Genomic DNA, 43,955 nt, shown 5'->3' on the forward strand with positions numbered 1-43,955 from the left:
CAAAAAACGGACGTGGAGGCAAGCGTAAGACTACCGTCAAGGCAGCAGCAGCCGATGAGACGTCAACCCGCCGAGGGGCTACGGCTCGGTAGGAATCCCCGTGCCTTTAGGCCGGGGAGGATGTCAATGCGATGTATCCAACCATTAATAGTAAAGCGACTGTCTGCAAAAGTTTTAGATGGACAACTTACTGGCAAAACTTCGTGTAGATAACTACTGAAGAAAAAGACAATACTATTGTTTTTTGGCTCTATGGTTTTAAATGTATCAGCTGTTGAATAATATTTTCCCTGAATTTTACTGTCGTAAATTCTTAAATTTCCACCTGTAAATGCTTTGGGTTGTTGATAAAAATAGTAAACATAAGTAATAACTCTCGTATCAACAGGATATTGATTATCAACATGAGTTTTATAGAAGTTCCGGTCGTTATGAGCTGTTAACTGAGTTTCAAATTTACTAATTGAAAATTCCGGTACATTTAATTTGGTGAATACATCTGGCAAAATTTCTTGAATTTTTTTAACAATTAATTCCTCGAATTTAGCAAAAGATTGCAATACTAAAGCACGTCGATTTTCCTGATTTTTCAACCTATTTGTGGCTGACTCATTCGATACTACTGCCGGGACAAAATCTGATTCTTTTGGCAACACATAATTCAATAATTGTTGATTTTCTGAATGACTGAGGAAATTCTCTTTAAGAAAATAATGAGATTCTAAAATTTCTATTTGAGGAGTTGGGTCTGGGTCAGTTTTGATATTTGGTTGAGTTTGTTGTATTTCAATGTTAGCCATTTTGTAACTCATGTGAAATTAGTAATATCATGTTTGGTTGAATCCTTATAAATAACTGTTGTGAGGAGTCAGGAAGTAGGGGCGAATGGCCATTCGCCCGTACAGGAGGGAAGGAGGGAAGAAAGGAGGAAAAGAGGAAATATTGGAGAATAGTATTGATAATTTCAGTATTTCTTTGGTACTGTCGGTACCCGGAGTCCTTAAATTTTATTTATAGCTGATGGCTGATAGCTGACGGCTGTTTGCGCAGCATTCGGTAGGAAATGCTTATTTACAATGTATCCAACCATTAACAGTAAAGCGACTATCTGCAAAAGCTTGAGACGGACAACTTATTGGCAAAACTTCGTGTAGATAACTACTGAGAAAAAATACAATACTATTGTTTTCTGGTTCTATGGTTTTAAATGTATCAGCTGTTGAATAATATTTTCCCTGAATTTTACTATCGTAAATTATTAAGTTACCACCTGTAAATGCTTTAGGTTCTTGATAACAATAATAAACATAAGTGACTGTTCTCGTATCAATTCCAGGATGTTTATTATCAATATGAACCCCATAAAAGTTCCGATCGTTATAAGCAGTTAACCTATTTTCAAATTTACCAATTGGAAATTCGGGAATATTTAATTTGGCGAATACATCTGGCAAAATTTCTTGAATTTTTTGAACTATTAATTCCTCGAATTGAGGGAAAAATTGTAAGAGTAAAGGACAATGTTGATTTTCATCAATATTTGACCTATTTGTGGTTGAATAATTTGATACTACAGTAGGGATAAAATCTGATTTTTTTTGCAACGCATAATTCAGTAATTGCTGATTTTCTGAATGGCTGAGGAAATTTTTTTTAAGTAAATAGTGAGATTCTAAAATTTCTGTTTGAGGAGTTGGTGTAGGGTTAGTTTTGATATTCAATTGAGTCTTTTGTATATTAGACATCTCCAGAAAAGAGTGAATAGGGAACAGGGAACAAGTATGGAGAGGATAGTAATTGATAATTTATCGATAAGAATTGATTTTATTTTTGATTATTGGAGATGTCTATTGATGTTAGCCACTTTTTACTTAATTGTAAAATTAATCAGCTTGGTCTTACGCAAAGACACTCCGATATATAGTGTTTTCAACTCAAAAAATCCGGTGTTACTGAATAAGGAGATTATATATAGGAACTTATTGACATCTCCAGGGGTTGAAACACCCTGGATTCCGTGGTTAATCCACCGCAAATGGGATGAATCCACATTTGCTTAAAGCCTGTCAACAGACTTCTAAACTCCTCGACATAGACCGAAATCTAGCTGTGAGTCTACTTTTTTTTAGCTTTCACGAGTGGTTTTACTCAATATGTTGGAGCAATCTTCTCGCTGCTCTAGCTGCCTGCTTGCTTTTCCTGCGGAATGCTACGCAAACAGCCGTCGTAAGAAATTAATTCCCCGTCTCCTGTCCGCCGGAATTTCACCGCAAAGCGCGATCTTGTCATGGCGACAAACCTTGTTCCTTATTCCGCTAGTATACCAGACTTTTACGCCGCTTTATTACCCGCGCGTCGTTATTCAACCAGGGGATAAATCTTCCGGGAACTTTCCTCCCGCCATTTTTTATGTTTCTCAAATCAGCAACACCTCAATCAAGAACCGAAAATTATTAATTTTACTTATCCAGGACTTACGCATTTTTCCGACAAAAACACCATATATACCATAGTACTATAGTTTTTATCTACTATATGTACTGCCTTTGCGTAAGTCCTGTTATCGTAAAAATTTGCCTAATTTTTCGCTAATTTCCTACTGGTGCAGGAGGTCCTGGAGGACCGGGGATTCTCAATTCACCTTCTACTGGAGCAGGAGGTCCTGGAGGACCGGGAATTCTCAATTCACCTTCTACTGGAGCAGGGGGTCCTGGAGGACCAGGAATTCTCAATTCACCCTCTACTGGTGCAGAAATGCCTGGGGGAGCGGGAATTTGCGAATCATCCTCTATAAATGGGGTGAGCTTATCCAAAACTGTTAGGTGGACCATTTTTTAACTCCGTTTAGAATATTCGAGCTTGAGATTATGAGTTGAGAAATACCGACACAATAGGTCATAAAGTGACAAATTGATCTTCACTTGCTGCTTCTACTAAAATCGTCGGCTATTACTCATCCATCTGAATTTCAGAAAGAGCATTTGTGTGATGATTTTACTCTATTTTGTTTTTTTGTCAAGATAATATTTCAATTTCAATATAAAAATATTAAGGAGTCAGTTAGAGGAGTTAAGAATAATTAAGTATTCAAGCGGACATGATATAGTCCTCAGCTTTACTCAGATTATAGAACTTTTATAGAACTTGATAATTGTCCTAACAAAACCTGCAATTGCTATGGCAAAGAAAAACCTGATTCTCCTACGGGATAACTAACTTTGAGTAAGTATTATATATAGTCAAAGTTAGTCAGAATAAAAAATAAAATGTGTGGAATTGTTGGTTATATTGGCACCCAGTCAGCAACAGAAATTTTACTATCAGGACTGGAAAAACTAGAATATCGAGGCTATGATTCTGCCGGATTGGCCACTGTTTGGGAGGGGCAAATTAAATCTATTCGGTCTAAGGGTAAACTACACAACCTACGAGAAAAATTGGCAGAAGTGGAAATGCCAGCTAATATTGGTATTGGTCATACTCGTTGGGCGACTCATGGTAAACCGGAAGAATATAATGCTCATCCTCATACTGACGATACTGGACGAGTGGCAGTAGTTCAAAATGGGATTATTGAAAATTACCGGGAGTTACGCAAAGAATTAGAAGAGCGGGGACATAAATTTATTTCTGATACTGATACGGAAGTTATCCCCCACTTGATCGCGGAATTTTTATCTAATTTTACTGAAGGCAACAGGGAAGCATTTTTAGAAGCTGTACGTCAGACTGTGAATAAACTGGATGGAGCATTTGCGATCGCTGTTATTTGTGCAGACTATCCCAATGAACTTATTGTTGCTAGACAGCAAGCACCTATATCTATTGGTTTAGGACAAGGAGAATTTTTCTGTGCTTCTGATACTCCTGCTCTTGTATCCCATACTCAAGTTGTTGTCACTTTAGAAAATGGTGAAATAGCTCGTTTAACACCTCTGGGGGTGGAAATTTATAACTTTGCAGGCGATCGCTTGAATAAAATACCCCGTATTCTTAACTGGAGTCCGACTTTAGTTGAGAAAAATATTTTTAAACATTTTATGCTCAAGGAAATTCACGAGCAACCAAATGTTATCCGGGGTTGTTTAGAAACTTATATTAATAGTGATTGGGATATTAATAACGATCGTATTTCTCCGACTAATTTAGAATTATCCCCTGCTCTATATCAAGATTTAGAACAAGTTGAAATATTTGCCTGTGGTACGAGTTGGCACACTAGTTTAATTGGGAAATATTTATTAGAACAATTAGCAGGAATTTCAACTACAGTTAATTATGCTTCAGAAGCTCGTTATGCACCTTCTCCTCTGAGAAAAAATACTCTGATAATTGGTGTTACTCAATCTGGAGAAACAGCAGATACTTTGGCAGCTTTGGCAATGGAAAAACAACGGCGTTTAGATAAACCAGCCGAATTTTCATCAAGGTTGCTAGGAATTACTAATCAAAGTGAAAGTTCTATTGCTAGTGTAGTAAATCAAATTATTGATATTCGAGCAGGTATTGAAATTGGTGTAGCTGCAACTAAAACATTTGTGGCACAGGTAATGGCATTTTATTTATTTGCTATAGAATTAGGTTGGCGAAAAAAATATTTATCTGGTGAAAAAATCGCAGAAATTGTTAATGGTTTGCGACAGATACCTGCACAAATGGAACAGATATTAGAAACTCAAGATAGCCAAATAGAAGATTTTGCTCACCAGTTTAATGATACTCAAGATTTTATCTTTGTGGGTCGAGGAATTAATTATCCAATTGCTTTAGAAGGCGCTCTAAAACTGAAAGAAATTAGTTATATTCATGCCGAGGGATATCCAGCAGGTGAGATGAAACATGGTCCGATCGCTTTGTTGGATGATAAAGTGCCTGTAGTTGCGATCGCTATGCCTGGTTTAGTATATGAAAAGGTGCTTTCTAATGCTCAGGAAGCTAAAGCGAGGGATGCACAGTTAATTGGGGTGACTCCTGAAAGTACGGAGGCGGATGTGTTTGATAATGTGTTGGCGGTGCCTGCTGTGGATGAGTTATTGTCGCCGATGTTGACAGTTATTCCTTTGCAGTTGTTAGCGTATCATATTGCTGCTCATCGTGGTTTGGATGTGGATCAGCCACGGAATTTGGCGAAGTCGGTGACTGTAGAGTAACGTTTCAGTGAACAGTTATCAGTATTTTCTGTGGAAATACTTGATTTTTAATCTCACCAAACTCCCCTTCTCAGTTATCAGTATCTTTTGTGGAAATACTTGATTTTTAATCCCCCCAAACCCCCTTTCAAAGGGGGGCTTAATAATTTATATTTACAGGGTAAATTTATTAAAATTCAAATGGTATGAGTAGACCACAAAGTAGGGAGGTTGGATATAATTAGGACTTACACAAAGTATTCAATAAACCCGGTTTATTGTCGCTATTTTTTTGTTAAAACCACGAAATTTCCGCAAATAAACCCGGTTTCTCCGTAAGTCCTATTTATAGATAGGAAATGGGTTCTATAATGATTAGGATTTAATCAGCTCTCCAAATTTTTTTGGAACTCTAAGTTAAGAAATAGAAGTATATCACCAAGGTTAATTCCAATTGTGATAAATGCGGGTAAGGTTTCTGAAAGTACGGACACCCAAAAAGCGTTCATAAAAGGAATGGTATCCAAGAATTGACTAAAGACTGTTTGTAATCCAATAGATATTAAACCCACTAAAAAACTGAAGAAGAAGACTCTCCACCAATTACCTTCAACTATAGAGCGACTATAAAGGAAAGAGGCTTCCCCCTTTTGGTCTCGGAGAATAAAAGCAAGCCCATAATATCCATTATTGATGAGATAAATTATTCCTGGTATTAAAAGTAGTAGACATCGGAGAAAATAATTAATCCAAAACCTAAAACTTAATAAAAATAGAGGAACTAAGCTCGCAAATATTTTTTTTACAACACTTTTATAATTGGTATTTCTTTCGTGAACATAATTATCTGTAATAACTGATACGGCTGTGTAATAGATATAACTTACAAGAATGAAAAAAATCAAAAAAACATAATAAAATGCTAAAAATAATCCCGAAGGACTATTTTGAAGCTCAGTTGTCAAAGCTGACATAATTATCGAGAAAGGCAAACTTATTGTACAAAAAAGCAGTAGGATAGGTTTCAAGTTTTTCAGATAAACATCAAACCCCATAGAGATTAATTCTATTAATCCAAGTTTCCTACTTTTAAGTTCAGAGAGAATACTAATTTTTAATTACTCCATATATAGTTAAGGTTATTGAGACAGTAAATAATACGAAAGTATGTGTATTCTAACTGGGGGTTTATATTTCCTTTGACTGGATATTTTTTTGCCTCCTAACTTTAAATTGATGATAACAATACTACCTGGAAAATATTTTTATAAAAGTGCTGAATATCTTGATATTACAGAGTTATGAGTGGAAAAAAACTGATTTTTTTTGTCAAAAAAGGAAAATTTAGTCATGTTAAAACACTTAGATAAAATCACTTTTTATCCTAAAATAATGACAGGAAAAGCTTGTATTCGAGGAATGAGAATACCTATTTCTTTAATTCTTAATTTAGTTGCTAATGGGAAACCTAATCAGGAAATTTTAGAAGAATATCCCGATTTAGAATTAGAGGATATTAAACAATGTTTGTTTTATGCTGTTTTGTTAGCTGAAGAAAGAGTTATTTCTATTGAAAAAAAGCAGGAGTTAGAATCGGTAAAATGAAGTTTATAGCAGATATGAGTATTTCTCAAAGAACTGTAGTCCAGACTTAACTCTTTCGCCTCGACAAACCTTAGCGCAAGAAGTTTGGGATATTCGCTCTATTTATCTTTTTCAAGGATTATATAATACAGATATTAGAAAGCATCTACAAGAACTAATTAAACTTAATAAAACAACTTGGTTAACCTTTTTTGATAAAGGAGTTATCAGCTTATGAATTTAATAAAAATCTTACAAGAAAATCGTTTAATGAAAACACCTCAAGAAATCAATATATTTGAGGAAACTTTAGAAAAAATCGCTAAACATCCTAATGATGAAAATTTAATATTAGAACGGGAGCAAGATGCTCCCACTGGCTATACCGTTACAATGTACTACTAACTAAAATTGTAGGGGTAAACAGCCGTTTACCCCTACAGACGGTAGAAATTATATTCTAGCATGTCCGGATAATCAGTGAGAACAAAAATATTATTCCTTTGAACCTTTCTTTCCTTTCTGTCTTCTGCCTTCCTTCTACCAAAATCTAATTACTCAACCGGACATGATATCAGTTAAATTCAGATCTATTGAAAAGACCATAAAAAGTCTTGACCTGTACCTGGTCGATACCAGAGAATATCAGAGAAGACATTGCCGTTAAAGTCTCCAGTTATTGGGGTATAAGTTCCGTTAACTGTGAAAGGACTGCTCTCAAAAGTACCGTCGGAATTGAAAGACCAGACAAAATCTTGACCTGTACCTGGTCGATACCAGAGAATATCTGTAGTACCACTAGCATCAAAGTCTCCAGCTACTGGGGTGTAAGTACCATTTACTGTAAAAGGACTGCTCTCAAAAGTACCGTCGGAATTGAAAGACCAGACAAAATCTTGACCTGTACCTGGTCGATACCAGAGAATATCTGTGGTACCACTAGCATCAAAGTCTCCAGCTACTGGGGTGTAAACACCGTTAACGGTGAAAGGACTGCTCTCAAAAGTACCGTCGGAATTGAAAGACCATAAAAAGTCTTGAGCTGTACCTGGTTGATACCAGAGAATATCTGTAGTACCACTAGCATCAAAGTCTCCAGCTACTGGGGTGTAAACACCGTTAACGGTGAAAGGACTGCTGGTACGATTTCCATCCTTATCAAAGAACCAGATGAAATCCTGGCCTGACCCTGGTCGATACCACAGAATATCTGAGGTGCTATCACCGTTAAAATCTCCTACTATCGGCGTGTAAGTACCATTGACGGTGAAAGGACTACTCTCGTAAGTATTGTCAGAGTTGAAGAACCAAATGAAATCCTGACCTGACCCTGGTCGATACCAGAGAACATCTGTATTGTTGTCCCCATTAAAATCACCAGGGATGGGTTCATATTCCCCATTAATTGTGACTGGGGTGCTTATGTAGGATGGTTCTGATGACGTTGTAGTAGATATTGAAATCGTTTCAGTGATCGTATTATTTAATTCGTCAGTCTCAGCAACAAAATCAAAACTGTCAACGAGCATACCGATCTGATAATCTGCATTCTCATCCCAAGAGAACTCATTTATAGTAGGTAGGAAAAAACTTTCACTTAGTACTCCAGTATTACTGTTTCCTGGCAAACCTTCTATCCAGGTAAAACCAAGCAGATAGTCTTCCTGTGGATCGATATCACCATCCTCGGATAAGAAGAAGTCTACCCAGAAACCAGTAGCATCATCGCTACCAGTATTTTCTACGGAGAAGTCAATATCAATAGAATCACCAGGACCAACTTCTTGTGAAGTTATTGCAAAGACATCACTAGATAGATCTATTTGGTCTTCAAAGGTAGAGAGAATCAGTTCGAGATTAATATTACCAATGTCACCATCGAATCCATCCACTGCAATGTTGTAGGTTTCACCTCCAACTACATCAAAGATAATCTCACTCTGGAGACCGTGGTTTACACTATCATCATTGCTATCTACCTCAGTTAAGTTAAAGAGGGATGAACCAGTATAAGCTGCAAGTATTGTATCAAAATCGCTACCGCCAGTATTGACAGTTAAAGTACCATCACTAGGAGCAGTCCAACTCCACCACAGAGAAGCACCGCCATCATTTCCAGCATGAAGAGGTTCTGCTGACTCTACAGTTGCATTCTCATTCGTAGCTGTTTCATTAACCTCTGAACCGCTTAAAGAAATCCTGTCAGCAAAGTCATCATTGGCTAGGGTATTCGTCTCTAAGAACAAAGCTAACTCAACATTACCTGCTGCTCCATCAAATCCATCCACTGCAATTTGATAGTTAGTTCCCGCTACTGCTTGGAAAGCAATTTGGCTTTGAAGACTACTACTATCGTCATTGCTAGCAATTTCAGTTAAGCTCGAGACTGAGGAACCTGTGTAGGCTGCCAAAATGGTGTCAAAATCGCTACCAAAGGTATCAATAGTTACTAATCCTGAACTAGGAGCTGTCCAATTCCACCATAGGGAATGACCGCCATCATTTCCAGCATGAAAAGGTTCTCCGAATTCTATGGAAGCGTTGATGGTACTGGCAGTTGCATTGTCAGAAGTACCATTGAGGGTAGCACTGTTAGCAAAATCATCGTTAGATATCTCTGATGTTGCTAGGTCTAAATCTAAAACAATATTACCCTGATCACCAGAAAATCCATCCACTGCAATTTTATAATTTGTCCCCCCAACAACTTCAAAAGTTACCTGACTTTGTAATCCATCACCGCCATCATCGTCACTGGCAACTTCAGTTAGGTCTGACACAGAAGAACCTGTATAAATCCCTAATATCGTATCAAAATCACTGCCATCAGTCCCTATAGTTACTGAACCAGAACTGGGTGCAGTCCAATCCCACCAAACAGAACTACCACCATCATTTCCAGCATGAAAAGGTTCTCCTGATTCTCTGGTAGCATCAATATTAGTGCCAGTAGTGCTAGCAAATGAACCACTTAGAGAAATACTGTTAGATAAGTTATCGTTTTCGGGCACTATTGTTTCCAGTGAAAGGTCGAGATCAATATTGCCTGTGCTATTGGAATATCCATCTACGGCAAAATGATATGTAGTTCCTTCCGTCACATCAAAGACTATTTGACTTTGGAGACCAGAATTACTATCTTCATCAAAAGTGTCGTCGTTACCAGTAATTTCAGTTAGATTAGATACAGAAAAACCTGTATAGGCAGCTAATACAGTATCAAAGTCACTGCCGAAAGTATTGACTGTCACTTCCCCAGAAGTAGGAGCTGTCCAACTCCACCAAACAGAATTATTTTCTCCAACAGAAGTAACGTGATTTGGTTCCCCAGACTGTTCGGTAGCATCAACATTTGAACCAAAGTCGCTATCTGATGTACCAAACAAGATTTCGCTATCTAGGAAATTATCGTTGTCAGGTCGAGTAGTTTCTACCTCTAATGCAGCACCTAGATTAAGTCTGGGTTTAGTAATTCCGTTGCGGTGGTCTGTAATTGGGTCGCCAGAATTGAGCATCCGTTGCAGAATTTGGTCTGGACTTTCATCGGGGAAGGCTGCAGATAAGACCGCAACTGCTCCAGCAACGTGGGGTGCTGCCATGGAAGTCCCAGAATAATTAGCTAACCCCCCAGCAGTAATTCTAGACCCAGGTGCGAGTATGTCTAGAAATTGGGCACTGTTGGAGAAAATTGCTACTCGATCTGGTTCAGCGTTATCGTTTCCATAAGTGCCTGTGTAGTCATAGGTCGCGCCAACAGATACCGCACTTTCAACAGCCGCAGGCCATGAAATCCCATCGGTATATCCATTATTCCCCGAAGCAACAAGACTGAGAATGCCTGCTGATTTTGCCTGGGCAATGGCTTGACCTAGAGAAGAGCTATTATCTGAGAGTGGATCTGTATTTTTTTGGCTACCACCAAGACTCATATTGATGGCTTCAATATTGTAGGTATTTTTGTTTGCTATCGCCCAGTCAACTGCTTCTACAATATCTTGTTCAGAAGCTAGGCCATTAGATCCAAAAACATCTAGCGCAGCAATATCCGTATCGGGTGCAACTCCCGCAACAATGGCACTCACATTAGTTCCATGACCATCATCATCACTAACACCATCATTAGGGGCAAAGTCTTGAGCTACTACTACTCGACCCTGAAGTCCTGGAGCATTTGGATCGGCACCTGTATCCAGAACGGCAACAGTTGTACCTTCTCCAGTATATCCTCCTGCTTCTGCTTCTGGTTGATCGATTATGGGTAGACTTTCTACTAGGGATTTTTCCAGGGTTTCGGGAATTGTAGCTTGTAAAACATCAGGATTTTCTAGTAGTTCCTGCAAAGCTGCTTCTGACTCAAACCGAACGAAAGAAATTCCCAAGTTTGCATACTCTTTTATGATTCCAAATCCTCCTGGTAAATCAGAGAATACTTCTTCTTTAAGTTCTGCCAGCAATTCTGCTTTGTATGCCAAAATTTCGTCGCTACCTGCCTCTAAACCTTCCTGGACCATTCGAGCTTCTACCAGTGCATCAACTTCACTGGTGTCTAATGAGACTAAAAGTTCTTGGGCCTCACCATCGGCGATCGCTTCTAAAACCTCTGGCGATACTTTCTCTTCTGGTTCTAATGAAGCAATACTACTTGGTGTATCTATGAATTTTCCTTCTGGTGGAATATTTACGACATCTGTTTGAGATTTTTCTCCATCATCAGCATCTACTATTTTCTCTTCTTTGGGTAAAGTAACATCAGTGGGTTTTTCTGGTGAATTCTCTGAAGATTCTTCTGTGGGTAAACCTGTTAACAAATCGGCGTTTTCTGTTCCAAGGTCTTTTTTTAAATCCTCCTGTTCAAACCTACCTACAATTACTGCTTTCTCATCTGTAGAGCTTTGGTCAGTTGCATTTCCTCGGTCACTAAATGAATTTTCAAAATTGATATTACTTTTTAGTAGAATATCATCATCCTCTTCAACATTTAACACAGGAGGTAAATTGGTATCCCCATCAGAAGCTGAAAATTTATCTAAGGGAATATTAGGTTGTTCTCCTACAACAAAATTATAGTTGAGAGGAGATTCTGGTTCATTTAAAGGGCCATATAGTTCTGTTGTTTCTGCCATTTTCCTAAAAATTTACTAATTGCTAATACTTTTACTTTTATTTCTAGTTACTTCTAGCTTATGCAATGCCATAGTATGGGTTAAATAGCTAGAATGAAGGTCAATATATCAGTTTAAACCGTCAAACTTACGATGAAATTAACTCCTAATATAGCACTACCTTCTTTGGCATTTGACAATAAATCTGGGTTGTTTGCACAGCATTCTGGTAGGAAAAGGCAACAGCTTTCTTATGGCAATAGGCAACAGAGGAATATCAAACGCCTTAGAGGTTGTTTGTCAAGAATTATGAAGTGTTTTTACCCCTCAAAAATTGGGTATTTCAGCCTATAAAGTCTGGGATAAATAACCAAGTTGTTACAGTTTAAAGCTCAATCATTGTACATTACAAAACTTTACAAAAAGTCTCTTAATGCGTAGCGCTATATAAATTTACTTTTTATCTCCAAGCAAATTATCTCTGATTACGGAAAATCATAATTTTTGAATTCTAAATACCCTGAGATTTCAATTGTTTTACTTATTTTTAGAATGAGGGTAGATATCTAAAATACTGTTATTTATCTTTTTCTTTTGGGTTTAATGCCTCACCGTCTACACAGTGTTTACAATTGGTTGGGGTTTGAGTCCCCATTCACTTTTTCCTTTTTCCTTCTTCCTTCTTTAATGTGATTTTTATGATTACTTAATTTTTTTCAGTTGAGCAGGTATAAAAGTTGTTAATATCTGAATCAATAAAATTATTTTAGGGTTAGCTAACTGACAAATACTTGACATTTTGAGTAAAAGAATGTATTGTACTATTAATCTCCACAACAACAGCCCTATTTGTTCGCACTTTAGGGCTGTTTTTTATGTCTTTATACTAAAACTCTAAAACTTATTCTATTTATGCAACTAATATCTCGTAAATCACCTAGATGGTTTATTGTTGGCATAGCGAGCATATTTATATTTTCAATCATGCTCAGATTCTGGCAACTAGGTCGTTTTAATACTCTCGTTTTTGACGAGGTTTATTATGCTAAATTTGCCAACAACTACCTAACTAAAACTGATTTTTTTAATGCCCACCCCCCACTCAGTCAATATATTATTGCTATTAGTATTTGGGTAGGTTCTCATCTGCCGTTCGGACAAGAAATAGTTAATAATGAAACAGGTTCTACTTTAGCTCCTTGGACTTATCGATGGGTAAATGCTTTAACTGGTTCATTTATTCCAGTAGTAGTGGGAGCGATCGCTTATCAATTAACTCGGCGTCAAAGCTATGGTTTTATTGCAGCTTTACTCATTGCTTTGGATGGATTATTTTTAGTTGAATCTCGCTACGCTTTAAATAATATTTATCTAGTAATTTTTGGATTATTAGGTCAGTTATGTTTAATTATTGCTTTGCAAGATTGGCAATTGAAACAAAACATTTGGTTGGCTTTAGCCGGAATAAATTTTGGTGCAAGTGCGGCGATAAAATGGAATGGTTTAGGATTTTTACTCAGTATTTATTTACTCTGGATATTTGCCTGGGTAATTGAATTTTTAGCTCCCCCAAAAAAGTCTAATTTTATATCTCCTTTGCGAAATTTAGCTCGAATAAATCTGCTTAAATTTACTTTCAACTTATTTTTTATTCCCATCATAACCTACAGTTTACTCTGGATTCCTCACATTATTCTCAATCCGAAATATGGATTTTGGGAAATGCAAAAACAAATTTTCAGCTATCATCAAAGAATTGGTAGTGGACCCGATACTCATCCTTATTGTGCTCAATGGTTTACTTGGCCATTGATGATTAGACCTGTGGTTTATTTCTATAAAAATACAGGGTTATTAGATAAACCTGAACCTTCTTTACCACCATTACCTTCAGATATTGGAAATCCAAAAGTTAATCCGCTAATTTATGATGTTCATGCTATGGGAAATCCCGCTCTTTGGTGGTTATCAGCAGTAGCAATTTTATCTTTAGTGTTAATATTAATTAACCGCATCTGGGATTGGGAAAAAAAACGAAAAGCTAGACGTAATAAAATTGTCACCAAGGCAAAAGTGAAATTTATTCCTGCCTCAGAAATGTGGTTTTTACTATATTTATTATTAAATTGGTTCGCCAATTTTTTACCTTGGTCAAAAGTGACTCGTTGTACTTTTATCTATCATTATATGGGTGCTGCTGTGTTTGCTATTTTGGCACTTGCTTGGTGGCTTGATAAGTGGTTAAATAATAGACAAGTTCATCTTAGAGCAATAGGAGTTACAGTTATTTTTATCATTTTATTTGCTTTTGTTTTTTGGATGCCTGTTTATTTGGGATTACCTATATCTCCACAAAATTGGCAGATGAGGATGTGGTTTCATTCTTGGATATAATATAGCAATCCTATTTAAGTTGTAATATTTTGGTAGCAGTTAGGAGTCAGGAGTCAGGAGTCATAATTTTAAAGATTTTCAGTTCAAATTAACTATTATCAAAATTTTCATAACCAATGAGCGGATTGCTATATTAGGTTTTAGGTTGTGAATATCAGGAAATTAGTTTCCCAAATTTTATTAGTTATTGTTGATATTATTAGAGCTTGCTTGATATAAACTGCCAAATAAATGACTAATATTAATATCAAGTTATTTTCAAGACTTATATAGTGTTTTTATTTGAGATATAAATATAGATTGAGGTTTTTTCTAAGAAAAAAAGCGCTGTTTTGAGTCCCTTGTATCCTGTATATCCTGGTGTTTGTTACTATTTAATTTTGCTTTCCCTCCTTTACCGAAAAATTAAGGTATAAAGCCTCTCCATTCATGGATAAAAAAGCGGTCGTTTGCTTTTGCTTCGCAAAACTGGCGTAACGCAACGCTGACGCGAAACGCGACAGCGGAACGGAGTTCTCTCTTCGGATCTTCCCGTAGGATGGGATGGCGCAATTCGGAGCGGCTCTGTCAAGAGCGGGTCTCCTCACCATATCCAATCGACCAAGAGAAGAAAAAAAATCCTTTTAGCCAATCCTTCTATTACATAATAGATAATTATTAATTATTAATTGTTAATTATTAATTGTTGAATATTCCCTCCATACCTTTTTCATCGCACTTTGCCTTCACATCCCAGATAAAAATACTATAAAATAAGTTATCAATCAAGGGAAAATAGTGGCGTTGTTCAACAATGAATAATGAATAATTAATAATGAATAATTACCTCTCCTTGAAAAGAAGAGGATTGACAAAGAGATGAAAATTTTTTTTTATTATCCCCTTAAAAGGGGAGGCTTTAAACCACAATTTTTCGGTAAATCAAGAGATGAAACTTTAAGAGTAATCTGTTTCTAATAGCTCTAAATATTTTATTAAAGTAAGTGATGGGCATCACCCCTAGTAGAAAATAATCTTACCAATTACCAACGCCAAAATAGTGGTACTTTGATATTTTTAACCAAAAATTCTTTCCAACCTAGTAGTAGTACAAAAAATACTTTAAAAAGCTAAAAATAGCTGTTTGCGTAACATGACTAGGAAAACCTAAATATATCAGAAAATCTTTTAATTAAAGGTAAAAAAATTGTTGTATAAGGTTTTGAGATTATTTTTAATCTATTTTTTTCTAAAGTCTCGATAGAAGAGGAAAGTTTCCAGGAATCATCTAGGAGTGTTATATTATCTTCCCATCAATTAAAGGTTAAATCTAACACCTACGACCTACCACCTACGACCTACTATCTACTACCTTCTTAAATAAAGCTCTATACACAGGTTGATCTTTAGCTAAAGTAACAATTTCTCTTTCTGATAATACTGGCAAAATATTTTTACTTAACCAATCATCAGAACTTCGAGAAAATGAACTATGAGCAGAGAAGCGTTTACACATTTCTTTTGCCACTTTTTCTACATCAGAATGGAGAAAAACTTTTCCTTCCACTGTTAAATGATTGGCTAAATCTTCGACTAATTTTGGTTGTACAACTCTGCGTATTTGATGACGTCTCTTAAACCAAGGATCGGGAAATAAAATTGAGACTCTTTGTAATATTCCCTCTGGCAAAGAATGTAATATTTTTTCCAGAGAAATATTGGCATTACAAAATAAATAGTGCAAATTATTAAAACCCTGTTCATTTAGCAAATTATTAGCTTCTATAACTAATGGTTCCCGAATTTCTAAACCGAGAAAATTCCACTCAGTTTCTGTCTGTGCCATCTGCCATAAAAATTTACCCCGACCACAACCAATATCTAAATGTAATGGTTTATTTATATCAGAATAAATATTACTAAAATTTGGTAGAGTTACCGACTCTTGATATTTACTAGAGAAAGGATTAACGTGTTGTCTTACTCTGACTCTTGCCAAAATTTATACCTCTATTTTTACGTTATAATTAGGGTTTGCTGAAAAAGTCTTTTTGCCGGGGTAGGAGACAGGAGACAGGAGACAGGAGACAGGAAAAATGGGAATGAGCGAGGAGGTAGTCGGGTATATTTGTCCCAAGATTGCTCTGCCCAACTATGAGCCTAAAATACTAACTTTTTGAGCGTTAATGACTGAAACAGGCGCACTGCAATTCGACCCCAAAAAGGCACTTGTCTTTATATATCAATGCTTTTATATTTAATCAACAAGCCCTAATTATACGATAATTCTGTAAGTTTTTACCACTAATTCAGATAGGGAGTAGGGAGTAGGGATTCACGAAGTCAGAAGTCAGAAGTCAACCCACCTCTCACCCCTCCCAGGAGGGGAAGTCAGAAGTTATTTTTGTAACGGGGATGGGTGAGGAACTCTCCAAAAATATTTCGCCTTAAAAGGCGGGGTTTTAGACCCATATTATTTTGATAAAAAAAGAATAAAAACAACTGTACCTCAGTAACTTGAGAAATGTTATATTCCTTGCTGATACTATGTAAGCATTTCCTGCGGAATGCTGCGCAAACAGCTATTAGCGGTCAGTTATTCCTACGGAATGCTGCGCAAACAGCTTTTTAATAGACATATCCAGAAAAGAGGGAGTAGGGGTAGGGTGAAAGAATTGATAATTGCTGTGCGATAATTGATTTGATTTTTTATTATTGGAGATGTCTAATGCCAAATTGATAAATTTTTGCTACAAATAGTTAGGATATTTCTTAGGAGTCAGGAGTCAGGAGTCAGAATGAATTACTTCAATACCAGTTTTGAGCTAGGAAATTCTCTTTTATGTCAAAGAGACATCTCCTTTAAAATCTTTTAATCACGCTTATTATTCGTAACATTATTTTTTCAAAATTATATAATGAATAAAGCAAGCATTCATTTAATTTATACTACATTTTTAAGCAGATATTCGTACTCTAAAGCTTTGATAAAATTGCTTTTTTATCCATGAATGGAGAGGCTTTATACCTTAATTTTTCGGTAATTATTAATTGTTGAATATCATTGTTGAATATCTATATATTATGAAACTAAATTCATCACAAATAAAAAAAATTGAGAACTTTCTAGAAAAAATTAAAAATGATACCTATCCCGAACCTTCAACCAAACTTCATAATCAAATAACTGAACAAATGTTTGATGTATGTCTAAAACAAATATTTTTACCATCAGCAGCAAAAATATTAGATATTGGTTGTGGTCAAGGTGTCGCTTTAGAGATATTTAAAAAACATGGTTTTTCACCAACTGGAATTACTCTAAATAGTCAAGATGTGGCTATTTGCCAACAAAAAGGTTATCAAGTTTATGAAATGGATCAATCTTTTTTAGAATTTGAAGATAACTATTTTGACTTTGTTTGGTGCAGACATTGTTTAGAACATAGTATTTTTCCATATTTTACTTTGCAGGAAATTTATAGAGTTATTAAACCCGAAGGTTATCTATATTTAGAAGTACCTGCTCCTGATACAAGTTGCCAACATCAAACTAATAAAAATCACTACAGTGTATTGGGAAAAACTATGTGGTTAGATTTAATTAAAAGAACAGGATTTGAAATTGTAAAAGTGTTAGATATTCAATTTAATGTGCCTATAGGTCCAGATATCTATTGGGCAATGATTCAGAGGAAAAATAGTTCGACTATAACTTCATAAAATTCTACCAAAATTATCAATATCCAATGGCAATCTAATTCCGAACAACAAGAAATAAAGCTCTCCCTAGATTCTCATAAATTTACTCAAAAATTGATGCTTGACTCTTTGCAAAAAGGGCGAGCTTATGAATCTGAAATTTTCCAATTAATTCGGAAATTTCTACAAAATTGTGACTCTTTTATTAATATTGGCGCTCATATTGGATATTATTCTGTTTTAGCTGCAAAAATAGTAGGTATTGAAGGTAAAATTTTTGCTTTTGAGTCAGAATCATCAAATTATCAAAAAATCTTAGAGAATATTAGTCTCAACAGTCTAAATAATATTAGCTTATTTAATCTTGCTGTTGGCTCAGAAACGAAACAAACACAACTATTTTTTAATCAAGATAACGATGGATGTCATGCTTTGTGGGATGTCGTTCAACAATTAATAATTAATAATTAATTATTAATTATTAACAATTACCTCTTCTTTTCAAGGAGAGGATTGACGCGGAGCGTGAAAATTTTTTCTTCTCTTGGTCGATTGGATATGGCGAGGAGACTTCCCCACCCCTCGACCGTTTTTTTCTCCTTTAAAAGAGAGGCTTTAAATCTTAATTATTCGGTAAACATCCATTCAATCAAAAAAGTTTGGATAATCAATGGATGATCAAATAATGTAAAATATTCAACAATCTACACTTGATGATATTTTAAATCAGCAAAAAGATATTGGTCAGATAAAAATGATTAAAATTGAAACTGAAGGAGCGGAGATTGATGTAATTAAAGGAGCAATAAATACACTTTGTCAATATGATGTTCCCTATATTATTTGTGAAATTAATAGATTTGGATTACAACAAATGGGAACTAATGAAACAGAATTGAGATAATTTATGGATTATTTAAAATATGAAACTTATTTAATTACCTCAGACGAAATTAATCAGCTAGTTAAGTTACCTATAGGTAAGTATTATCAAATATCCCATGTATTTAACGTTCTATTTACTAAACAAAATAAAATCATAAATCAAGAATCATAATTCAGACTTGAAAATGCACGACTTCTATCTACTTATTTTGGAAGTTTTCCCAGATTTTTGCAGTCCTGCAACCGTAATTGTATTACCGAAAAATCCTGCTCTAAAGCCTCCCCTTTTAAGGGGATAAAAAAAGCGGTCGAGAGATGGCGAGGTCTCCTCGCCATATCTAATCGACCAAGAGAAGATAATTCCGTATTTCAAGCCTCCTTATTGCAGAGGTACTGATAACTGATAACTGATAACTGAAATGACCTACTCCTTTTACCAAAAAATTAAGGTATAGTACAAATTTGAAAAAAGAATGTTACGAATAATAAGTGCGATAAAAAGATTTTGCAGGAAATGCCCCTTTGACGAAAAAGAGAATTTACGACCTAAAAACTGGTATTGAAGCAATTCCCATACGACTGCTGACTCCTGACTTCCCTGCGGGTGGGTTGACTCCTAAGAAATAGCCTAACTATTTGTAGCAAACATTTATCAAATTGGTATAAAGTATCTCCATTCATGGAGAAAAAAGAAAAAAAATTCTTTTAGTCAATCCTATTCTCTCTTCTTTATAAAAAGAGGTAATTAGTGTTTGCTGAAAAAATCTTTTTGTGGAGGGTAGGAGTCAGGAGTCAGGAGTCAGAATGAATGGGAATTATAGGGAAAGCAGTCGAAAGAATTGTCGCTCAATTTTTCTGCCCTTGTCTGCTCAAAATGTGAGTATTTTGGGCAATTCGGAGCTAAAAGCTGACACTTTTTTTGCAACAAAAAGACTAAAACCTTTATCTGTCAATGCTTTGATATTTAATCGGCAGAGCAATAATTATTAATTATTAATTGTTAATTATTAATTGAAGATAATACCTCTTGATGAATTAGCGATCGCTCTCTCAAAAAATCTATCCTTTCTGGAAACAAAGCATCCCCATTGGCATAATTTTCAATCCACATCTTACTAATTAAATTTGCATCTTCTGGCAATTCAGTTAACTCCCATCCAGGTATTTCCAACTCAGTCATTAACTGACTAACTTTCGGATCGTAACTAATAGCAAAACAACGACATTCCTCCGCAGAACCCATAATTAAACTGTGGAAACGCATACCTATTACCATTTCCACACCCCGAAAAACTCCCTTCAAAACTCTAGGGTCTTTTATACTTAAAATCTTGCTATGATTAGGCAATTTTTTATGAATAGATTCAGCAATTTTTAAATCCTTTATCGGTTGAAAAGGCAACAATAAAATAAACGCTTTAGTTGCCTTTTGAAAAGAAACCAAAGCCTGAGTTAAAATTGCTAAACGTGCCGGAGTAAGTTGTGGGTGAGGTCTCAAACAAACCGCTACTCTCGGCGCAGGTAAATCCCAAAGACCAGGGACAGAAGAACTTTCCAAAGCCCAAACTGGGTCAGGAGCTAAAGTAAAAGGAATCTCCCACTTGGCAACTATTTTTGCCGAATTGGCATCCCTGACACTAACCGCAGTACAACCCTTAAAACATTGCTTTGCCAAAAATTGGGTAGTTTGATGATGTAAAGGCCCAATACCCTGTGCCCAGGCAATTGTTTTTAAGCCCATTTTTTGAGCAATTCCCATTAGTCCGGCATAATAAAAAGGACTGGCAATACTTGTAGCATCTTGAATCAGACTTCCACCCCCCCAGATAAATACATCCGAACGTTTCATGGCCTGGAGAATAGTAAAAGTATTGAGGCGATCGCCTGCTTCGACCTGGTATTGTTTTTGAGTTGCGATGGGGTTGCCAGACAAAACATAAGGTTGAATATTATCGGGCAACATCTGCAACAAGGATGCTAATAATGCCTCATCTCCACTATTACCTTTTCCGTAGTAACCACACAAAATTGCTCGCATTTGCCTGAGTAGTTTATTCTTTTGATATAACCTTATATAACACCAAAGTTGATACTTAAATTTTCAGATTTTTTGGATATGCACGCTTTATCAATTCCTACTTGGATTATTCATATTTCTAGCGTTATTGAATGGATAGCTGCCATTTGGTTTATTTCTCTCTATGGCAATGTCACTAATAACCGTGCCTGGTATGGTTTGTCTTTTGCCATGTTACCTGCATTGGTCAGTGCGATGTGTGCCTGTACTTGGCATTATTTTGATAATGACCCAAATTTAGAATGGTTGGTTACTCTTCAAGCTTCAATGACTTTGTTGGGAAATTTTACTCTATTAGCTGCTGCTTGGTGGATATTTTCTAACAGTAAAAAGCAGGAAGAAAGTAGCGAGAGTTAATTTTTCGGTACGACACTTACTCTAGACTAGAGACTATGATTTTTTGACAAATTACACAGATTCACAAGTGAGCTATTTTTCAGCGCTCCAGATTTATATAAGTAGGTAAGTGGGAAAATTTACAACTATGTCATTGCGACTGGAACGGAGTGGAAGGAAGCAATCTCAAGGGTTTCAATTACATTAACATTTCGTTACATAGTAGAGTTTATTTGCGCCTACCTACTTATCTGTAACGTTATAGTTTTGAGAGAGTATTTAGAATACTGAGGACTGAATCTAGACTAGAGACTATAATTTTTTGACAAATTACATATATTCAGAAGTGAGTGATTTTTCAGAGCTTCAGACTATATATCTGTATATCTGTAACGTTATAGTTTTGAGAGAGTCTTTAGAATACTGAGAACTGAATCTAGACTAGAGACTATAATTTTTTGACAAATTACACAGATTCACAAGTGAGTGATTTTTCAGCGCTCCAGACTTATATATCTATAACGTTATAGTTTTGAGAGAGTCTTTAGAATACTGAGAACTGAATCTAGACTAGAGACTATAATTTTTTGACAAATTACATATATTCACAAGTGAGTGATTTTTCAGCGCCCCAGACTATATATCTGTAACGTTATAGTTTTGAAAATATATATTCAGAGTATTTGAAATACTCAACCCTGACTCTAGACTAGAGACTATGATTTTTTGACAAATTACACAGATTCACAAGTGAGTGATTTTTCAGAGCTTCAGACTATATATCTGTAACGTTATAGTTTTGAGAGAGTATTTAGAATACTGAGAACTGAATCTAGACTAGAGACTATAATTTTTTGACAAATTACATATATTCACAAGTGAGTGATTTTTCCCCGCTCCAGACTTATATATCTATAACGTTATAGTTTTGAGAGAGTATTTAGAATACTGAGAACTGAATCTAGACTAGAGACTATGGTTTTTTGACAAATTACATATATTCAGAAGTGATTGATTTTTCAGAGCTTCAGACTATATATCTGTAACGTTATAGTTTTGAGAGAGTATTTAGAATACTGAGAACTGAATTTAGACTAGAGACTATGATTTTTTGACAAATTACATATATTCAGAAGTGAGTTATTTTTCAGCATCCCACACCAGATAATCTATAACGTTATAGTTTTAAATCTGTAAATTTAGAGTCTTTGAAATACTCACTCCTGACTCTAGACTACTAGCTACTTACTAAAACAAAATTTTTTATACTCCTAAAAATATGATTTCTAAAGATACTCTATTTGCTCTTTCTCTATTTCCCTATTTAGGCTTTCTTTGGTTTCTCACTCGTTCAGGCAAAACACCCCGTTTAGCCTTAATTGGATTTTATGGCACTTTAGTATTTGTAGGCGTAACTATTCCCGCTGGAATTTATGCTAAACAAGTTTATAGTGAAGCCTTAGCAAATATTGATTGGTTACATGGTAGTGCAGAAGTATTTCTAACACTATCTAATATTTTGCTAGTGCTAGGTTTTAGGGAAGCTGTTTTAAAGAAGGAAGAGGAAGGAAGGAAGAAGGAAGAAGGGAAAACTGATTTTTAAAGAAGGAAGAAAGAAGAAGGAAGAAAAAACTCAAATCTTACTTTTTTTGTAAATAGGTTTGGAGGCAATGGGCAAATGAATCTCTTCTTACTTTTGCAAATAATTACCAAAGTATTTGTCTATAGTTATTCAGGATTAATTTTAATTTACTTCATACTCAGACTAATATTCTGGGATAAATTCTGGCTAATAGCTTTAATTGGAAATTTTATCCCTTTAATTCTTTTCCCAATATTAATTCTGCCACTTCTAGCATTTTTCATTATCAAAAAACGTTGGTTTTTGATAGTTTCATCTATTGCTTCTCTGCTGCTTATTGGTTGGTTACATACACAATATTTTTCTCCTCAAACTATTTCCGCAGCAAATACTCAATCTCTGAAAATTTTCTCCTTAAATAATAGTTGGCATAAGACTGAAACCGAAACTCTAGTAGAAATAATCAAACGAGAAAAACCAGACATTGTATTTTTACAAGAAATTACCAGAAATCATATTACAAAATCCTTTCCTAAATTAAAAGCTGAATATCCTTATCAAACCTCAGATGATATTAAAGGTTATAGAGCAGCAATTCTCAGCAGATATCCCATAGAATTTCAGGAAAATCTACACTTAGCAGGTCATTCAGAAGTTCAACAACGAGCAATTATTAAAATTAAGCAACAGCTAATAGTTATCTATAATATTCAAACAATTTCACCTTGGATTCGACTTCGGAAAATTTTACCTTTCTTGACTATTCCAGTATATGAATTTGATGAGCGATCGCTAGAAATTCAAGATTTAATAGAGCGACTAAAAAAAGAAAGTTTGCCAGTTATTGTGGCGGGTGATTTTAATATGAGCGAACAATCTCAGGATTACTATTATTTAAGACAAGTATTAAATGATTCTTTTCGAGTATCAGGAATGGGTTTTGGTTTAACTTGGCCTGCGGGTTGGCATCTGGATTTTTTGATACCAAATTCTACCTGGAAATTGAATTATCCTCTGTTTAGAATTGACTATATTTGGTATTCAAATCATTGGGTTTCTAAATCTGCTGAAGTTTTGTCAACTACAGGTTCAGACCATTTGCCTTTAGTTGCGGAATTAGTGTTGAGAAAATAGTGAAATTATTATGGTTTTTAAATTGGTTATATGTACAAGATTTAACTATTCTCACAACTAATATTTTCTGGGCAGGGTTAGCCGAAAATATTACCCCACCATTCTGAAATATAATTCCACAGAATACGGTTCAAAAATGCAGGAATTGAACCTAATACGACAGTTACTAACCAAAAATTTCTCCAAAAACTAACTCTACTAAAATATTTTTCTTTTTCCTTATTTGATGCTTCGGAAAAAAGAAGAAAACGATAAGTAGGTAATTTAATTAACCTAAGAATTAATTGAGCCAATAAAATAGAGGTAAAAACAGAAAATAAAGCAAGAGGAAATAACATAATATCCTGTTTTGAATCTATTACTTACTAAATGAAAGTGAAGAATTATCATTCAAAAATAACTTAGCTCTAAATTCTACCAACACAGATTGATTCTGCTTTGTTATTCTGTCATCAATTATTTGACGTTCTCCTCTGCCCAAAGGCAAGAAGATTCTAAATATCACTATCCAGATTTTCTCTTTCGTCGAGTCGGCTTATCTATATTGGGTTTCCCCATCCAGACAGAGGCCAGTCTCTCCAGAGATGTTACTTTCCCCGCGCCCCGGGGTAGTTGATAGTTGCTTGAGAGCAGATTGGAGAATATTAATTGCGGCATTTTCGTCCCTATCTGCTTCATAACCACAGTGGGGACATCTATGGGTTCTAGTGCTTAAAGTTTTGCTGACTTTTTTACCGCAGTTCGAGCAGTTTTGAGAAGTATTGAATGGCTCAACCGCAATAACTGGAACTCCATAAATTCTGCCAAAATATTCCAACCATTCCCTGAATTTATACCAAGCTGCATCATTAATTGATTTTGCCAAATGATGATTTTTCACCATGTTACGCACTTTTAGGTTTTCTATCGCTACCAAGTCGTTAGACCGGATGACGTGCTGTGCTGCAATGCATGCCCAATCGTTACGTCTGCGTGATACCTTGAGATGCGCTCTACCCAACCGATTCCTTGCTTTTATCCTGTTTTTGCTACCTTTTTTGGTACGAGATAAACGCTTCTGTAGCTTTTTGATTTGGCGCTCATCCTTTCTAAAAAACCGAGGATTATCGACTTGATTACCTTCAGAATCGGTGTAGAAATGATTTAAACCTACATCTAATCCCGTTTGTTTTCCTGTTAATTCTTTTTTTTCCTCCCTGGTGTGGTCAATCAAAAACTGAGCATAATAACCATCATGCCTTCTAATTATTCTGACTCGTTTAATTTGTTTGAGTTGATAATAATGAAGGTCGCGACTTCCCCAAAGTTTAAAAGTACCAGCCTCAAATTTATCAGTTAACACCAAATAACGTCTATCTTCGGACAATTTCCAACCCGAAGTTTTGTACTCTACTGATGCTCTAACCTGATACTTTTTAAACTTAGGATACCCTTTTTTACCTGGCACTTTAGCTTTACAGTTTTTGTAGAATCTTTCAATAGCTGCCCAAGCCCTCTCAGCATGAGCTTGTCTTGCCATTGAATTCAGTTTTTTTGCCCAGGGAAAATTGGGATTGTCTGCCAATACTTTGCAGTATTTGTAGGCATCGTTACGACTTTTAACTTGCCCATCCATCCATGCTTTGATGATGCTATTACGAACAAAACTACCAGTACGAATGGCCTCATCTAGCCTTTCATATTGGACTTTTTGTCCTTCTAATTTCATCTCATAAACCAGCATGGTTTGATTGTTTTTACCTACGATAATGTTGTAGCATTAAAAGCCAGAAAATGACAACTAACTTGGCAAAAAAGCCGTCTTGAAAGGACGGGGCTTTAAACCCATTTTTTTCAGTAATTAAGCTGTTCAAATCCTCCCATATCTATATCGAATGCACCTTCTACATACCCCTCAACCGACTCTGGTTTACCCAGAAGAGAAACCACAAACTCTGTAAAAGCCTCCCGATTTACAGACAGACTAATTGAAGACTTATTTCTCTCCATAGAAATATTTGGAATTTCTAGATTATCATCATCTATTTGAATAAACCCCTATAGAGTTAACTAAACCTAATTATAGAAACCATTTAACATTGCTCTCTACGCAATAAAAGAGAAAAATTCCATCCACCACCCCCAGGAATGAAACTACTATTTCTCTATACGCAATAGAAGGAAAAATTCCATCCACCACCTCCGAGAGCTTCAGCAAATGAAACTACTATTTCTCTATACGCAATAGAAGAAAAAATCTCATCCACCACCTCCGGGAGCTTCAGCAAATGAAACTACTATTGTTCAATAGTAATAAAAGGAAAAATTTCATCCACCACCTCCGGGAGCTTCAGCAAATAAAACTACTATTGCTATATCCGCAATAAAAGAGAAAAATTTTATCCTCCACCTCCAGGAGCTTCAGCAAATGAAAGCACTATTGCTCTATACGCAATAGAAGAAAAAATCTCATCCACCACCTCCAGAAGCTTCAGCAAATGAAACTACTATTTCTCTATTCGCAATAGAAGGAAAAATCTCATCCTCCACCTCCAGAAGCTTCAGCAAATGAAACTACTATTTCTCTATCCGCAATAGAAGGAAAAATCTCATCCTCCACCTCCAGAAGCTTCAGCAAATGAAACTACTATTTCTCTATCCGCAATAGAAGAAAAAATCTCATCCACCACCTCCAGGAGCTTCAGTAAATGAAACTACTATTGTTCTATCCGCAATAGAAGGAAAAAAAATCGCCACACCAAAGGATTTTCAGTTGCATCCTGACAAAACTAGGTTGCAAATCCCTAATTAAAAAATTCTAAATTCTAAATTCTAAATTCTAAATTCTAAAACCTACCGCCTCAATAGCAGCCTCCAGAGCGATCGCGACATGAGTCCAATGAGTCCCCCCCTGACAAAACACCACATAAGGTTCCCTCAAAGGACCATCCGCCGAAAATTCAGAAGTCGCCCCATCAATAAAAGTCCCACCCGCCATAACCAACTGACTTTCATATCCAGGCATCGGTGCAGGTACCGGGTCTAAATAAGACCCCACAGGCGAATATTGCTGAATAGCTCGACAAAAAGCAATTAACTTCTCCGGGGAACCCAACCTTATCCCCTGAATAACATCCCGTCGTTTTTCAAAAGGAAGAGGATTAACAGGATAACCCAACTTATCAAAAACATAAGCCGTCAAATGATTACCCTTCATCGCCTCCCCCACCATTTGAGGCGCCAAAAATAAACCCTGAAACAACAACCTATTCTGCTCAAAAGTCGCCCCACCACTACTACCAATACCAGGAGCAGTTAACCGACAAGCAGCAGCTTCCACCAAATCTTCCCTACCTGCCACATACCCACCAGCCGGAACTATAGTACCACCAGGATTTTTAATCAAAGACCCCGCCATCAAATCAGCTCCCACCACAAGAGGTTCCCGGTCCTCAATAAACTCCCCATAACAGTTATCCACAAAACAAACTGTCCGAGGATTTTGTTCCTTAACTATCTTGACAATTTTCTCAATATCTGCAATAGACAAACTAGCTCGCCAAGAATAACCACAAGAACGTTGAATCAAAGCCAGACGAGTTTTCTCAGTAATAGCAGACTCCAACCCTCGCCAATCTATTGCACCAGTCTCAGTTAACGGCAATTCCCGATAACTAACGCCAAAATCTTTCAGAGAACCTTGACCTTCCTCCCTCAGACCAATAACCTCCTCCAAAGTATCGTAAGGAGAACCCACCACAGACAACATTTCATCCCCTGGCCTAAGAGTGCCAAACAAAGCACAAGCGATCGCATGAGTTCCAGAAACAAATTGGACTCTTACCGCTGCTGCCTCAGCCCCCATAATCTGAGCAAAAACCTTGTCCAAAGTTTCCCGCCCTAAATCGTCATGGCCATAACCAGTAACCCCTGCAAAGTGATGGACACCTACCCGATGTTCGCGAAAAGCATCTATAACTCGTCTGAGATTTTGCTTGACTAAGCTATCAATATCAGAAAATATGGGAAATAGGTCTTGTTCTGCTGTTTGTAGATATTTAGTGCTGCTCATATTTAATTTAATTTGTTTGATTTGTGATATGCTAAACGAAGTGTAAATTTTTGTTAATACTCAAATTCACCATAAAATCTAAAATTACTTTTTCAACAAATAGTTAATTTTAGATATTGACGCTGTGCTTTTTTTTTTGAACAAAGTGTCATCAAAAAGCTATGACAATTTTGAAGTAAAAAAACTCAAAAAACAAAGCAGTGTTTTTCTCAATGTAAAAATAGTAATTTACTTTTTTTATTAATCAAATTTTCATAGTCAATTACTAAAACTTAGAGATTTTACTATATTTATTTAGTATATTTATAGTAGCTTGGTTTAAGAAAAATTATCCTGTATTATTAGTTAGGAATTTAAACTTAAACACTTAAAATACCTGGATTTTGGTATAAGAATATTCTTTAACTTTCTGCTTCCAATTAATAGATATAGATTAAGTAGTTATTACCGAAATATTTTCCATATCCTATACGAACATATAAACTTGCTTTGATTAAGCTAGCTCCCTTAGAGCTATTTAGTTATTAACTTAGAGATTTTCATGACAATTTCAACAACATCAGAAAAACTTTCCCTTGATTGGAGCATAATAGGCTTTATGGCATTTCTGCACATTGGAGCCTTATTTGCCCTATTTCCCAGTAACTTTAGTTGGACTGCAGTTGGCCTAGCCTTATTATTACATTGGATTACAGGTGGCCTCGGTATTACATTAGGCTTTCATCGTATGGTGACACACCGCAGCTTTAAAACTCCCAAGTGGCTAGAATACTTCTTAGTTTTTTGCGGTACACTTGCCTGTCAAGGTGGAGTTTGTGACTGGGTAGGTTTACATCGCATTCATCATCTACATTCAGATAATGAACAAGACCCCCATGACTCCCATCGTGGGTTTTGGTGGAGTCATATGGGTTGGATGCTTCATAATCTACCAATCAGATCGGAAGTTCCTCGCTATACCAAAGATATAGCAGACGATCCAGTTTATAAATTTCTGCAAAATAACTTTATTCCCATTCAGTTTGCTTTTGGCATTTTACTTTTCCTTATAGGAGGTTTACCTTTTGTAGTTTGGGGTATTTTTTTTAGAATAGTTGCTGTTTTTCACTGCACTTGGTTAGTTAATAGTGCCACTCATAAGTTTGGTTATCGTACTTATGATTCTGGTGATGCTTCTACTAACTGTTGGTGGGTAGCCGTATTAACTTATGGTGAAGGTTGGCACAATAACCATCATGCTTTTCAGTATTCTGCACGTCATGGTTTGCAATGGTGGGAAATTGATACGACTTGGATGATGATTCAATTATTACAAGTTTTTGGTTTAGCAACTGATGTGAAATTAGCAACCAAATAGCATAGCAGAAGGAAGAAAGAAGAAGTAAGAAGGAAAAGTCTTACGTTGTCTGAGTTTTAAACTTTTGAACTGTCAAACACCTTTCCTTCGACTGCTATACACCCTAAATTAATTTTTTCACCCTATATGAAAAGCATCATATAGGGTAATTTTTGTAAACATTTCCTCCGGAATGTTTACTTATTTTCTGCTTTAATATCTCATCTTTTTTCGTTTTGCTGCGCGATCTTAGGTCTCATTAATTAGTAATACAGCATATTCCATTTTAGTGAGGTACAACCATTGCGGACAAGATGCCTGGACTATAAACATTTAATTGTTAATATCTGTACTTTATATGCTTAGAATATGCTGTAAAAATACTCTTCTTCATTCTCTTGAAAATGTCTGAAATTTCCCACTATTCCCTGCTATCTACTCCCCTGCTCAATAAAATTAGTTGAAGCTTCAATTATTCAATAATTAACACAGAAATAATAACCTTTTCGATAATTATTAGTCAGTTCATGTTAATTACTTGGTGGTGGTGCATTGTAATGGTCGTGCATTGTAATTATTTTTGTTACGAGAACAGTGGGAGCATCTTGCTCCCATGACCAAATAATTAAGGTTTTAAGCCTCTCCTTTAAAGGAGAAACAAGAAAAAAATTTCCTTTGAGTCTTATCTTTTCTTTATTAAGGAGAGGTAATTATTAATTATTAATTATTGAAGGGTATTCCTTTTTCCTGTATATCATTACGCGAGCAGGACTACCAAATTACTGTTATGTTTACTGAAAAATTAAGGTTTAAAGTCTATCCTTAAAAGGAGAAAAAACAAAAAATTTTCCTTTGAGAAAATTCTCTTCTTTTCAAGGAGAGGTAATTATTAATTATTAATTATTAATTATTAATTGTTGAACACTTCCCTACTCAGGTCACCGTCTGTAAGCAAGCCAAACAATCAAGGCAGGAAGCATAGCCAAAACCACTGCCACCAGTGCCCAAATAATTATATTAGAGCCAGGAGAGTGTAAGGCCAGAGGCAGCCAAATCACTAATGGGACTAAAATCATTACTAGAGCTATTGGTAAATAATGTGCTCTCCAATTAGAATAGGCACGATTCCAATGTTTGCCTGTCCATCGCCAAGCTGGTTTGTAGGGATAGTGAGTGGAGAGTTGTTCAATAGTATCGCCACTTTCATTTACCACAAATATTTGCTGACAGCGATTACAGCCAAAGGCATCTGTCAGGGCTATTGCAATTAAGTGACCCCTACGCCGACATGGACAGGGGTAATCTCCATTCAAATCAATTTTCAGAGCTTTTTGAGGTCGCAAAGTAATCGTAGAACTGGCGTTGTTGACATTCTCTCCCGTTAAATCAAATATTATAATGGGAGATTCCCAAACCTCACGATTTAGGTTTACTGCTTGAATGGCACTTATCTAGACTGTTGCCAGCCCCTGACAGTACGCCTACACAGTCAATTTATTCTACGATCTGCCCGACCGCAGTGACACCTCGATGATGGGGTGCTTATTGTTTGCTTGGTGGCGATTCATCTCCCAGTATAATCTTCGATTTATCGGGAGTCCTCTCGCCCAATTTTTGATAGAGAAAAGACAATCTAATAATCAGCATAGGTATATTATCCCAATTCTAACTTATAGCAGAAGCAAGAGTAAATAAGGATCAAGGAAGAAGTTTTATTCTTGATATTTCATTGTTTTAACTATTTAATAGACAAACTTAGGCTCTATTAGATAAAAGTTTCAACTTCAATTAAGCGGGTAACGCGATTCGAACGCGCGACATCAACCTTGGCAAGGTTGCGCTCTACCACTGAGCTATACCCGCAGTTTTTAACTATAACTTTATCATTTCACAAATAATTTTATTTGTCAACCCCCTAGCAGATTTTTTCCGATCAAAAATTGTCGATCGCTTGGTTTATCAAAATAATTGGGTCGCGCAACCCCACCTTTTAAGGCGATCAGGTTTTTGGAGCCTTGCTCAAATCCCCGTTACAAAAATAACTTAAGTAGGGGCGAACGGCCGTTCGCCCCTACTGACTTCTGACTTCTGACTTCGTTAAGCTTCTGGAGATACATCAGATTCTACTAAATGGTTTGAAGTTATGGGTAAGGCTTGTGTTGTACCAGTAATACTACGATTATTAGATGAGGAATTTATACCACCTCTCATTTGACGCATCAAACTAGCCATTTCCAGAGCATTCATAGCATATTCCCAACCTTTATTGCTTTTAATGCCAGCTCTCTCTAGAGCTTGTTGCATAGTATCTGTAGTGACAATGCCAAAAATTACTGGTACTCCCGTCTGAAATGCTGCCGCGGCAATTCCTTTAGATACTTCAGCAGCTACATAATCAAAATGAGGAGTTTGGCCTTTAATTACAGCTCCCAAACAGATTACTGCATCGTAGCCACCGTTCATGGCCAATTGACGGGCGACTAGAGGAATCTCAAAACTACCAGGGACCCAAACATAATCTACTTGAGTACCCTCTGGGTTTGGATCTACACCATGGCGTTTTAAACAATCTTGACAACCCTCAATTAATTTACCAGTAATTAAGTCATTGAAGCGACCAATCACAATAGCAAAGCGTAAGGATTCAGTTTGAGTAAATGTTCCCTCGAAAACTGTCATATTAGAATTCTTTTTTTACTTAAATTTTTGAGATAAAAGCTAATAACTTTTAGTATAAATGTTTAGTTAAGAGTCAAGTAGTAACAAGCACTAACTTGCTATCTCTTGCCTCTTACACTATGTTTTTTCTGGGTATTGCCCAATAGAATTGTCTGATTCTATCAATCTCAAATCAAAATTGTTGGCCTAAACCACCAAAAAGTTCAAAACACCTACTGCAATTACCAGTGCTACCCACAAACCAGAACCAATAAAGATCAAAGGTTTGCCTTGACTCCAGATTTGAGGAGAAGCATAAGCAACAGGTACACCAACTACTAAAACAAAAGATAAGACTACTAATAGAAGTAGTACAAATTGAAACAAGAATGTTAACATCTTTTCTCCCGGTATAACAACAAACTCATCCTATAAAAAATTAGAATATCATAAGTTGTGCGATGGTAATCTTGAAGAAGGCATAAGGCATAAGGCAGAAGGCATAAGGCAGAAGGCGGGAGGGAAAATTGCTTATGGATAGTCTCCGACACGCCACTTCGTGTCTTAGCAACCCCAAACAATTTTCAGCATCCCTGTTGACGGTGGGGTATTAAAGCCACAAAAGAAAAGGTAATTTGAGTGGTGATTTTTTTGTACAGGTAGGTAGTAGAGGATTAGTTCTTAACAACTAGGTTTGGCGTAAAATTAATAAAAGCAAATTTATCAAATTTTTCATAATTTCTATACAGAGTCTTTTTTTGAGTAATAACTACTAAGATTTTATTGATTTTTAATTATTCAAATCTATCTGCCTTGAGTTAGATCGGCATAAATAATAATTTCTATGCCTAAAACTACTAATAGAATAAGTTCAAAAGCACAAAATATATAAATTACTAGAGAAAGATTTGTACCTAGAGACCAGAACGCAAATAAAGCTACTAAACCAGATAATACAAAAGTAATTTCATCAATAATTAACTGCTCTATTTTGCGTCTTCTTCTTCTTTCATCACTTCTATGAGCAATCTCCCAACCAAAGATAGATTCGATATCTGAATCATCTATTTGTGCTTTGATTTTTTCGGTGAGAGTCAATCGAATATATTTTCCAAGAGCAGAGATTTTTTCATCATTAACTAAATAAGTCCAACCGAGAATTAGGCAAACCCAAGGAATAACTAAGAGGGCATAAAAATTAGTTTTATTTGATAGAGCAAAAGAGAGAATTCCGCCAAATATTCCCAGTGTTAGATAAATTATTTGGTCTCGGAAGGCAATACGTTTGAGTTGTTCATCTTTCAATTTTTCATATTCTAGTAGAAAAACTTGAAGTATTGGTTTTTGGTCGTTCATAGAATTTTTTTTCTGTAATAAGTAATAAATAGGTAACAAAAGCAATTGAGCAGTATTTTAAATAAGTTAAAGTTGATTTAAGAGGAGTTCTTAAAAGTCACATTTGCTACATCTAAGTCCCCTAAATCCCCCAAAATTGGGGGACTAGAGCAAGCAAATTGACTCTTGTTCCCCCCAAAGTTGGCTTGCTCGGGGGGCAAAATTCAGTATCAAAAAACTTTTCAGAATTCCTCTAAAAGCAGTTTAATTTTCACACAGTAGGTTGGGTTGACGCTAAGGAAACCAAACAATAATACAGCAGATTCAACTTTGATAAAATATTCCTATAGCGAGCAAGATACCCGCACTACAAATATTTAATTTTTTGACTTACTAACCTAAAATTATTATCAGCGATCGCCAGAAGATAAAATTAATAATAAGCATTAGTAATTGACCTGTATTTGAAATGAGTTAAAGTTTATTGAAAAGCAGTTTAATTTTTACACATTTCAAAATAAATTAGCCATAATAGAAAGCAGTTCAATTACTAGGTAAAAGATATGGCTTGTGCGGTTATTTTAACAGCAATTCGTATCGAATATATGGCAGTACGCGCTCATCTTAGTGACTTGACGGAGGAGATGCACCCTAATGGGACAATTTATGAGAGGGGTAAATTTTCTATTGGTAGTCAAAAGTGGGAAGTGGTTATTGTCCAGACTGGTGCTGGAAATTTATCAGCAGCTATGGAAGCAGAGAGAGCGATCGCCTATTTTAATCCTGATGTAATTCTGTTTGTTGGGGTAGCTGGAGGAATTAAAGATGTCCAACTGGGAGATGTGGTAGCTGCTACTAAGGTTTATGGTTATGAGTCGGGAAAGGTGGCTGAGACTTTTAGACCAAGGCCGGATGTTGGTCTTTCAAATTATAATATGATTCAACTGGCAAAGGCTGAGGCTAAAAAAACTGATTGGTTGGCTAGATTTTCTGATTCAGCTAAACCTAATGTATTTGTTGCTCCTATTGCTGCGGGAGAAAAGGTAGTTGCTAATAAAAAATCAGATTTATTTGAGTTTCTTCAGCAAAGTTATGGTGATGCTTTAGCTGTGGAAATGGAAGGTCGTGGTATTTTGCAAGCTGCTCATGCTAATCAACAGGTTTCGGCGTTAATTATTCGGGGTATTTCTGATTTAATTGATGGTAAAAGTAGGGCGGATAAAGAAGGTTTTCAAGAAGTAGCTGTTCGTCATGCAAGTGCTTTTGCATTTCAGGTTTTATCAAAGCTTAGAGTTGGGCAAGAAAACAATTCAAATTCTGCTAATAATTCTCTAGAAAAGGAACCAAGAACTCCTAACTTTTTTGCTTATGATGATGCTTGGGTTGGTCGTGAAAGTCTAATTAATGAATTAACAAATAAAGTTAAAGGTTCATGTCGTTTATTGATTTTAGTAGGGATTACAGGAATAGGGAAAACGGCTTTAGGAGAAAGATTAGCAGTTGAATTAGAAGGCTGGTTTTATGATTGGAATTATTATCTACAAGAGAATTTTGATAATGAAGAACAAACATCTGATTTTGGTAGTGTCGCAGCTAGATTATTAGAAAAATCTGGTGAAGTAGTGACACCAGATGACCGTAAAGATGCTCAAATGTTAATGGATCGTTTGGTAAGGCATTTACAAGAGAATCGTTATTTAATTCAAATTGATTCTTTAGAAAACATTTTGCAGGGAAATGAAGAGGAAGGATGGAATGATTTTATAGATGAATGGTGGGTGAAATTTATTAAAGCTTGGTTGAGTTTTGATACTTGTGAAAGTTGTCTGATTTTAACCTCCCAAGATTTACCAGCACAAATTCCTTCTGTAGGTACTCGTTCTCAAAATTTTTGGTTATGTCAACCTTTAAGTGGTTTAGAAGAATTGGAACAGTTAGCCTTGTTTAATAAAACAGGATTGGATGTTAGTCCAGAAGCAGAAGGAAAACCTTATTTAGAAAGAATTGGACGAGCTTATGAAGGTCATCCTTTAGCTTTACGGATAATAGCTGGTGAAATTGTGAATCCTCCTTTTAATAGGAATGTTTTAGGATATTGGAATAAGTATGGAAAAGAAGTTGAAGAGGTAGAAAAAGCAATTGAGGAAGCAAAAACGAAGGAAATAATAGCATCGAAAGATGACCAGTATAATTTACACAAATTTACTAAAAATTTACGCAGAAATGTTGAACTTCGTTTAGAAAAGGCATTTAATCGTTTAGAAGAAGGAGTACATGATGCTTATTTATTGTTGTGTGAATCTTCTGTTTATCGCTGTGAAGTACCAGAGGATTTCTGGTTAAGTCATTTGGAAGATTGCGATATTGATAAAGATATGTGGCAAATGGCTTTAGATGCTTTGAAAGATAGATATTTAGTTGAGGAAAGAGTTGATGAAAATAATGAATATTTAGTAAGGCAACACAATTTAATTCGTGGAGTATCTTCGGAAAGGTTAAAAAAATTAGATGAGGAAGATGAATAGCTTAAAAACTTCTAATGAATCTGTTCTTCGGCCACCAAATTTTACAATTCAAATAAAACAGTTAATATCCGAGATTGATAGTGTTTTACTGAGGCACAATAATTATAATTTTTCTCGTTGGAAAAAAGCTCATTACAAAGCAGTTAAAAACTGGTTGTTAAAATATAAACCACCAGAAAATAATCCATCAAATTTAGCAATAATAACGGGATATATAGAAGCTTTATATCATTTATGTAAAGTTGAAGATTGGGATAAAGTAAAAAAAATATTATCTATGAATGTCGATAATAATTTCCCCGATTATCAATTTCATAATCAACTAGGAATTTGGGGACTATATAAACAACAGATTAGTATTTATTGCAGTTTGCTGGAAAAAATAGATTATCAATGGGATTGTAGATTTTTAGAGGGTCTTGGTAATGCTTATGATGCTTTAGGAAACCATGAAAAAGCGATTGATTATCGTCAGCAATGGAGGCAAATTGCACAGAACATTGGAGATAAAAAAGAAGAAGGAAAAGCACTATGTAATTTAGGTATTAGTGATTCTTTTTCGGGTGATTTAGTTTTAGCTGCCTTTAATGTTGATAAAGATAACTTAAGATCTATCAAGCCTATGTGGAAAAGAAGCAATTATACAGCCATTGTTAACTGGCTAACGAAATATTCAGTTAATTCAAATTCTTCTAATTTAGAGAAATTAAAAGGATTCATAGAGACTTTTTTTCATTTTTGTGGAGTGGAATCATGGTTAGAAGCAAAAGAAATTCTTCTAATTCGCTTAGATACACCTACGAATGAAGAATTACACCAACAATTGCAAACCTGGGGCTATTATAGAGAGGCAATGGATTTATATTTCAAGCTTTTCGGAAAATTAGATTCTTGGTGGGAAGCAATTACTTTAACAGGTATTGGTAAAGTCTATATTGCTACTGGGGATTTTTATAAAGCTATTGACTATCTTCAAAAGAGTCTAGCTATTAGTAAAAATATAGGAGCTATACAAACAGAGATAAATGTATTAAATAATTTAGGAAAAACGTACCGCTTTCTAGAAAATAATTATGCTGCAATTCAAGCTAATATTGAGAGTTTAAGAATCGCAAAGAACACTGGAAATCGAATTAATGAAAGTTTAGTAATGAGTGATTTAGGTGTCACTTATGTTGCTATTAAAGATAATAAAAAGGCACTTTACTATCTTCAAAAAAGTTTAGATATTGCACGTTAAACTGATAACAAACTAGGACAAGTAAGTGCATTAGAAGGTTTAGGTATTTTCTATCTCCAAGAAAATGATTATGACCATGTAGTTGAATATTCTCAACAACAATTAGCTGTTAGTCGTGAGATTGAGTATCGTAAAAGTGAGGCAACTGCTCTTCGTAATTTAGGTGAAGCTCAAATCAACTCTTTGGAGCATTTGAAAGCCTCTAATTATTTAGAAGAATCTCTAGGAATTTTTCAAGAAATTAGCGATAGGTATAATGAAGCTATTTGTATTTATTCCCTAGGTCAAAAATACTATAAATATGGGTACGTTGAAAAAGCAGAATTTTTTCTTACACAAGCTTTATATTTGTCAAGAAGTCTCAATCTTCCTTTAGAAAAAAACTGTTTAGAATTACTAAAATTAATCAAATGAATAATCAGGAAAAACTAGATACTCAAAAAAAAATTGCTTCTAAAAATCTTAATGTGATACCTTCGAGTGAGTCAATTTTGGAAAAAATTGGTATTGATTTAACTCAAATAAAGTCAATTAAACCCCGTAGTAAAAGGAGTCAGTACCGAGCAATTATAAATTGGCTAACGAAATATAAACCTAATCCAGAGGGTTCTAATTTAGAGAAAGTTAAAGGTTTGTTAGAGACATTTTTTCATTTGTGTGGAGTAGAAGACTGGGAAAGAGCTAATAAAATTACTGGGATTAAATGTAATACTCCTACCCATGATGAGTTACATATTCAATTAGCCACTTGGGGCTACTTTTCGGAAAGAATTAAATTGGAAAGCCAACTTTTAGGTAAGTTAAATGCTGAAATTGATGGTATTTGTTTAAGTGGTTTGGGTAATGCTCACTATTTTTTAGGAGAATACGAAAAAGCTATTGAATATCATCAGCAACATTTAACAATTGCTCAAGAAAGAGGCGATCGCTTTCAAGAGGGAACAGCATCAGGAAGTTTAGGTAATGTTAACTACTCTTTGGGAAAATACGAAAAAGCTATTGAATATCACCAAAAACATTTAGCAATTGCTCAAGAAAGAAGCGATCGCTTAGGTCAAGGAAGAGCATTTTCTAACTTGGGGAGTGTTTATCATTCTATGGGAAAATACCAAGAAGCTATTGATTCTTATCAGCAACATTTAACTATTATAAAAGAAAATGAAGACCCTCTGGGAGTGGGAAGAGCTTTAGGAGGTTTAGCTACAGCTTACAAATCTTTAGGAGAATATCAGAAAGCTATTGAATATCATCAACAACAGTTAGCAATTGCAAGAGAGATAGAAGACCGTGGTAACGAAGGGATGGCGCTAGGAGGTTTAGGAGTTGTCTATACCTTATCAGGAAAATATAAAAAAGCGATTGACTATCACAAGCAACACTTAGATATTGTTAAGGAAATGAAACAGCGCAGTAGGGAAGGCTTACCATTGACAAATCTAGGTGCTACTTATTATTCAATGGGAGATTATGAGCAAGCAATTAACTACTATAACCTCAGTTTAGGTGTTGCACGTTCTGTTGGTAGTCTAGCTGAAGAGGGTCATAGTTTGGGAAATTTAGCTAATGCTTATAATGCTCTGGGAAAATATAATCAGGCACTTGATTACTACCACCAAGGTTTGAATATTGCACAGAAAATTAACGATCGAGTTAATAAAGGAATGATATTGAAGAATTTAGGAACTATTTATTATTCTCAAAGAAATTACAACCAAGCAATTAGTTGTTACCAGAAAGCTTTAAATATTGCTAAACAAACAGGTAATTTATCAAATATAGGAGTAGCATCTGGAAGTTTAGGTAATGTTTTTCATCGCTTGGGTAACTATGACTTAGCTCTGGAGTACCACCAGCAGCATTTGAGTATTGCAAAACAAATTGGAAGTCCTAACAGTCAAGCTGCGGCAATGGGAAATTTAGGAAATGTTTACTTTGCTCTCAAAGATTACCACAAAGCATTAGATTACCATCGTCAACAGTTGCAAATTGCTGAAAAAATTGATGCTGTTGCGATGAAAGCAACTGCTTTATGTAATTTAGGTGCTACTTTGATGGAACTTAATCAAAATATAGAAGCACTCGAACCTTTACAACAAGCATTAGATATTTATCGCCAAATTGGTAGTCGTCCCGAAGAAGTTATAACTCTTTATAATTTAGCCGAACTTTATCATAAGTTAAACGATGATAAGTTGGCACATGATTTTTATAAGCAAGGTTTATCTATTGCTCAGGAGTTAGAAATTTTTCTAAAAGAGAGCCAGGAGTTAAAAGAAAAATTGTTCAATACTTACCTCCAAGAAATAGATGAAAAAGATACCCGTTATTTAATGAAATTACCATTAGAAGAAAGACGAAAAATTTTGGCAAAGCAAGCCGAAAAAATGTTGGAATATTATCAGCAAGATACAGAATGGCAAGATTTACAAACTTGGGATGAATTATATGAGGAATGATAATTTACCCAAGCGGGGAGATATTTGGCTAACAAATTTCGACCCAACTATTGGAGCATAAATTAGAAAGATTCGTCCGGCGATTATCATTAGTTCCGATGGTATTGGTAGATTACCAATTAAGTTAATTGCACCTATTACTGATTGGAAAAATTATTTTAATAATGATAGTTGGCACATTAAAATTGAACCGGATTTAGAAAATAATTTAAGCAAAGTTTCTACTGTTGATTTATTGCAAATAAGAGGAATGGATTTGCAAAGGTTAGTTAAGAAAATAGGTGTTTGTTCTAGTGAAGTTATGGATAAAATATCAGCTGGTATTGCTTTACTTGTAGAGTACGAAGGTTAAATTATTCTATATCTAAAAATTCAATCCCATCGACTACCTCAGTGTTAGGGTCGCTTATCCGTTAGGATAAACCCAAAACGCGCTTTATTTTGGTAAAGTTGGGTTTTTCCGTTGGAAATGCTCCGCAAACGTTCCTTAACCGAATCTACGCTTGCTCTGTGTTTTCTGAAGTTTCAAAATTAACTCCTTCGTATAAAACCTCAATAGCTGAAGTAAATTCAATACTCTCTAATGTAATAGACTCACCTTCTGTATACCCACAATAATTCCAAATTTTTCCCTCTCCACGTTGATAAATTTCTACAGATATTGATTCTGAATCTACTAAAACATATTCTTGCAAACTAGGAAATTGACGATAATATTTCAACTTATCGCCGCGATCGTATTTTTGCGTACTAGGGGAAAGCACCTCAACAATGACTGTAGGATGTTTAATAAAGTCACGAGATTTTAAATCTTCAGTATTACAAGTCACTACTAGATCGGGATAAAAATAACGATTATTTTTACTATCCTGAACTTTCACATCCGAAACATAAGCTTCACAACCTCTTTTACTCAAATGAGGTCTTAAAGCTGTATATAAATTGAGGTAAATTTTAGTATGAGGAATAGTTCCTCCAGTCATAGCTAAAATTTCACCGTCTACATATTCATGGCGAAATTCCTGTTTAGCTTCCCATTCTAGATATTCTTCTGGGCTAATTTTTTGATAATCTTGGGGTTGAGCAATCATAAGTTTTTTATTATTCTAATATTTTATTATACCAGACTTTCGAGATAGATTCACAACTTTCATGCCACTTTCCGCTTGCTTCTTTTGTAAATCAGCAAATATGGCTTCCAAATCGTGGTTGAATGAACGAGAATATTCTTGACGAATTCTGTGAATTTCTTCAACAATCTCATCCTGATACATAATAGACATCTCCAGAAAAGAGGGAACAGGGAACAGGGAATAGGGAACCCACCCCTAACCCCTCCCAGGAGGGGAATAATTGACAATTTATGGATAATAATTGATTTTATTTTTAATTTCCACTAGGTGTCTAATAGACATCTCCAATAATAATAAAGTAGAATGCTATATTTAGTACCCAATCTTAAATTAAAACTTCTAACTTCTTACTTCTGACTTCCCATAAAATCTTACTTTTGATTTTTGACTTTTGACTTTTGACTTAATTTGACTTCCCCAAAATGAACATAATTTTATGCCACACAACTGCAGACTTCGACGCCCTCGGTGCCGCTGTCGGACTAACCCACCTCCACCCAGGTAGTCGCCTCGTAATAACTGGCGGTTGTCACCCCAGCGTCAAACAATTCCTCGCTCTCCATCGAGACGAATTTGCCATCATCGAACGCCGCTCCGTCAACCCAAAACAAATCCGGTCTATATTTATCGTAGATACTCAAACACGCTCCCGACTCGGAAAAACTGCCCAATGGTTAGACTTACCCCACTTATCAGAAATTATCATCTACGACCATCACTGTGAAACTCAAACCGATATTCCAGCTACCCAAACTTATATAGAAGCAGTGGGAGCAACCACAACTCTCATCACAGAAAAACTCCAGACTCTCCAAAATAAACCCACCCCTATCTTAACTCCAGCAGAAGCAACAATTATGGCCTTAGGTATCCACGCAGATACTGGTTCCCTGACCTTCGACCATACAACACCAAGAGATGCAGCAGCTTTAGCATGGTTAATGCAGCAAGGGGCAAATTTACCAGCGATCGCCGAATATATTCAACCCGGTTTGTCACCACAACTGCAAGATTTATTGAAAATAGCTCTGGAAAATATCCAACGCTCCACCGTGAGAAATTATCAAATAGGGTCGATACTATTACACACAGATGAATATGTTCCCGGTTTATCCAGTTTAGCTTCTAGTTTAATAGACCTCACAGAAATAGACACTCTCCTTCTAGGTCATACCCACCCCCTCAAAGACACAACAGAAAAAAGCTTAAGTATTATCGGGCGATCGCGTATTTCAGATACTAACCTCAGCGAACTATTACAACCCCTCGGTGGTGGAGGTCATCAACGAGCAGCAGCAGTTAGTCTCCGAGACAGTAACCCTGAAGCAACCCTGGACAAACTCGTAGACCAACTCAAAAATCAAATTCCTCAACCACCAACCGCCAGAGATTTGATGTCATCTCCAGTTCGCACTATTCCTCCTGAGACATCTATAGAAGAAGCTCACCGCATACTATTACGTTACGGTCATTCAGGTTTATCAGTAGTAGACTCATCTGGGAAATTAGTAGGAATTATTTCTCGGCGAGATATTGACATCGCCCTCCACCATGGTTTTCGTCATGCTCCAGTCAAAGGTTACATGACTCCCCAACTCAAAACTATTTCTCCAGAAACCACTCTCCCAGAAATTGAAGAATTGATGGTTACTTATGATATTGGGCGATTGCCAGTGTTGGAAAATAACCGTTTAGTCGGAATAGTCACCCGCACTGATGTTTTACGAGAATTGCATCAACAACAACCCCTGCAAAATATACAACTTGGTTGCATACCTGGTGAAACTTGTAAATCAGTTGCCGAACTTTTACAAGAACGTCTTGCACCTCAACTTTGGCAACTACTCACCTGTGTTGCTGAGTTGGCAGAAAAACAAGGTTGGCAACTATATCTAATTGGTGGAGGGGTGCGAGATTTATTATTATCAAAATTTGATGAGACTCTACTATTAACAGATATAGATTTAGTTGTAGATGGTTGTCACTCCGAGTCAGCAGAAAAAGCTCCAGCGGTGGAGTTGGCAAAAGCACTGCAAAAAATTTACCCCACAGCACGTTTGGAAGTTCACGGTCAATTTCAAACTGCTGCCCTACTTTGGCACAATGACCTGGTGTTAGAGTCCCTGTGGATAGATATTGCTACTGCTCGCACAGAATTTTATCCTTATCCAGCAGCTAACCCAGAAGTTGAAGCAAGTTCAATTCGTCAAGACTTGTATCGCCGAGATTTTACTATTAATGCTTTGGCAGCACGACTGACTGAACCTCGTGCTGGAGAATTGCTTGATTTTTTTGGTGGGGTGTCAGACTTGCAGGGGAAACAGATGCGGGTGTTACACGCTAATAGTTTTATTGAGGACCCCACTCGCATTTATCGTGCGGTGCGGTTTGCTGTGAGATTGGGGTTTGAAATTGAGGCAAAAACAGAAGAGTATATTCGTTACGCTATTAATAGTGGGGTTTATGACCGGGAAAATATTGGGAAGACGGAAAAAAATAGAAGGGTGCCTGCTTTGGAAACTCGACTCAAAAGTGAGTTGAAATATATTCTGCAAGCTAATTATTGGAAACCTGCTTTAAAGTTATTGGGAAGTTTGGGGGCGTTACGTTGTCTGCATCCAACTATGGAGTTAGACCGGAAATTGTGGCAGCAGGTATGTTTGATGGATAGGTGTCTGCAACGTTTTGATGCCCAGAAAAGTTTATATCACTGGCAAATGCGGTTGGAGGTTTTGATTGCTTATTTGGAGTCTGAATACCGGGGTTTGGTAGGGAAAAATTTGCAGTTGCCTGTGGATAGTGTGAAGCGACTGGAGCAGTTGGAGTTGGCGAAGGGTAAGGTGATGGAGAGTTTGCCAGAATGCAATAGTCCGAGTCAGGTGGTGTGGTTGTTGAGGGAGTACGACTTGCCGATGTTGATTTTGATTGCGGTACAATGCGAGCGTTGGGTGCGACGTAAGGTTTGGCAATATTTGATTCAGTGGGCAAATGTTAAACCTATTTTGAATGGAAATGACTTGAAGGCGATGGGTTATAAACCGGGACGTGAGTTTAAGTTGATATTGGACGATCTTTTGACTGCAACTTTGGATGGGGTGGTGAGCGATCGCTCTGATGCTGAGAAGTTTTTAGCTAGGTATTATCCTCTTCGGTAGCATCAGTGTAATTTAGATGGAGAGATGGGGAGTGTGGGGAGATGGAGAGATGGGGAGTGTGGGGAGTGTGGGGAGATGGGGAGTGTGGGGAGATGGGGAGATGGGGAGATGGGGAGATGGGGAGATGGGGAGATGGGGAGATGGGGAGATGGGGAGTGTGGG

At 36.1% G+C, this 43,955-nt stretch carries 33 protein-coding genes and 1 tRNA gene; 17 read left to right on the forward strand and 17 right to left on the reverse strand.

From position 1 onward, the window contains the following. Positions 1–62: 62 nt before the first annotated feature. The 3 genes from F6K23_RS32500 to F6K23_RS32510 form a co-directional block, all read right to left on the reverse strand. Complete coding sequence (locus F6K23_RS32500; protein ID WP_293163902.1) at positions 63–800, reverse strand: 2OG-Fe(II) oxygenase; 738 nt, start codon at positions 798–800, stop codon at positions 63–65. A 267-nt stretch (positions 801–1,067) separates the two neighbouring features. Then, complete coding sequence (locus F6K23_RS32505; RefSeq protein WP_293163905.1) at positions 1,068–1,745, reverse strand: 2OG-Fe(II) oxygenase; 678 nt, start codon at positions 1,743–1,745, stop codon at positions 1,068–1,070. 843 nt (positions 1,746–2,588) lie between these two features. Beyond that, positions 2,589–2,831, reverse strand: coding sequence for a hypothetical protein (locus tag F6K23_RS32510; RefSeq protein ID WP_293163908.1), 243 nt, complete (start codon positions 2,829–2,831; stop codon positions 2,589–2,591). A gap of 435 nt (positions 2,832–3,266) precedes the next feature. On the opposite strand from F6K23_RS32510, the gene glmS reads away from it, so the two are divergent. The 3 genes from glmS to F6K23_RS32525 all read left to right on the forward strand — a co-directional run bounded on the left by glmS (position 3,267) and on the right by F6K23_RS32525 (position 7,118). Then, positions 3,267–5,150, forward strand: a complete 1,884-nt coding sequence (gene glmS, locus F6K23_RS32515) for a glutamine--fructose-6-phosphate transaminase (isomerizing) (RefSeq protein ID WP_293163911.1) — start codon at positions 3,267–3,269, stop codon at positions 5,148–5,150. Positions 5,151–6,479: 1,329 nt separating this feature from the next. Next, the gene (locus tag F6K23_RS32520; protein WP_293163914.1) at positions 6,480–6,734 is read left to right on the forward strand and encodes a DUF433 domain-containing protein; all 255 of its coding nucleotides are present in this window, start codon (positions 6,480–6,482) and stop codon (positions 6,732–6,734) included. Positions 6,735–6,947: 213 nt separating this feature from the next. Beyond that, positions 6,948–7,118: an Imm30 family immunity protein gene (locus F6K23_RS32525; protein WP_293163917.1), complete on the forward strand. Its 171-nt coding sequence runs from the start codon at positions 6,948–6,950 to the stop codon at positions 7,116–7,118. A gap of 185 nt (positions 7,119–7,303) precedes the next feature. On the opposite strand, the gene F6K23_RS32530 is transcribed toward F6K23_RS32525, so the two are convergent. Beyond that, complete coding sequence (locus tag F6K23_RS32530) at positions 7,304–11,836, reverse strand: S8 family serine peptidase (RefSeq protein ID WP_293163920.1); 4,533 nt, start codon at positions 11,834–11,836, stop codon at positions 7,304–7,306. A gap of 891 nt (positions 11,837–12,727) precedes the next feature. On the opposite strand from F6K23_RS32530, the gene F6K23_RS32535 reads away from it, so the two are divergent. After that, complete coding sequence (locus F6K23_RS32535) at positions 12,728–14,209, forward strand: dolichyl-phosphate-mannose--protein mannosyltransferase (protein WP_293163923.1); 1,482 nt, start codon at positions 12,728–12,730, stop codon at positions 14,207–14,209. A gap of 1,330 nt (positions 14,210–15,539) precedes the next feature. Here the strand turns inward: F6K23_RS32535 and trmB are convergent. After that, positions 15,540–16,187, reverse strand: coding sequence for a tRNA (guanosine(46)-N7)-methyltransferase TrmB (gene trmB / locus F6K23_RS32540; RefSeq protein ID WP_293163925.1), 648 nt, complete (start codon positions 16,185–16,187; stop codon positions 15,540–15,542). A gap of 1,085 nt (positions 16,188–17,272) precedes the next feature. Here trmB and F6K23_RS32545 point away from each other — a divergent pair. From F6K23_RS32545 to F6K23_RS32555, 3 genes are all read left to right on the forward strand, one after another. Then, positions 17,273–17,911 (forward strand): bifunctional 2-polyprenyl-6-hydroxyphenol methylase/3-demethylubiquinol 3-O-methyltransferase UbiG, encoded by a 639-nt coding sequence (locus F6K23_RS32545; protein ID WP_293163928.1) that lies wholly within the window; start codon positions 17,273–17,275, stop codon positions 17,909–17,911. 96 nt (positions 17,912–18,007) lie between these two features. Continuing rightward, entirely contained in the window at positions 18,008–18,361 is a 354-nt protein-coding gene (locus F6K23_RS32550) for an FkbM family methyltransferase (protein WP_293163931.1), read from the forward strand. A 223-nt stretch (positions 18,362–18,584) separates the two neighbouring features. Then, on the forward strand, positions 18,585–18,794 hold the full coding sequence (locus F6K23_RS32555) for an FkbM family methyltransferase (protein ID WP_293163983.1): 210 nt from the start codon (positions 18,585–18,587) through the stop codon (positions 18,792–18,794). 981 nt (positions 18,795–19,775) lie between these two features. On the opposite strand, the gene csaB is transcribed toward F6K23_RS32555, so the two are convergent. Beyond that, the gene (csaB, locus tag F6K23_RS32560; protein WP_293163933.1) at positions 19,776–20,813 is read right to left on the reverse strand and encodes a polysaccharide pyruvyl transferase CsaB; all 1,038 of its coding nucleotides are present in this window, start codon (positions 20,811–20,813) and stop codon (positions 19,776–19,778) included. A gap of 78 nt (positions 20,814–20,891) precedes the next feature. On the opposite strand from csaB, the gene F6K23_RS32565 reads away from it, so the two are divergent. From F6K23_RS32565 to F6K23_RS32575, 3 genes are all read left to right on the forward strand, one after another. Beyond that, positions 20,892–21,209, forward strand: coding sequence for a DUF2499 domain-containing protein (locus tag F6K23_RS32565; RefSeq protein ID WP_293163936.1), 318 nt, complete (start codon positions 20,892–20,894; stop codon positions 21,207–21,209). A gap of 1,258 nt (positions 21,210–22,467) precedes the next feature. Beyond that, on the forward strand, positions 22,468–22,791 hold the full coding sequence (locus F6K23_RS32570) for a DUF3593 domain-containing protein (RefSeq protein ID WP_293163939.1): 324 nt from the start codon (positions 22,468–22,470) through the stop codon (positions 22,789–22,791). Positions 22,792–22,866: 75 nt separating this feature from the next. Further along, a complete protein-coding gene (locus F6K23_RS32575) occupies positions 22,867–23,904 on the forward strand; it encodes an endonuclease/exonuclease/phosphatase family protein (RefSeq protein WP_293163942.1) in 1,038 nt (345 codons plus the stop codon). Positions 23,905–23,981: 77 nt separating this feature from the next. On the opposite strand, the gene F6K23_RS32580 is transcribed toward F6K23_RS32575, so the two are convergent. The 4 genes from F6K23_RS32580 to F6K23_RS32595 form a co-directional block, all read right to left on the reverse strand. Then, positions 23,982–24,242, reverse strand: coding sequence for a hypothetical protein (locus tag F6K23_RS32580; RefSeq protein WP_293163945.1), 261 nt, complete (start codon positions 24,240–24,242; stop codon positions 23,982–23,984). Positions 24,243–24,439: 197 nt separating this feature from the next. After that, complete coding sequence (locus F6K23_RS32585; protein WP_293163947.1) at positions 24,440–25,627, reverse strand: transposase; 1,188 nt, start codon at positions 25,625–25,627, stop codon at positions 24,440–24,442. 110 nt (positions 25,628–25,737) lie between these two features. Further along, complete coding sequence (locus F6K23_RS32590; protein ID WP_293163949.1) at positions 25,738–25,893, reverse strand: hypothetical protein; 156 nt, start codon at positions 25,891–25,893, stop codon at positions 25,738–25,740. An 829-nt stretch (positions 25,894–26,722) separates the two neighbouring features. Beyond that, positions 26,723–27,955 (reverse strand): methionine gamma-lyase family protein, encoded by a 1,233-nt coding sequence (locus tag F6K23_RS32595; RefSeq protein WP_293163952.1) that lies wholly within the window; start codon positions 27,953–27,955, stop codon positions 26,723–26,725. Between the two features lie 541 nt (positions 27,956–28,496). On the opposite strand from F6K23_RS32595, the gene F6K23_RS32600 reads away from it, so the two are divergent. After that, a complete protein-coding gene (locus tag F6K23_RS32600) occupies positions 28,497–29,312 on the forward strand; it encodes an acyl-CoA desaturase (protein ID WP_293163955.1) in 816 nt (271 codons plus the stop codon). 917 nt (positions 29,313–30,229) lie between these two features. Here the strand turns inward: F6K23_RS32600 and F6K23_RS32605 are convergent. From F6K23_RS32605 to F6K23_RS32625, 5 genes are all read right to left on the reverse strand, one after another. Beyond that, positions 30,230–30,634 carry a hypothetical protein gene (locus F6K23_RS32605; protein WP_293056259.1) on the reverse strand — a complete coding sequence of 135 codons (405 nt, stop codon included), beginning with the start codon at positions 30,632–30,634 and terminating at the stop codon, positions 30,230–30,232. A 448-nt stretch (positions 30,635–31,082) separates the two neighbouring features. Continuing rightward, positions 31,083–31,154: transfer RNA gene (locus tag F6K23_RS32610), tRNA-Gly, on the reverse strand. 234 nt (positions 31,155–31,388) lie between these two features. Next, positions 31,389–31,970: a 6,7-dimethyl-8-ribityllumazine synthase gene (gene ribH, locus F6K23_RS32615; protein ID WP_293163958.1), complete on the reverse strand. Its 582-nt coding sequence runs from the start codon at positions 31,968–31,970 to the stop codon at positions 31,389–31,391. A 186-nt stretch (positions 31,971–32,156) separates the two neighbouring features. Continuing rightward, complete coding sequence (psbZ, locus tag F6K23_RS32620; RefSeq protein ID WP_293056255.1) at positions 32,157–32,348, reverse strand: photosystem II reaction center protein PsbZ; 192 nt, start codon at positions 32,346–32,348, stop codon at positions 32,157–32,159. Between the two features lie 405 nt (positions 32,349–32,753). Then, a complete protein-coding gene (locus F6K23_RS32625) occupies positions 32,754–33,305 on the reverse strand; it encodes a hypothetical protein (RefSeq protein WP_293163961.1) in 552 nt (183 codons plus the stop codon). 542 nt (positions 33,306–33,847) lie between these two features. Here F6K23_RS32625 and F6K23_RS32630 point away from each other — a divergent pair. The 5 genes from F6K23_RS32630 to F6K23_RS42390 all read left to right on the forward strand — a co-directional run bounded on the left by F6K23_RS32630 (position 33,848) and on the right by F6K23_RS42390 (position 39,857). Then, complete coding sequence (locus tag F6K23_RS32630; protein ID WP_293163964.1) at positions 33,848–35,809, forward strand: phosphorylase; 1,962 nt, start codon at positions 33,848–33,850, stop codon at positions 35,807–35,809. After that, a complete protein-coding gene (locus F6K23_RS32635) occupies positions 35,802–37,049 on the forward strand; it encodes a tetratricopeptide repeat protein (protein WP_293163967.1) in 1,248 nt (415 codons plus the stop codon). The genes F6K23_RS32630 and F6K23_RS32635 overlap by 8 nt, the downstream gene beginning before the upstream one ends. A 192-nt stretch (positions 37,050–37,241) precedes the next feature. Next, positions 37,242–37,463 carry a hypothetical protein gene (locus tag F6K23_RS32640; RefSeq protein ID WP_293163970.1) on the forward strand — a complete coding sequence of 74 codons (222 nt, stop codon included), beginning with the start codon at positions 37,242–37,244 and terminating at the stop codon, positions 37,461–37,463. Next, complete coding sequence (locus tag F6K23_RS32645; RefSeq protein WP_293163973.1) at positions 37,460–39,505, forward strand: tetratricopeptide repeat protein; 2,046 nt, start codon at positions 37,460–37,462, stop codon at positions 39,503–39,505. Before F6K23_RS32640 ends, F6K23_RS32645 begins: the two co-directional genes overlap by 4 nt. 118 nt (positions 39,506–39,623) lie before the next feature. Then, positions 39,624–39,857 carry a type II toxin-antitoxin system PemK/MazF family toxin gene (locus F6K23_RS42390; RefSeq protein WP_375340810.1) on the forward strand — a complete coding sequence of 78 codons (234 nt, stop codon included), beginning with the start codon at positions 39,624–39,626 and terminating at the stop codon, positions 39,855–39,857. Between the two features lie 145 nt (positions 39,858–40,002). Here F6K23_RS42390 and F6K23_RS32650 read toward each other — a convergent pair whose 3' ends face one another. Next, positions 40,003–40,596 carry a Uma2 family endonuclease gene (locus tag F6K23_RS32650; RefSeq protein ID WP_293163975.1) on the reverse strand — a complete coding sequence of 198 codons (594 nt, stop codon included), beginning with the start codon at positions 40,594–40,596 and terminating at the stop codon, positions 40,003–40,005. A gap of 15 nt (positions 40,597–40,611) precedes the next feature. After that, on the reverse strand, positions 40,612–40,779 hold the full coding sequence (locus F6K23_RS32655) for a hypothetical protein (protein ID WP_293163978.1): 168 nt from the start codon (positions 40,777–40,779) through the stop codon (positions 40,612–40,614). Positions 40,780–41,060: 281 nt separating this feature from the next. Between F6K23_RS32655 and F6K23_RS32660 the strand changes: the two genes are divergently transcribed. Continuing rightward, positions 41,061–43,793 carry a CBS domain-containing protein gene (locus tag F6K23_RS32660; protein ID WP_293163980.1) on the forward strand — a complete coding sequence of 911 codons (2,733 nt, stop codon included), beginning with the start codon at positions 41,061–41,063 and terminating at the stop codon, positions 43,791–43,793. Positions 43,794–43,955: the final 162 nt, after the last annotated feature.

The sequence above is a fragment of the Okeania sp. SIO2C9 genome, assembly GCF_010672455.1.
Classification (GTDB): Bacteria; Cyanobacteriota; Cyanobacteriia; order Cyanobacteriales; family Microcoleaceae; genus Okeania.

Coding starts and splice junctions, on each gene's coding strand:
- F6K23_RS32505 (WP_293163905.1), bottom strand. CDS start 1,745: ATGTCTAATATACAAAAGACTCAATTGAATATCAAAACTAACCCTACA.
- F6K23_RS32525 (WP_293163917.1), top strand. CDS start 6,948: ATGAATTTAATAAAAATCTTACAAGAAAATCGTTTAATGAAAACACCT.
- F6K23_RS32565 (WP_293163936.1), top strand. CDS start 20,892: ATGCACGCTTTATCAATTCCTACTTGGATTATTCATATTTCTAGCGTT.
- F6K23_RS32660 (WP_293163980.1), top strand. CDS start 41,061: ATGAACATAATTTTATGCCACACAACTGCAGACTTCGACGCCCTCGGT.
- ribH (WP_293163958.1), bottom strand. CDS start 31,970: ATGACAGTTTTCGAGGGAACATTTACTCAAACTGAATCCTTACGCTTT.
- F6K23_RS32545 (WP_293163928.1), top strand. CDS start 17,273: ATGAAACTAAATTCATCACAAATAAAAAAAATTGAGAACTTTCTAGAA.
- F6K23_RS32590 (WP_293163949.1), bottom strand. CDS start 25,893: ATGGAGAGAAATAAGTCTTCAATTAGTCTGTCTGTAAATCGGGAGGCT.
- F6K23_RS32580 (WP_293163945.1), bottom strand. CDS start 24,242: ATGTTATTTCCTCTTGCTTTATTTTCTGTTTTTACCTCTATTTTATTG.
- F6K23_RS32550 (WP_293163931.1), top strand. CDS start 18,008: ATGCTTGACTCTTTGCAAAAAGGGCGAGCTTATGAATCTGAAATTTTC.
- F6K23_RS32645 (WP_293163973.1), top strand. CDS start 37,460: ATGAATAATCAGGAAAAACTAGATACTCAAAAAAAAATTGCTTCTAAA.
- F6K23_RS32625 (WP_293163961.1), bottom strand. CDS start 33,305: ATGAACGACCAAAAACCAATACTTCAAGTTTTTCTACTAGAATATGAA.
- psbZ (WP_293056255.1), bottom strand. CDS start 32,348: ATGTTAACATTCTTGTTTCAATTTGTACTACTTCTATTAGTAGTCTTA.
- F6K23_RS32570 (WP_293163939.1), top strand. CDS start 22,468: ATGATTTCTAAAGATACTCTATTTGCTCTTTCTCTATTTCCCTATTTA.
- F6K23_RS32530 (WP_293163920.1), bottom strand. CDS start 11,836: ATGGCAGAAACAACAGAACTATATGGCCCTTTAAATGAACCAGAATCT.
- F6K23_RS32650 (WP_293163975.1), bottom strand. CDS start 40,596: ATGATTGCTCAACCCCAAGATTATCAAAAAATTAGCCCAGAAGAATAT.
- F6K23_RS32500 (WP_293163902.1), bottom strand. CDS start 800: ATGGCTAACATTGAAATACAACAAACTCAACCAAATATCAAAACTGAC.
- glmS (WP_293163911.1), top strand. CDS start 3,267: ATGTGTGGAATTGTTGGTTATATTGGCACCCAGTCAGCAACAGAAATT.
- F6K23_RS32595 (WP_293163952.1), bottom strand. CDS start 27,955: ATGAGCAGCACTAAATATCTACAAACAGCAGAACAAGACCTATTTCCC.
- F6K23_RS32585 (WP_293163947.1), bottom strand. CDS start 25,627: ATGCTGGTTTATGAGATGAAATTAGAAGGACAAAAAGTCCAATATGAA.
- F6K23_RS32520 (WP_293163914.1), top strand. CDS start 6,480: ATGTTAAAACACTTAGATAAAATCACTTTTTATCCTAAAATAATGACA.
- F6K23_RS32535 (WP_293163923.1), top strand. CDS start 12,728: ATGCAACTAATATCTCGTAAATCACCTAGATGGTTTATTGTTGGCATA.
- F6K23_RS32635 (WP_293163967.1), top strand. CDS start 35,802: ATGAATAGCTTAAAAACTTCTAATGAATCTGTTCTTCGGCCACCAAAT.
- F6K23_RS32510 (WP_293163908.1), bottom strand. CDS start 2,831: ATGGTCCACCTAACAGTTTTGGATAAGCTCACCCCATTTATAGAGGAT.
- F6K23_RS32575 (WP_293163942.1), top strand. CDS start 22,867: ATGAATCTCTTCTTACTTTTGCAAATAATTACCAAAGTATTTGTCTAT.
- csaB (WP_293163933.1), bottom strand. CDS start 20,813: ATGCGAGCAATTTTGTGTGGTTACTACGGAAAAGGTAATAGTGGAGAT.
- F6K23_RS32600 (WP_293163955.1), top strand. CDS start 28,497: ATGACAATTTCAACAACATCAGAAAAACTTTCCCTTGATTGGAGCATA.
- F6K23_RS32655 (WP_293163978.1), bottom strand. CDS start 40,779: ATGTATCAGGATGAGATTGTTGAAGAAATTCACAGAATTCGTCAAGAA.
- F6K23_RS32630 (WP_293163964.1), top strand. CDS start 33,848: ATGGCTTGTGCGGTTATTTTAACAGCAATTCGTATCGAATATATGGCA.